Raw genomic sequence first — 42,391 nt, forward strand, 5'->3', positions numbered from 1 at the left:
AAGGTTACCGACTAGGTTGTTTGCGTTGCCGCTTGCCCTGTCGATGGAGGCGCATTATAGGGAACAGATTCTTTCTGGCAACCCCTTATCTGCAATAAAATTGCAAAAAAACGCACTTTTTTAGTTATTCATATCTAGGCACAGCTTTTATACAAGCTTATCCACAGAAACCGGTTCGAGATTGCTAGAATGGCCGAAAACAAGGAGGCCAAGATGGACTTGCGACTGAGACCCTACAAGGGAAAACGCCCGCAACTGGGCAAAGGAGTATATGTAGATCCCTGCGCGACACTGGTGGGCGATATCGAGCTGGCCGACGACGCCAGCATTTGGCCCATGGTGGCGGCACGGGGGGATGTGAACCATATCCGCATCGGCGCCCGCAGCAACATTCAGGATGGCACCGTATTGCACCTGACTCGCAAGAGCGCCAGCAACCCAACCGGCTATCCGCTGCTGATCGGTGAAGATGTCACGGTGGGTCACAAGGCGATGCTTCACGGCTGCACCATCGGCAACCGGGTGCTGGTCGGCATGGGTGCCATTCTGCTTGATGGCGTCGTGGTTGAAGATGATGTGATGATCGGCGCAGGTTCACTCGTGCCACCGGGCAAGCGACTCGAGTCGGGCTTTCTATATATAGGGAATCCCGTTAAACAGGCTCGCCCGCTCAAACCGGCCGAGCTCGCCTTCCTCAAAACCTCGGCGGACAACTATGTCCTGCTCAAGGATGAGTATCTGCAAGAGACGTTATAGGAACGGCAGAGATGAAGAAGCCCGGCATGATGCCGGGCTTCGCTTCTTATATAGCTATATAACCGTGCAAAACGGCTGACCGGAGATCAGTGGGCCTGATCCCAGTTGTCACCGGTGCCCGCTTCAACCAGCAGCGGCACATGCAGTTCGGCAGCAGCCGACATCTTCTCCTTGATGATGGCGGTGTACTCCTCCAGCTTCTCTTCGCGGATCTCGAACACCAGTTCATCGTGTACCTGCATCAGCATGCGGATCGACTCATCCTCGATACCGCGGATCCAGCTGTCCACGTTGATCATGGCGCGTTTGATGATATCGGCGGCCGTGCCCTGCATCGGGGCGTTGATGGCGGCCCGTTCGGCCGCCTTGCGCAGACCGGCGTTGCGGGACTTGATATCCGGCAAATAGAGGCGACGACCAAACAGGGTCTCGACATACCCCTGGGCTTCCGCCTGCTGACGGGTGCGCTCCATATACTCCAGCACGCCCGGGTAGCGCTCGAAGTAGAGATCCATGTACTTCTGCGCTTCGGCACGACCGATCCCCAGCTGCTTGGCCAGACCGAAGGCACTCATGCCGTAGATAAGGCCGAAGTTGATCGCCTTGGCGCTGCGGCGCATGTCGGTGGTGACCGCATCGAGCGCCACGCCGAACACCTCGGCGGCAGTCGCCTTGTGGATGTCCTTGCCCTCGGCAAAGGCGGTCAGCAGCCCCTTGTCACCGGAGAGGTGCGCCATGATACGCAGCTCGATCTGGGAGTAGTCCGCCGCTACCAGCTTGTAACCGGCGCTCGGAATAAAGGCCTGACGGATCCGGCGCCCCTGCTCGTTGCGCACCGGGATGTTCTGCAGATTGGGATCAGATGATGACAAACGGCCCGTAGCCGCTACCGCCTGATGATAGGAGGTGTGTACCCGCCCGGTCTGCGGCTTGATCATCAGCGGCAACTTGTCGGTGTAGGTGGACTTGAGCTTGGCCAGACCGCGGTGCTCCATCAAGAGACGCGGTAGCTCGTAGGTCTCCGCCAGCTCGGCCAGCACCTCTTCTGCGGTGGACGGTGCCCCCTTCGGAGTCTTTTTGATGATCGGCAGGCCCAGCTTGGTGAAGAGGATCTCCCCCAGCTGCTTGGGCGAGGAGAGGTTGAACTCCTGTCCGGCCCGCTCGTGAGCCTGCTTCTCCAGCTCCGCCAACCGCAGCTCGATCTCCTGGCTCTGCTGGTGCAGCAGCTTGGGATCGATGGTGGTGCCGAGCAACTCCATCCGCGCCAGTACCGGCAGCAGGGGCAGTTCGATCTCGCTGAATACCTTGGCAAGGCCCGGCACGGCCTCCAGCTGACCCCACAGGATCTGGTGCAAGCGCAAAGTGATATCAGCATCTTCCGCCGCATAGGGAGCGGCCTGCTCCAGCTCGATCTGGTTGAAGGTGAGCTGTTTCACCCCTTTGCCCGCGATATCTTCAAAGGAGGTGGTCTCGACCCCGAGGTAACGCTTGGCCAACGAATCCATATCGTGGCGGCTGGCGGTGGAGTTGAGCACGTAGGACTCGAGCATGGTGTCGTAGGCGATACCTTGCAGGTCGATGTCATGGTTGAGCAGCACGTTGCGGTCGTACTTGAGGTTCTGCCCCACCTTAAGACGGGTCGGATCTTCCAACAGCGGCTTGAGCTTGCCCAACACCACGGCCTCGCTCAGCTGTACCGGTGCCCCCAGATAGTCGTGGCCAAACGGCACATAAGCAGCCTTGCCCGGCTCAACCGCGAAGGAGACGCCGACGATCCGCGCTTCCATATAGTCGAGACTGGTGGTTTCGGTATCGAAGGCAAACAGCGGTGCCGCTTTCAGCTGTTCCAGCCAGCCGTCAAACTCGGCTTCGTCCAGAATGCAGCGGTAGTCGGTTTCGATGGCGGCAACCGGAGCGGCGCTCTCATCGCCAGCTTCGTCCTGTCCGGCGCTCTCGCTCCCCTCTTCACCACCGGATTCCAGCTCCTTGATCAGGTTGCGCAGCTCGTATTCGCGATAGACCGCCAGCAAGGACTCCTTGTCGACCGGCTTGAGCAACAGCTCTTCCAGGCTCTGTTCCAGTTCGACGTCGGTCTTGATGGTCGCCAGTCGATAGGAGAGACGAACCTGCTCCTCCTGCTCGCGGAACTTGTCGGCGAACGCCTTGGAGCCACGGAAGCCGAGGGCAGCTACCTTGTCGAGGTTGGCGGCAATCTCATCGATGCTGCCAATCCCCTGCAGCAGAGCCAGTGCGGTCTTCTCGCCGACACCGGTCATACCGGGAATGTTGTCGACCTTGTCACCCATCAGGGCCAGATAGTCGATGATGAGCTCGGGCGGTACGCCAAACTTCTCGATCACCCCTTCCCGATCGGTCTTCACATCTTTCATGGTGTCGATCAGGGTGACATGGTCGGAGACCAGCTGCGCCATATCCTTGTCACCGGTGCTGATCAGCACCGGCAGCTGCTTCTCGGTCGCCTGGCGGGCCAGGGTGCCGATCACGTCGTCGGCTTCAACCCCTTCCACCATCAGGAAGGGGAAACCCATCGCCTTGATCATCTGGTGGATCGGGGCAACCTGGCTACGCAGATCGTCCGGCATGCTGGCACGGGTCGCCTTGTACTCGGGATAGATGTCATCGCGGAAGGTCTTGCCCTTGGCATCAAACACCACGGCCACATGACAGTCAGGATATTGCTTGCGCAGGCTGCGCATCATGTTGGCCATGACACGGACGGCGCCGCTCGGCAAACCGGTCGATGTGCGCAGATCAGCCTGCTGGGAGGCGAAGAAGGCGCGGTAAAGATAAGAGGAGCCGTCGACCAGAATAAGGGGGTTGCTAGGGGCCATGAAATCGTCCTGCCAGAGATAAACAGCCGCTAGGATGCCACAGGGCCCCCCTCACACCAAGGGGCGCAGCAACAGCACACAGCGCCTGATAAAGGGACTCAGCCTGTGGATAACTCTGTGTTCAAAAATGGGGCGCATCAGAGTGCACAGTGATAAAACTGTGCATAAGAATATAAAAAGCCATTAAAAACAATTGATTGATATCGTAAAAACCGATCGCAAGACAGTTAGAATGATCTCGATCAATGTGGAAAAAGATTTAAGGGAGTAGGTACGGCAGGATCCAAAACGAAACAATCCTAGCACAGCAAGATGACTTGACCAGCGGAGGGCGAGCGATAACCATACAAAAGTACAACAATCCATCCTGGCTCACATTTTCAACAACGAGGAGTTTGCCATGAAAAAAGTGGCCGTGATTTTGAGTGGCTGCGGTGTCTTTGACGGGGCCGAAATCCACGAGGCCGTCATCAGCCTGCTGGCGTTGGCCCGTCAGGGAGCCGCCGTCCAGTGCTTCGCCCCGAACGTGGCGCAGCTCCATGTCATCAACCACCTGACCGGTGAAGTGAGCGAGGGAGAGAGCCGCAATGTGCTGGTCGAAGCGGCCCGCATCTGTCGTGGCCAGATAAAGGATGTGGCCGAGCTGGATGCGGCCGATTACGACGCGCTGCTGGTGCCCGGCGGCTTTGGCGCGGCCAAAAACCTGTGCGACTTCGCTATCAAAGGAGCCGAGTGCCAGATCCAGCCCGATGTGCTGAAAGCGTGCCAGAGCTTTGCCAAAGCCAACAAACCGGCCGCCTATATCTGCATCGCGCCCGCCATGATCCCGCTGATCTACGGTACCGGGACGCTGGCGACCATCGGCCATGACGAAGGCACCGCCAACGCCATCGAGGCGATGGGTGGCAGCCATCTCAACTGCCCGGTCAACGAGTTCGTAGTGGATCAGGAGCGCAAGGTGATCTCCACCCCCGCCTACATGCTGGCCAGCAACATAGTCGAAGCGGCAGACGGCATCGAGAAGACAGTCAAGCAACTGCTGGAGCTGTAATCCCCGCCCTGCCAAAAACAGACGGGCCGCTCATGGAGCGGCCCGTTTTCAATTCTGCCTGAAGGCGATGAATTAGATGGTTTCGCCCATCTGATCCATCTTGCCCAGCAGGGCACGCAGACGCTCCTGCCATGCAGTGTGCTCGTTGCGCAGCTGATGGTTCTCGTCTTGCAGCTTGCTGTTCTGCTCTTTCAGCTCGTCCAGCTCCATCTTCAGCAGGGAGATGTTGTCGACGGCGGATTGTACTTTGGATTCGAGTTGCTCAAGGACTTCTAGTGACATATGCATACCTGTTTGTTCAATTGCGATGCCCCACAGAGGGCGATTCAAGCGCGTGAAGCCAGCATACCCCGAGCGCATCGGCACAAACAAGCCAGTGCGCTGTAAAATGCGCCTTCCATAGATGTATTGTCTAAATATGCGTCTATTTTTCTCGCATCCTGCGCCCGAGCCGCGACAACACACTGAACCGTGCGTAAAAGGCCTCGCCACCCGCGCATCATTTGCTCCCTCCTGACGGCGCCGCCGTTATCCATGCAAGGCGATATAAGCCCCCAGCAACAGACAGGCGACCACATACATCAGCAGGCCGTAGAGCAGGTTCCAGCGCAGAATCAGCCCGGCACTGAGGTTGTAGCGGGAGGCCAGCGCAAGATTGGATCCGGAGAGCGGACTGGTGCCGGTGGCAAGCCCCCACCCCAGCAGGAAACACATACCGAGCAGGCTGGGATCCGGAGCCAGCGGCCAGAGCAGTGGCGCCAGCCCGGAGATACTGATGAGCGGATGTACCCCGACGATGGCCACCAGCAGGATCAGCAGCAGAGTGAGGGATGCTTCGAGCCAGCCAAAGTGATTGAACAGCGGCAGGCCGTGACCGGAGCCGAAATCGATAACCGACAGTGCACTGTTGATGCCTGCCGCCAGCAAACCGGCCCCCAGAAACAGCACCAGCTGACCGCCGATGGCGGGGAAGCGCTCCACTACCTGCCGCTTGAGGGCCGCCTTGCGCCCGACCCTCGGCATAAAGAGCAGCGCCAGCAGCGGGGCCACCAGCGCGATCACCGCCAGAATGCCGAGCTGGGGCCAGATCTGCTTGATAAGCAGCACCAGCAGCGCCAGCGTGACTGGCAACCCCAGGGTCTGCAGCCGCAGCGGATAACCGGCAAAGTCGGCCACCCCGATCCGCTCAACCTGCCAGGCGGTCAGCCCCATCGCCAGCAAGGCGGCGAGGATCCCGAACGGCAGAATATGGGAGAGTTGCAAGCCCGGCGCATAGGTAAGCGCCACCGCCATGGCGACAAAGAAGGGCGACCAGAAGGCGGCGGCACAGAAGATCCGGCTCAGCACCATCACCTGACGCCGCTCCAGGGTGCCATTGCGCTCCAGCCGATCGCCGATGATGAACAACACCGAGAGGTTGATGACCGCCCCCAGCAGATTGAGGCTGGCCATGGTGCTCCACAGACCTTTACGCCCGGTCCAGGAGGTGGTGCCGGTCAAGAGACCTGAGGTGGCGAGGTTGAGGGTGCTCACCGCGGCAAACATGGTGAGCATATTGATGTTGGGCAGCAGCCAGTCACCGGCGGTAAGGGGCGCGCCCTGCCACCAGGAGAAGATGAGCAGCAGCAGGGCGGCGCCATACAGGGCCAGCGCCTGCCGCTTGGCGGCTCCCACCAGCCAGGGCCAGGTGAGCAGTGACGCCCCCCAGGCCGCAATGGCAGCAGGCCAGGGGGAGAGCCCCAGATAGAGATGCAGCAGGTTGAGCAGCCACATCCCAAGGATCAGATAACCCGACCAGCGCTTGGCCATCGACTACTCCGGCCGGGAGATCAGAGACACTGATCCATATCCAGTGAAGGCTTGTCGCACTCCGGACGGCCGACGATCTTGGCAGGTACGCCAGCGACCGTGGTATGAGGCGGCACAGGGTTGATCACCACGCTGCCCGCGCCAATTTTGGCGCCCACGCCCACTTCGATATTGCCGAGCACCTTGGCGCCCGCCCCTATCATCACCCCTTCGCGGATCTTGGGATGGCGATCGCCACTCTCCTTGCCGGTACCGCCGAGGGTCACGCTCTGCAGGATGGAGACATCATCCTCAATCACCGCCGTCTCGCCCACCACTATGCCGGTGGCGTGGTCGAACATGATCCCCTTGCCGATGCGGGCGGCCGGGTGCACATCCACCCCGAACACCACCGAGATCTGGTTTTGCAGATAAAGGGCCAGCGAGCGGCGCCCCTGACGCCACAGCCAGTTGGCGACCCGATAACCCTGCAGGGCATGGAACCCCTTGAGATAAAGCAGCGGGGTGGAGAAGAGATCGACCGCAGGATCCCGCTCCTGCACGGCGCAGATGTCGGCCGCCACTACCGTCAGCAGCTCGGGCTCGCTGCGCAGGGCCAGCTCGATCACCTCGCGCAGAGCGATGGCGGGCATGGTGGCGCTGTCGAGTTTGTTGGCCAGCTGGAAGCTGAGGGCCGAACGCAGATTCTTGTGATTGAGAATGGTGGAGTGGAAGAAGCTGGCCAGCATCGGCTCCTGGGCCGCCATGCACTCCGCTTCTTGCTGAATTTTGTGCCAGGTTTTGGCAACCAGTTCATCCATGTTGCAGCCTACTGTTGTTCTGGGTGAGGGCTCTGTTGTTCTTTTGTCAGCACCGAGATGGGGTCCATGTGGATGATGACATCCATCCGCTCGAATGCCTGGCGTACCGCCAGTTCGGCTTCATCGGCGATCTGATGGGCCTTGACCAGGGGGATCTGATCATCCAGTTCCAGATGCAACTGTACGAATCGGGTCGGCCCGGATTGACGGGTGCGCAGGTCATGTACGCCGTGTACACCTTCTACGGCACAGCAGAGCGCCATTATTCTCGCTTGTTCTTCCGCTGGCAACTGACGATCGAGCAGGGCCTGCACCGACTCGTAGCCGATGTGTCCCGCCCCCCACAACAGGAATAGCCCGATCAGGATGGCAAACAGGCCATCGGCCCAATACCACCCCTGCCCCGCCAGCACCAGCGCCAGCAAGACACCGGCATTGAGCAGCAGATCGGAACGGTAGTGCAGCATGTCCGCCTTGATGGCCACGCTGTTGGTCTTGCGAATGACAAAGCTCTGGAAGCTGACCAGCAGCAGGGTTAGCACGATGGAGCCACCGCTGACCCAGAGACCCGCTTCCAGCCGCAGGATAGGCGCCTGATTGAGCAGGGAGGAGATGCCGTGCATCACCAGCAGCAGGGCGGAGCCGGAGATAAAGGCCGACTGGATGAGGCCCGCCAGCGACTCCGCCTTGCCGTGGCCGAAACGGTGCTCGTCATCGGCGGGGGCAAGCGCATAGCGAATGGCCAGCAGGTTGATGATGGAGGCACTCACATCCATGAAGGAGTCGGTGAGCGACGCCAGCAGGGTCGACGAGTCGGTCATCAGCCAGGCGATCAGTTTGCCGATGATCAGCAAGGTAGCGGTGGTGACCGCCGCTATGCTGGCAAAGGTCACCCAACGGGAATATTGTTGATGGCTCAAAACCGGCTTTCCTCTGGCGATGAAAAACTTATTATACCCTGACCCCGGCGTCAGTTTGGCGCGAAAATCTGCGGAATAACACCAGATGAACAGAATACTCCTGGTCGACGACGATCTTGAATTGACCCAACTGCTCACCGAAATTCTGACCCTGGAGGGATTTCAGGTCACGGTCGCCGAGGATGGTGAAGAGGGGCTGCAACGGCTGGCGGAGCAGAGCTTCGATCTGGTGCTGCTGGACGTAATGATGCCCAAGCTCAACGGCTTTGCCATGCTGACCAAGCTGCGCAAGACCCACGACACCCCGGTGCTGATGCTGACCGCCCGCGGTGACAGCCAGGATCGGGTCAACGGTCTGGAAGCGGGTGCCGACGACTATCTGGCCAAGCCATTCGATGACAGGGAGCTGCTGGCCCGGGTACGCGCCATCCTGCGCCGTACCCAGAGCGCCCCGCCCCAGCGCGGCAACTCCTCCGACGAAGTGCACTTCATGGATATCGTGCTGCAACCTGGCCTGCAGCAGGCCCGCTGCGGCGAACAGCTGCTGGAGCTGACCGCCACCGAATTCGGGCTGCTGGAGTGCCTGCTGCGCAATCCCGGCCAGATCGTCAGCAAGAGCCACCTCTCCGAGCAGGTGCTGGGCAAGAAGCTGGAACCCTTCGATCGGGCCATCGACATGCATCTGAGCAACCTGCGCAAGAAGCTGCCGGACCGCACCGATGGCCAGCCCCGCTTCAAAACCGTACGGGGGCGCGGGTACCTGTGGCTAGAGCAAGAATAGAGCGCATCAACTCCCTCAACGGGATCTCGACCCACATCTTCCTCTGGTTCTGGTTCATGCTGCTGGTGATGCTGGCCGCCGTGATCAGCCTGCCGACCCTGGATCCCCGCAACCAGATCCCGCTGCCGACCCACGAAGTGGCGCGGATGCAGAACAACGTGCAGGCTCTGCTCAACGCCGCCGAGCCGGAGCAGGATTTCGATCTGGCCAAGGCGATGGACAAGATCGCCATGCTGCCGGTGGACAACGTCTACCTGCGCGACGAGAAGGGGCAGATACAGTCCACCACCCATCCGCGCAAGTTCGTGGTGCGCTTTATGGTGGATGCTGACGACCCGGCCAATCCCATGCTGGGCAACGAGGATCGCAAGGCGATCGCCGGCCCCTTCCTGATGGAGCACCACGGTCATCGCTATCACGTCTATTTCGGCCTCAATGCCGAGAACCCCTATCTGTTCCTGTTTATTCAGGTGCTGGATCACCCGATCCGCATTCTGGGCATCTCGATGTTGGTCAGCACCCCGCTCTGCCTGCTGCTCGCCTGGCGGCTGACCCGCCCCATCCTGCAGTTGCAGAAGTCGGTCTCCCAACTGGCGGCGGGCAATCTGGAGGTACAGATCCCCAACCTGGGACGGGGCGACGAGATCGGCCAGCTGGCGGACAACGTCAGCCGCATGGTGGAGACGCTCAAGAGCATGATCCAGAAGCAGAAACAGCTGCTTTCCGATATCTCCCACGAACTGCGCAGCCCCCTCACCCGGATGCAACTGGCGCAGGCGCTGATCCGCCGCAAACAGGGTGACAGCGCCGAGCTGGCGCGGATCGAATCGGAGATCGGGCGGCTGGACAAGCTGATCGGCGATCTGCTGGATCTGTCGCGAGTGCAGCAGCATGTTGAGGCCCCCATCGTGCAGCCGCTGGCCGACCTGCTGGAGCCTATCCTCGAAGATGCCATGTTCGAAGCGAATCAGAGCGGCAAGCAGCTCAGACTGCCGCCGCTGCCCGCAGAGTCGATCCAGATGTGGCCCGAGCTGCTGGCCCGGGCGGTGGAGAACCCCCTGCGCAACGCCCTCAAATATGCCCGCGAGTTCATCAAGGTGGACTGGTATCGGGAGGGGCTGGAGTGGGTGATGACCATTCGGGATGACGGCCCCGGGGTGCCTGACGAGCAGCAGGCGCTGCTGTTCCAGCCCTTCTTCCGGGTCGATGATGCCCGCAACGCCAAGACTGGCGGCACCGGGCTGGGGCTGGCCATCGCCTCGGAGGCGATCCAGCGCCACGGCGGCACCATTGCGGCCAGCAACAATCATCCCACCGGGCTGACCATCACCATCCGCTTGCCCATCGCCTGATCCTTTTCATCCGGACGGGCGCTGGGTATGCTGGCGCCCCTTCTTGGCTTTACATCTCTTTGCAGGAGCTCGTCATGCTCGATATCGTCCTCTACCAGCCGGAAATTCCGCCCAACACCGGCAATATCATCCGGCTCTGCGCCAATACCGGTTACCGGCTCCATCTGATCGAGCCGCTGGGATTTGAGTGGGATGACAAGCGGGTAAAGCGGGCGGGACTCGACTATCACGAATTTGCCGAGGTGAAGCGCTGGCCGAACTATGAGGCTTTTCTGGCCGCCGTGGCGCCCAAACGGGTGTTTGCCTGCACCACCAAGGGGCGCACCGCGCACTCGGCAGCACAATATGCCCTTGGCGACGCCCTGCTGTTTGGCCCGGAGAGTCGCGGCCTGCCCATCGAGATCATCGAGAGTCTGCCATTCGAGCAGCGGCTGCGCATCCCTATGGTGCCCCAGAGCCGCAGCATGAACCTCTCCAACGCGGTGTCTGTATTTGTCTACGAGAGCTGGCGCCAGCTCGGCTACGACGGTGCCATGTAAGCGCCACCGATGATCAGTGGCGGGCGTCGAGCAGATGCCCGCTGCGCTCCAGCCGCCAGCAAGTGACCCCCAGCGACAGACCGCGCCCCACCATCAGCGCCGCCATCGCCGCCCATAGCGCGGCCACGCCCCACGACTGACAGAGCCACCAGATCGGGAAGAAGCCGCCAAACGCGGCCAGCAACATGCTGTTGCGCATCTCCCGCGCCCGGGTCGCCCCGATGAATACGCCATCCAGCAGGAAGCACCAGACCGCCAGCAAGGGCATGGCGATCAGCCAGGGAAGCTGACGATTTGCCTCCGCCACCACGGCCGGAATGTCGGTGATATAGCCGATAAGGTGGGCACCGAAGAGGGCAAACACCAGGGTAAAACCACTGGCAATGAGGGCGGCCCAGCCCAGATTGAGCACAATGGCCTCCCGCAGTTTCTGCCGATCCCGCTGACCGATGGCTCGTCCTACCATGGCCTCCACCGCATAGGCAAAACCATCGAGTCCGTAGGAGATGAGCATCAGAAAGTTGAGCAGCACCGCATTGGCGGCCACCGCCACATCCCCCAGCCGCGCCCCTTGCAGAGTCATAAAGGCAAAACAGAGCTGTAAGCACAGGGAGCGCAGGAAGATATCGCGGTTGAGGCCGAGCAGCCGCACCATGGGCGCAAGCTGCCGCCAGCGCTGCCAGCCATCCTGCCACACCGTCGGCGCCAGTTGCCCCAGCTGACGGCGTACCAGCCAGATACCGACTGCCAGTGCGCAGTAGTCCGCCATGACCGAGGCCGCCGCCACACCCCGCACCTGCCAGCCGAGCCCCAGCACAAACAGGGCATCGAGCGCCATATTGACCAGATTGGTGAGGATCAACATCACCATGGGACTGCGGGCATCCTGCATCCCCAGCAGCCAGCCCATGATCACCAGATTGCAGAGCGCCGCCGGGGCACTCCAGATCCGTACCGCCACATATTGGCCCGCATAAAGCTGCACCTCGGGCGAGCCGCCACTCAGGGCGATCAGTCGTGGCAACAGGGGGAAGAGCAACAACAGCAGCGCCAGACCGAGAGCAATGGCCAGCCCCAGCGCCCGCAGCAGGGTATCAAGCTGGGCACGACCGTCGGCGGCGCCGTGCGCCTGCGCCGTCAGCCCGGTGGTCGACATCCGCAAAAAACCGAGCAACCAGAAGATGAGGTTGATCAGGGTCGCTCCGACCGAAACGCCCCCCAGAAACCAGGCCTGACCGAGATGACCGATCACCCAGGTGTCCACCAGCCCCAGCAAGGGGGTGGTGATATTGGAGAAAACCATGGGCAGGGCGAGCGCAAAGACGGCGCGGTGGCGAGAGGGATCTCGCCACCAGGGGGCAACAGATGAGGTCACGCTCAGTGGCCGGCCAGCTTCAGAATGCGGGCGAAGTCAGAGAGCATGGTGGCCATCTGCACCCTGGGCACCTGACCCGGCGCCACCTGCGGGCGGAACACCGCCTGCAGCTTGCCCTTGGGATTGATGAGCACGATGGAAGCGGAGTGATCGATCAGATAATCCTTCTCCCCCTGATTGGCGATGGAGTAGATCAGCCCCAGATTGCGCACGAACGGGAACAGCTTGTCGTGGGGGGCAGTGGCCGCCTTGAACTCGGGATTGAAGAAGGCGGTATAGGTCTTGAGGCGTGGAATATCGTCACGCTGGGGATCCGCCGAGATAAACACTACCTGACTGTCGGGCGCCATCTTCTTCAGCTGGTCATAGACGGAGCGCATATCTGCCAGGGTGGTGGGGCAGATATCGGGGCAGAAGGTGTAGCCGACGAACAGGAAGGTCCAGTGCCCCTTCAGGTTGGCAGGGGTGAACGGCTGGTTGTCCGCATCGGTAAAGGCGAAATCATTGATGTCCCGCCCCGCCGGATAGTAGTCGGCCTGTTCCGGCTGCTCTGGCTGCGTGGCGTAGAACACCAGGATCAGGCAGGCTGTCAGCAGCAGAAAGAGCAGGGGATAGCGGAGCTTCATCATAACAAGAGACCCTTTCAGTTCGAGGCAGATGGCCAGCAGTGACCGGACAAGAGGGGGGCATTGTACCCCAGCGAGCCGCCAAGGTGGTTCAACCTTGTGCAACGCCCTGTCAGGAGTCGACCATTTGGCATAATTAATCGCCAGTTGCGGCCATAAAAAAACCGGCCCCCTTGGGTGCCGGTTATGGATGGATTTGTTTGTCTCTTCTGCTCAGGGGCGAGCGTTACGCCCCTGCTGCAACATCTTGCCGATGGCCCGCACGCCGATGGGAATCACGGGGGCCAGCCAGCCCTCTTCCCCCCGGCGATCGCCATGACCACGTTTGAACAGCAGCACCAGACGCACCACCTTCTCTTTCGGACATCCCAGCCAGAGCGTCCAGTGCGAACCACGATGGTGCAGCCAGAGACCGTAAAACCAGGTCATCCGGCTACCTTTGACAAAACGGGTGATTGACGATTCCGCTGGCGCAGCCCCAGCCTCTGAATCCCATGGCGATCTTGATGCCATACCAGTCCTCCTTGACCGACAGGTCATGTTGCTTCGTCGGCCTGAACTGGGAACAGGCCTGTCACGACTATCTGCAACCATTACGAGTGGTCCCCTTTGCCTGACAAGGTTCGGGATCTCCCCACTCCCCCTTCATATCCCGTGAAGGTGTACTGCCCTATTCTCGTTGTTACCGGCCCTTCCGTACCGACGCATTGTGATGGTCAGAGGGAGGCGCCAAGCCCTGTCTCGGCGACAGGGCATTGATCTGAGCATATATCTGAAATGGATGATTGGTAGCCGGTCGCGCAGGACAAAAATGCCGCCGCCGATGATCTGTTTGATATGACAGGGAAAGTGCGCCAGAAACAGCACGGCCTCCCGAAGGAGGCCGTGTGGCAAACGCAGTTGGCGGGAATGATTACATCCAGTCGGCGTTGCGGATTACCCCGACAGCAAGCCCCTCGATGGTGAGCTGCTGGCAGGAGAGATCCACCTCGATGGGGGAGAGCTCTTCATTCTCCGGCAGCAGCCATACCTGACTGCCCTTGCGCTGGAAGCGCTTGACGGTGACATCCTCATCGAGACGGGCGACCACCACCTGACCGTTGCGCACCTCCTGGGTCTTGTGCACCGCCAGCAGATCGCCATCCAGAATGCCGATGTTCTTCATGCTCATCCCCTGCACCCGCAGCAGAAAATCTGCCCGCGGGTGGAACAGGGCGGGATCCACCTGATAGTGGCTCTCGATATGCTCCTGAGCCAGGATGGGTTCACCGGCAGCCACCTTGCCGATGAGCGGCAGACCGCTCTCTTCCAGCACCTCTTCCTCTTCGAGCAACAGGCGAATGCCGCGGGACGTGCCCGGCATGATCTCGATGACCCCTTTTTTGGCCAGGGCCTTCAGATGTTCTTCGGCCGCATTGGCCGACTTGAAACCAAGCTTCTGGGCAATCTCGGCACGAGTCGGCGGCATACCGGTCTCGCTCATGTTCACCTTGATCAGCTCCAGCACTTCGGCCTGGCGGGGGGTAAGGGGTTTCATAGAATTGGCACCTGTCTTTTTATACAGCACACTGGCAGTATATACAGTGCAGTGGCCAAGGCAAGGCGCAGCTGACATTTGTCGCGACCAACCCCTCATTTACTGCTGTTTTGATCCTGCGCAGCCGACTCATCGTACCTCTCGGCGACAAGGGGCTGTCGATTTGCTATGCTCACGCCGCATTTTTTTGGAGAGCAGACGCACATGTCCCTAGGACAGAAGATTTCCAGAGCCATCTTGCAATGGCCGGTCAGCGGCTTGGTCAATCACAAGAGCCTGCCGGAAAATCCCATCACAGAACTCAACCTGGATCCGGCCAGACCCATCGTCTATGCCCTGAAAACCAGTTCGATCACCGACCTGATGACCCTGCAGCAGTGCTGCGAGGATCTCGGTCTGCCCGGTCCCTTCACGCCGCTGGAACTGAATGGCCAGCTGCTGCCGCGCTATGTCTGTCTGGATCGTCCGCCTCCCCTGTTTGGCAAACGCAGCAAACCGCTCCCCTTCCTGCAGGAGTTCCACCAGCTGCTGGATCTGCACAAGCAGGATCCCGAGCTGGATATCCAGGTGGTGCCCGTCACCCTGTTCTGGGGCCGCGCTCCGGGTCGGGAAGGGGAAGAAGCCTCCGGCCTCAACATCATCAGCAGCCTGGCGCCGAACCGGCTGAAGAAGGCGCTCATCGTGATCCTCAAGGGTCGCGAGAATCTGGTGCGCTTCTCGCCGCCGCTCTCCCTGCGCTACATGGCCGACAAGCACGGCACCGACGAGGCCATCGCCCACAAGCTGGCACGAGTGGCCCGTACCCACTTCAGCCGCCAGCAGCTGGCCGCCACCGGCCCGAAACTGCCGAACCGCAACCTGCTGTTCAAGCAGTTGCTCGACTCCGCGGTGATCCAGCAGGCGATTGAAGAGGAAGCCCAGCGCGAAGGGATCAGCCTCGAGAAGGCGCAAAAGCGTGCCCATGGCTACATGGACGAGATCGCCTCCAACTTCTCCTACCGGCTGATCCGCCTGGGCGAGAGCTTCCTCGGCTGGCTGTGGAACAAGCTCTACCGCGGTTTGTCGGTCAATGGCGCCGAGAAGGTACGCCAGCTGGCGCAGGAAGGGCACGAGATCGTCTACGTTCCCTGCCACCGCAGCCACATGGACTACCTGCTGCTCTCCTACGTCATCTACCACCAGGGGATGGTGCCGCCCCATATCGCGGCAGGCATCAACCTCAACTTCTGGCCGGCGGGCCCGATTTTCCGCCACGGCGGCGCCTTCTTCATTCGCCGCACCTTCAAGGGCAACCCGCTCTACAGCACGGTATTCCGGGAATACCTCAACCTGCTGTTTGCCAAGGGTTACTCGGTGGAGTTCTTCACCGAAGGCGGTCGCTCCCGTACCGGCCGTCTGCTACCGCCCAAGACCGGCATGCTGGCGATGACCCTGCAGGCAATGATGCGCGGGCTGGACAGGCCGGTCACTCTGGTGCCGGTCTATCTGGGCTACGAGCACGTGATGGAGGTGAACACCTACCACAACGAGCTCAAGGGGAGTCGCAAGGAGAAAGAGAGCTTCCTGCAGGTGCTCGGCATCCTGCGCAAGCTGCGCAACTACGGCCGTGGCTTCGTCAACTTCGGCGAACCGCTGACCCTCAACAGCTACCTGAGCGAACATATCCCCGACTGGAAAAAGCACATCGGGGAAGAGGAGCGTCCGGAGTGGATGGCGGGCACCGTCAACAATCTGGCCGAACTGCTGATGACCCGCATCAACGGCGCTGCCGCGGTCAACGGCCTGACCCTGAGTGCGCTGGCGCTGCTGGCCGCCGAGCGCCACGCCCTGACCCGCGACGAATTGCAGGCCCAGCTCAACACCTATCTGGATCTGCTCAAAGCGGTGCCTTACAGCCCGCAGAGCACCATTCCGGATGAGGATGCCAAGACCCTGCTGGATCAGGCGATGGAGCTCAACAAGTTCGAGGTGAGCGAGGACAAGCTGGGTCAGATCATCAGTCTCGACCGCTATCAGGCGATCCTGCTGACCTACTACCGCAACAACATCCTCCACCTGTTTGCCATGCCTTCTCTGGTGGCGGCACTAATCGAACGCTGCGAGGGGATCTCCCGCAGCGAGATCATGGCTCGTTGCATCGACATCTATCCGCTGCTCAAGACCGAGCTGTTCCTGCGTTATGAAGAGGAGGAGCTACCGGCGCTGGTTGACAGCCTGCTCGACGCGCTGCAGACCCAGCAACTGATCGAGACCCGCGATGACGGCTACTGGGTCAATCCGGCCAACCAGATGCGCCTGCTGCTGCTGGCGGAGAGTATTCAGGAGACCCTGCAACGCTACGCCATCGTGCTGACCCGGGTGCTGGCCCAGCCTCATATCGAGGCGGAGCAGCTGGAGGCGGACGGCCTGATGATGGCAGAGCGCCTCGGCACCCTGCACGGCATCAACGCCCCCGAGTTCTTCGACCAGAAGCTGTTCAGCACCCTGATCCACACCTTGCGCAAAGAGGGTTACCTCTCCCCAGAGTGCAAGCCGGACCTCGGCCGCTTCCAGGCGCTGGCCGACAATATAGTGCCGCTGCTGAGCAACAAGATCCGCCGCACCATTCAGGCAGGCAATCAGCTCTGATCTGCAACGCAAACAAAGAAGGCCGCATGATGCGGCCTTCTTTTTTATCGGAGTCTGCGCGGGAACATGTCACGCCAGCAGGTAGTCGAGCACCAGACCGGCAAACACCAGCGCCCCCACATAGTTGTTGTTGAGAAACGCCTGGAAGCAGGCTTCCCGCTGCCGCTCGCGAATAAGCCGCTGCTGATAGACAAACAGCACCGCCGCCCCCAGCAATCCCCAGTAATACCAACCCCCCAGCGTCATCAGTTGCCCGACCGCCAGCAACAGCAGCAGCGTCGAGAGTTGCAGTGCGCCGATGATACGCTTGTCGTAACGACCAAACAGGATGGCGCTGGATTTGAGGCCGATCTTGAGGTCGTCATCCCTATCCACCATGGCGTACTGGGTGTCGTAAGCCACCGTCCAGAGCAGATTGGCGAAGAAGAGCAACCAGGCCACCAGCGGCAGGGCATCCGCCTGCGCCGCATAGGCCATCGGGATCGACCAGGAGAAGGCCATCCCGAGCACCAGCTGGGGGTTCGAGATAAAGCGCTTCATGAAGGGGTAACTCACCGCCAGCAGCAGGGCGACAAACGACAGGCCGATGGTGAGCGGATTCATGGTCAGCACCAGACCAAACGAGATAAGTGCCAGCACGAAGAAGAGCGCCAGCACCTCCCACGGCTTGACTCTACCCGTGGGCAAGGGGCGACCAGCGGTGCGTTTGACATGGCCGTCGAAGTTGCGATCCGCATAGTCGTTGATCACGCACCCTGCCGAGCGCATCAGAAAGACCCCGACCACAAACACGGTCAGCACCCAGAGATTGGGCAGGCCACCAGCGGCCAGCCAGAGCGCCCACAGGGTTGGCCACAGCAGCAGCAGAGTGCCTATGGGTTTGTCGACGCGGGCCAACTGCATGTAGGCAAGTCCCCGCTCCTTGGTTAACAGATTCACTCCAGCTCCTTGTCACAGACGAGAGAGGGCAGAAACAGCTCGTGCACCAGCAGTGGCCACTGCCCCAGAAACAGACGGGAACGACGCCCCCAGACAGTGGCGGCCGGGCAACGGGGATTGGCGGCAATATCGAAACGGGCCAGCTGCAGATGATCGCGGCGGGCTGGCTCATGGCCAAATACCCGCTCACCCAGCGGCTGATCGCCAAGCTCGGCAATGCCGCTCCCTTGCAGTGCGTCATCGGCAAACAGGGTCCAGCCCAGCACGGCGGGTCCACGATCCCCGTGCAGGATCACCTCACGGCAGGTACCGGCCGGCGAGGCCGAATCCACCAGCCACTGCTCATCGGCAGTAAGGGCGACCGGATGATTGCCCAGCCACTCCACCGAAAAGTGGCGATTGTGCTGACGCAGCCGCCGGGTCATGGAGCCGGGCTCCAGCAGCCAGGGGCGCAAGCTGGCGGGCAATTCGCAACATTCGGGGGCCAGCCACCCGCTTAACGGCGTGAGGGGAACAGTCAACTCGGACTTCACAGCTTCACCATCCAGAGATTTCCGTGTTCAGGTTAAAATCCGGTTTATTATCCGTAAATCAATAGCGAAATGTAAGAACATCCGTGCTTGACGGCCCCGATAGCAACATCAAAAATGGGTTATCTCTTGCTGATGAGCCATCTATATGAAGATCTTCAAAATTCTGCTGGTGTTGTTACTGAGCTGTGGCGCCCTGCAGCAGCAAGCTCTGGCTGAAGATGAGCCGCCCGCCGAGGGCGCAGAGGGGGCTGCCAAGCCTGGTTTCTCCTACCACGCGCTCGATCCCGACATCATCACCAACTACCTGAGTGATAGCAAAACCCTCGGTTATATCCGGGTCACGGTAGAGCTGATGGCGGAAAACGAGGCAGATCTCAAGCTGCTGGAGCAGCATGACCCGCTGATCCGCGATGCCATCATCCGTCTGATTGGCAGCAAAAATGCCGATCAAGTGAAGTCCCTGACCAACCGAGAAGAGCTACGCAAGGAGTGCGAGACAACCGTCAACGAACTGCTGGTGAAAGAGACCGGCAAGAAAGCGGTGCGCGAGCTTATCTTCACCAAGTTCCTCTACCAGTAATCTCTCCCGAAACAATCGCTTATTGACATATCGGCCAATAAGCGAGCTTTGTCGGTTTATTCGAAATGAAAATCGATTACAATACGGCCGTCAAGTCGTAGAGGTAGTCGTTATGGGCAGCAAAACCCTGTGTGAATGGCGCCGTCACGAGATCCCCACCGATCTCAAGGCGTTGCGCAAGATAGTCCGCAAACCCAAGTTTGTCTGCAGCAAGTGTGCCCGCAGTGCCAATGACAAGGGTTACCTCTGCCAACCGCTGCGTTTGAAAGAGGAGTAACGCCCCTCCCTGTCAGGGTGTTATTGATCGATCCACCCCTGACGCCCCTGTTCGAACAGTCTGCGCGCCTGGGTATCATTCGGGCAAACGCCGCGATACTCCTCGCCTGAGCGGCCAGCCAGATAGAGGTGCTCGGGGCGGCAATACCATGCCAATCCCTTCTGATGTCCCTGCTTCCACAGTTCGGCATCTACCTTCTTGCCACACTGACCCTGATGGAACTCGACCCGCTCGGTGGTGAAGCCCAGCTTGCCATCCGCCTCCCCCACCTCACTCCACACCTTCTCGCAGGGATCATCGTTGGAAACACAGCCACCCAGCAGAGCAGCCAACAATATGATGGTGAGTCGCATAGTCATCCTTGAGCGTCATTTTGGCAGTTCATTCTACCCAGCGGCCTGCCCCTGACCAAGGACGAACGCTCAGCCATGTGAGCGCGGCAAAAAAATCAGGCGGGCCCAAAGCCCGCCTGTTCGTTCAATGCCGTGGTTCACTGGTCATCGAAAGTGTCATCATCCTGCCAGCTTTCATCTTCCCACTGATCCAGCTCTTCTTCCCAGGAATCCGGCTCCCAATCATCATCAGAGGAGTCGTAATCCGGCTTGTGTCCACCCATCTTCACTCTCCTTGGATAGTTCACCCGCACTCCAATTTTATCCGGAATTGTCGGGCTCGCCAGTCAGAGAGAGTTCAAAGTTTGACCAGAGTGCGACCTGCGATCTGGCCTTGCGTGATGGCCTCGGCGGCCTCCACTACCTGCTCCAGCCCAATCTCGGTAACCGCCTGCTCAAAGAAGCTGGCAGGAAGGTCCCGTGCCAGTCGCTGCCACGCCAGTTGACGACGTTCAAACGGGCACATCACCGAATCGACTCCCTGCAACCGCACATTACGCAGGATGAAGGGCATCACACTGGTCGGCAGATCGAAACCGCCCGCCAGCCCGCAGGCCGCCACGGCGCCGCCATAGTTGATCTGGGCCAGCAACTTGGCCAGCACCTGACTGCCGACGGTATCGATGGCAGCGGCCCACAGCTGCTTCTCCAGCGGTTTGGCTGGCACCAGCAGCTCGCTGCGCGGCACGATGCGGCTGGCACCCAACGCAGTGAGCATGGCGCCCTGCTCTTCCGGACGACCGGTCAGCGCAGCCACCTGATAGCCAAGGGCTGCCAGCAGGGCAACTGAGGTGGAGCCCACACCGCCTGCCGCACCGGTGACCAGCACCTCGCCGCTATCTGGTGTAATGCCCGCCTCTTCCAGCGCCAGCACGCAGAGCATGGCGGTGAGACCAGCGGTACCGATGCACATGGCCTGCCGTTCATCCAGCCCGGCGGGCAACGGCACCAGCCAGTCCCCCTTGACCCGCGCCTGTTCGGCCATGCCGCCCCAGTGCCCTTCGCCCACGCCCCAACCGGTCAGCACCACCTTGTCGCCGGGCTGATAGCGGCTGTCGGCAGATTCGAGCACGGTACCGGCGAAGTCGATGCCGGGCACCAGCGGCCACTGACGCACTATCTTGCCCTTGCCGGTGATGGCCAGCCCGTCCTTGTAGTTGATGGAGCTGTAAGCGACCGCTACCCGCACTTCACCTTCCGGCAACTGGCTCTCGGCCAGCCGGGTCAGAGTCGGAACAGTCTTGCCGTCTTGGTTTTCCAGTAACAGAGCCTTGAACATGGTTGCCTCTTTGATGACGTGTGAAACGGGGATCAGCTGCTTTGACGCTTTTGCAGTTGAAAATCGAGAGCCAGAGCAGTGCTCATCATGGGTTCAGTCGTTCTCCAGCGCAGTGAGGCAGTGCGAGAGAGTACGCGCCAGCGCTCCCTGATTGCGCAGCACCACGGCGCGGGCCTGCTCGCCCATCTCGCGGCGGGTGCTCTCGTCGGCAAACAGCTGGCTCACCTGCTCGCCCAGCTCGGCGGCATCGGCCACGATGGCGGCGCCCCCCTGAGCCACCAGCTGGCGGGTAATGTCGCTGAAGTTGAAGTAGGCGGGGCCGGTCAGGCAGGGCTTGCCGAGGGCTGCCGGCTCCAGCAGGTTGTGACCGCCGATCTTCACCAGACTGCCGCCGACGAAGGCCACATCGGCCGCCGCCAGCATCAGCGGCAGCTCGCCCATGGTATCGCCGAGATAGACCTTATCCTCCGCACGCACCGCGGCACCATCAGTGCGCCGCACGCAGCCATAAGGGGCACACAGCTCGGCTACCCGATCAAACCGCTCAGGGTGACGCGGCACCAGAATGAGCAGCGCGTCGGGATGGCGTTTGAGCAGCAGATCGAAGGCGGTCAGCACCTGCTCGTCCTCACCCTGATGGGTGCTGGCGGCGATCCAGACCGGCCGATCCGCCCCCAGTTGCTGGCGCAGGGCGCGCCCTTTTGCCTGCACCTCGTCACCAAACTGGATATCGAACTTGATGGAGCCGGTCACCGCCAGCCGCGAACGCTCGATACCGAGGCGGGCGAAGCGGTCGGCGTCATCCTGATGCTGGCAGAGCAGATGGGTCAGCGGCCGGCTCAGGGCATCGAAGGCGCCGTGGAAGCGGGCATAACGCTGGCAGGAACGCTCGGAAAGACGGGCGTTGATGATGGTCACCGGCAGGTGGCGCGCCTCACAGGCGGCCAGCCAATTCGGCCACAGCTCGGTCTCCATCACCCAGAGCGCGCGCGGCTTGAAGGTGTCGAGAAAGGCGGCAATGGCCCAGGGGTAGTCGAGCGGCGCGTAGCGATGGATCACCAGATCCCCCAGCCTGGCAGCCTGATCGGCACCGGTGCGGGTGGTAGTGGTGAGCAGGATCGGCAGATCGGGCCGCTCCGCCTTGAGGGCACGAATGAGCGGCGTAATGGCCAGCGTCTCCCCCACGCTCACTGCATGGATCCAGAGCGGCGCCTCCTGCCCGGTGGCAGGCAACCGCCCGAGATGCTCGGCCCAGCGCTTGCCAAAGCCGGGCTTGCCTTTCTTCGGCTTGTAGAGGGCCAGCAGCGCCAGCGGCAATCCCAGATGGATCAGCAGGTTGTAGAGCAGACGGTAGGGCATCTTACTGACTCTGCTCCAGCTTCTTGCAGGCATCGACCACCTGCTCCGGCGCCAGGTCGATCAAACACTTGAGATGGCCGAACTTGCAGGTGCGCTTGAAGCAGGGGCGACACTCGATGTCGGTGTGAACGATCTCGACCCGATCCGCCAGCGGCGGGGTGTAGAGCGGCGAAGTGGAGCCATAGACACCCACCAGCGGCCGGTTGAGGGCGGCGGCGATGTGCATCAGGCCGGAGTCGTTGGAGATGACCCGGCTGGCCAGCGCCATCAGATCGATCGCCTCGTGCAGGCTGGTCTTGCCCGCCAGCACGTGGCAGTTGGGGCGAGTCAGCAGGTTGACCCGATCCCGGATGGTATTGGCGACCGGCACATCCTTGTTGGAGCCGAAGATCCACACCTGCCACCCCTCGTCCAGATGCTGCTGGGCCACCACGGCGTAGTGCCCTTCAGGCCAGCGCTTGGCCGGGCCGAACTCGGCGCCGGGACAGAGCACCAGCACCGGGCGGGCGCGATCAAGCCCCAGCCGCTCCAGCGCCTTGCTCTGGTTGATCAGATCGACGTGGAGCGCCGGATGCGGAATGGTCGGAATATCGGCCCGGCTCTTCATCTGCGCCTTGGGATAGGCGAGCGCCAGATAGCCCTCCACCATCAGCGGGAAGGCAGACTTGTTGCTGCGCAGGTCGTTAAGCAGACCGTAGCGGCTCTCCCCCTTCCAGCCGGTACGGACCGGAATGCGGGCAAACCAGGGGATCAGCGCCGATTTCATGGAGTTGGGCTGGACGATGGCCTGATCGTACTTCTCGGCCGCCAGCTGCTTGCCGAGGCGACGGCGCGCCACCAGCTTGAAGTCACCGTGGCCAAGGGGCATTGTGATCGCCTTGTCCACCTCCGGCATCCGCTCCAGCAGGGCGCAGCACCAGGCGGGGGCCATCACGTGCAGTTCGCACTCCGGATGATTGGCCTTGATCGCCTTGTAGAGGCTCTGGGACATCACCATATCGCCGACCCAGGAGGGGCCGATCACCAATATTTTCATCACGCGTCTTCTCTCGGGTCTGGCCCGGCGGTTAATCATCACTGGGCGAGATTATGCCCCAAGAATGGCTGGATAAATAACAGAAGATCCTTGGCAAACGCTGCCGTCACCCCATTTTTCCAGCAGTGCCCCGCTTCCAACCGGACGAGACGAGACAGGCAAACAGCTGATAGAAACGGGCAATGGCGGCTCTCTCTTTGACCCGTTTTTCCGTTAGAATGGCCCATCAATACGCATTCGACCCGCCAGCCGGGCAATAACCGTGAGCCCACATTCGTGAAAAAACCGACTCTGGCTGCCGTTCTGATCGTCAAGAATGAAGCCGACAACCTGCGCAAGTGCCTCGCCTCCCTCGACGGACTGGTGGACGAGATCGTCATTCTGGACTCCGGCAGTCAGGACGAGACCCCGGCCATCGCCGCCGAATTTGGGGCCCGTTTCTTCGTCAACGCCAAGTGGCCCGGCTTTGGCAAACAGCGCCGGCTGGCCCAGTCTCATGTACAGTCCGACTGGGTGTTGTGGCTGGATGCCGACGAGCGGCTCACCCCCGAGCTGAAAACCGCCATCGCCAACGTGATGGCCAATCCGGCCAGCGACACCATCTACTCGCTGCCGCGCCTCTCCTGGGTCTTTGGCCGCTTTATCCGCCACAGCGGCTGGTATCCGGATCGGGTGCTGCGCCTCTATCCCAAGGCACTCACCAGCTACAACGAGGCGCTGGTGCACGAAAAGGTAGAAGTGCGGGCCAACATGAAGATCGTCAATATTCATGGTGACCTGCTCCACTTCACCTATCGGGATCTGGAGCACTATCTGGTTAAATCTGCCGGTTATGCCCGCGCCTGGGCCGATCAGCGCACCGCTCGCGGCAAGAAGGGCTCTCTCAGTCAGGGGCTGATCCATGCTGTTGGCTGCTTCCTCAAGATGTACCTGCTCAAAGCGGGTTTCCTCGATGGCAAGCAGGGGCTGCTGCTGGCGATCCTCTCCGCCCACTCCACCTTCGTCAAATACGCCGACCTCTGGGTGCGCCAGCAGCCGCAGCAGCCGGAATAACCGTCATACGAAACAGGGCCTCACGGGGCCCTGTTTGCATTGCTGCATACGTTATTTGCGCCAGAAAGGCGCCGCCCAGCGGGCCATCACCGGCACCATGGTCTTGGGATCGAGCTGGCTCATATCCTCAGGATGGTCGCTATCCTCCGGCGGGCTGAAGGCGAGGTGACGCCCTTCGCTGTTGAGGGGCTTCCAGCGCAGCGGAGTAGCGGAGCGGCGCATCGGGAAGAAGCCAATGGTCGGCACATCGAGCGCACCGGCGATATGGAGCGGGCCGGTACTGCCAGCGATAAACAGGGCGGCGTTGGCCAGCACCTGACAGAACATCGGCAGACCATCGCTGGAGCGGTAGATCCAGCCGTTGCCACCGTGGGCCAGCAACTCGGCCGCCAGCTGTTCGGCCATCTTCTCCTCGCCCGGGCCGGCGGTCAGCACACACTGCAGTTCGGGGCAGGCTTGGTTTAGCTTGATAATGATGCGGGCATACTGCTCGATGGAGAGGTTGTTGGCAGACCCACCGCTACCGGCATGTACCATCAGCCAGGGGCGGCTGGTATCGAGCTTGAGCTTGAGCGCCAGCTGCTCGCGCACCTGTAGCAGAGTCTCCTCATCGAACCGCAGGAAGGGAGTTTTGGGCTCCACCACGGCCACCTGCTGATCGGCCAGAAAGCGGCGGATCAGCTCCAGGTTGTACTCGGACTCCGGCTTTTGGGAGCGGGAGCGGCGCTGTACCAGTCGCTGGTTGTAGAGCACCTGCGCCAGCTTGGTCGCCGGGGCCAGCCGGTAAGGGATGTGTGCCTTCCACACCAGCATGGCGTTGCGGGAGTTGGAGAAGAGGCATATGGACGCGTCGAACGCCGCCGCCTTGATCCGCGCCAGCAGCGCTCGCTGTTGCTCCTTGTCGGCACGCACGCCCGGATCGATGATCACCTCGTCAATCCAGGGGCAGAGCCGGGCCAGCGGCGCCGTGTAGGCCGGAACCAGGGCAGTCACATGACACTCCATGGAGCCTTTGAGCATGGCGAAGCTCGGCCACGCCAGCATGAAGTCACCAATCTTGTCATTGCGAACGACCAGAATACGTTTCATAAAAAATCCCTTTGCTCCCTGTCACCAATGCAAGGAGGCTTGATGCGCGATGGCGTATTCTTGCCTGATGCACTGCTATTCTCAAGCGACGACCTTATAATGCGACCAAATTTCCAGGTTGCAGGACCGCAAAGATGACTACCAGGGTAATTTATCCCGGGACTTTTGATCCCGTTACCAATGGCCACGCCGATCTGATCGGCCGCGCCGCCAAGCTGTTTGACGAGGTGCTGGTCGGGGTCGCCAACAGCCCGAGCAAGCGCCCGCTGTTCGATCTGGCAGAACGTGTCCAGCTTGTCCAGCAAGTGACCAGCACGCTTCCCAACGTCAAGGTGGTGGGCTTCTCCGGCCTGCTGGTCGATTTCGCCAAAGAGCATCAGGCCAACGTGCTTATCCGCGGCCTGCGCGCCGTCTCCGACTTCGAGTACGAGTTCCAGCTGGCCAACATGAACCGCCGCCTGATGCCTGAGCTGGAAAGCGTCTTCCTCACCCCGGCGGAGGAGAACTCCTTTATCTCCTCCACTCTGGTGAAAGAGGTGGCGCTGCACGGTGGCGACATTCGTCAGTTTGTCGATCCCGTGGTGGCCCAGGCCATCGCAGCCAAACAGAAAGGGTGATCCCCTTCCATACTCGCCATTCCCAACGGCAACTACGAACAAGGGCTACCTACGGGTAGCCCTTGTTGTATCTGTCTCGTTATAGAGAGGTCAGCCTGCTTGCCGGTTACTGACGGGCAAACCGCTCATTCATCTCCTGCACCAGCAGATCGAGCCACTCGTAGCGGCGCCGATACATGGCCCGCTTCTTGGAGGCGATCTCCTCCAGCGGCTTGCGCGGCTGGGCTTGCAGAGCGACGAAGTTGGCATCCACATCCCGGGCGTCGAACTCCTGCCACAGCTCGTCATAATCGGCCTGCAAATTGGCTTTCTGCTTGCTGCTGTAGCGCTTGGCCTGAAACACGTGGGCCCGCTTGCGCACCGCCAGCACCTCTGCCGCCCCCATGGCCTGCGCCAGTTGCAACACCAGCTGCACCAGCAGGGATTTGGGCCGCAGGCCGTGCCCCTCTTTGGTCAGCTCGCGCACCCGATCCTGGGCATTGTCGACCGCAGGCTCCGGCCCCTGCATGGAGCCGATCATCAGAATCAAACGATCCACGCTACCCGCCAGCGAAAAGGCGCAGCTGTAGAGGCGCTGCCCCTCGCCGTTGACGATGGAGAGCGCCAGCTCGGCCTCGCGGCGGAAGGTGCCATCGTGGCGCATCAGAATGCGGCAGCCGCTCTGGGGATAGTGCCCAAGTTCGAGCCCCTCGCCCAGATAGAGGGGGTCGATCAGCTGCGGGTAGCACTCCAGCAGCAAACGGTAGTGATTTTCCAGCATCTCGGCCCGCTCACGGGCGCTGGCACAGGCGAAGCGATAGGGGCGCATCGGCTTGTCGAGCAGCTCGGGATAGACCGCTGGCAGCGCCTTGAGCGAGTCGCACTGAAACAGGCTGAAGACCCGGCTCAGCGACTTGCGATAGAGCAGGCTGCGCAGCACGAACTTGCCGCGATTGAAGGTTTTCCGGTCACATCCCTCGGGGTAGAGGAAGCGGGCCATGGATTTTGCGCAATAGCGCTCCTGCCGGGATAAATATTCCCAGTCTATTGATTTAACTGTCATTTTTATATTCTCAAACCGCCTGAACGGTCGGGATACTAGTGACAGCTGTGCAAATCTTCAACAGAGTGGAAATACGCTGTTACAACTTCCCCCGGATCGGGGCAAAAAGTGCGCTCAGCGCTGGCAATGACTGCAAAAAACCGTGGTGCGCTGGCCCATTCTTGTCTCGGTCAGCAGGGTGTGACAGTGGAAACAGGGCTGACCGCCACGGCCATAAACCTGCAACTGCTGCACGAAATAGCCCGGCTTGCCATCGGCACTGGTGAAATCCTTCAGAGTAGTGCCGCCCTGGCGAATTGCCTCGGCCAACACCCGCTTGATCTCGGCCACCAGGGTTCCCAGCCGCTCGGCGCTGATATTGCCCACCGCCCGTTTGGGGTGAATGCCGGCGGCATAGAGCGCCTCGTTTGCGTAGATGTTGCCCACCCCGACCACCACCTGATTGTCCATCAGGAACTGTTTGATGGCGGTGCTGCGTCCCTTGGCGCGCTCACGCAGGTAATCAGCACTGAAGGCATCGGTGAGCGGCTCGGGCCCCAGCTTGGCGAGCAGCGCATGGGCTTCGGCCGGTTCCCGGGTCCAAAGCAGGGCGCCAAAGCGGCGCGGATCGTTGAGCCGCAGCAGCTTGCCATTCTCCAGCTCGATATCCACGTGGTCGTGCTTCTCGGCTGGCGTGCCGATATCCAGCACCCGCAGGCTGCCGGACATCCCCAGATGAAGGATGGCGGTGCCGAAATCGGTCTCCAGCAGCAGGTATTTGGCACGGCGATGCACCCGATGGATGGTGAGGTCCTCCAGCTCCTGAATCTCACCGGGGATCGGCCAGCGCAGGCGGCCATCCCGCACCACCACGCGTGTCACCTTGATACCGGTGAGCCAGGGGGAGATCCCCTGACGACTGACTTCAACTTCTGGCAATTCGGGCATGGGCACCTCGCAAGGAAAAGAAACTCAGGGAGCAGGACGCAGCAGATCGCGATACTGCTCGGCAGTGAGGGCGAGCCAGAGACCGGAGGGCAGCTGAGCGCCATATTGGCCGCTGTTCTGATAGAGGCCGATCTCGATCGGATCGTTCTGGCCGGCAATCCACACCTTGATGGTCACCGGGGTACCGCGCACCACCTCGCCGGAGGGCAGCAACCAGCCTTGCCAGCGTGCCAGACGGGCATCCAGCTGAGCCGTGTCGAGCCCCAGATCCGGCACGCTGCGCCAGCCCTGACCAATCCGCTCAATCTGCCAGCTCGGCCCCTGCCAGGTGAGCACCACGGCCGCATCCGGCAGCAAGGGGCGAGCGCGCTTGGCGCTGTTCTCCTGCTGGGCAGTCTCCATACGATGCAACAGGGTGATCACGATCAGCACCACCACAATGATCACGTTATTCCAGCCTTTGCGGCTCAATTTGAACATGGCAAGCCTCCCTTTGAACCGGCAGTGTACTGAATTCGGCGCATAAAAAAACCCGGCACGAAGCCGGGTTTTTGGGAATGCAGCATCAAGTAATTACTTGATTTTGCCTTCCTTGTAGATCACATGCTGACGAACAACGGGATCAAACTTTTTGATCTCCATTTTTTCGGGCATGGTGCGCTTGTTTTTGGTAGTGGTATAGAAGTGACCAGTACCGGCGCTGGAGTTCAGGCGAATTTTCTCGCGAATACCTTTAGCCATGATCTAATTCCTTATACCTTAACACCGCTGGCGCGCAGTTCAGCCAGAACCACTTCAACGCCACGCTTGTCGATGATACGCATGCCTTTTGCGGATACGCGCAGGCTTACGAAGCGTTTTTCACTCTCAACCCAGAAACGGTGAGTGTGCAGGTTCGGCAGGAAACGACGCTTGGTGGCGTTGTTAGCGTGCGAACGGTTGTTACCAACTGCCGGGCGCTTGCCGGTTACTTGGCATACTCTAGACATGTCAGTCTCTCCAAATCTTACTTCATTGCTCGAGCAAATATCTGCCCCGCTGGCCTTCGATTGCGGGGCAAACAGAAGGCGGCATTTTATACAGCATCCGTGATCAAAGATCAACTAATACGGTGCCAGAGCACAGTTATAGCCAACCGCGCTCGGCAAAAGAAACCGTGATGCCATCACCGATCACCAAGTGATCCAGCACTCTGATATCGATCAGGGCCAAAGCGGCCGTGATCCGATCCGTGATCTGGCGGTCGGCCCTACTGGGCTCGGCGACGCCGGACGGGTGATTATGCGCCAGAATCACCGCGGCTGCATTATGTTTGAGCGCGATCTGCACGATTTCTCTTGGCCAGACGCTCGCCGAGTCGATGGTGCCGAAAAAAAGCTCAACAAATTGAATGACTCTGTGCTGATTGTCGAGCAACAGCAGGGCAAACACCTCACGCGGCCGATCCCGCAGCTGGGCCTGCAGATAGTCGCGGGTCAGCTGGGGCGAGGTGAGGGCATCACCCCGTTGCAGCTGCTCGGCCAGATGGCGTCTGGCCATCTCCAGCACCGCCTGCAACTGGGCATATTTGGCCGGACCAAGGCCGTGCGCCTCGCAGAATGCCCGTTGATCCGCCCCCAGCAAGCTGCGCAAAGAGCCGAATTGATTCAACAGGTTGCGTGAAAGATCCACTGCACTCAGGCCATTGACGCCAGTGCGCAGAAAGATGGCGAGCAGCTCGGCATCGGAGAGCGCCGCAGGCCCCTGACGCAGCAACTTCTCTCTGGGGCGTTCATCTTCCGGCCACTCTTTGATGCTCATTTGTCTCTCCCTCATCCCTGTTGAGAAAAAACATAGCAAAAAATTGCGCGCGCCCGACCACACCCCTTGATGCCAACCCCTGTCGTCATCCATTGCCTGTGGTATCTTAGCCGACCAGTCAGAATGAGCCGGATAGAGAAACAGCAGATGAGATTGGCCAATAAACGCATCCTGTTGGGTGTCAGTGGCGGGATCGCCGCCTACAAGAGTGCCGAGCTGGTACGCCGCCTGAAAGATCAGGGCGCCGAAGTGCGGGTGGTTATGACCCGCTCCGCCAAGGAGTTCATCACCCCGCTGACCCTGCAGGCGGTCTCCGGTCATCCGGTGGCCTACAGCCTGCTGGACCCCTCTGCCGAAGCGGGCATGGGCCATATCGAGCTGGCCAAGTGGGCCGATCTGGTACTGATCGCCCCCGCCAGCGCCAACCTGATGGCGCGGATGGCTGCAGGCATGGCCGACGAACTGCTGACCACCCTCTGTCTGGCCACGCCGGCGCCCATCGCGCTGGCGCCCGCCATGAACCAGCAGATGTATCTCAACGCCGCGACCCAGGCCAACCTCAAGACCCTGGCCAGCCGCGGTATTCTGCTGTGGGGGCCGGATGCCGGCAGCCAGGCCTGTGGCGATGTGGGCCCGGGGCGGATGCTGGACCCCCTCGAACTGGTGGATCGCTGCTGTCAGCAACTGGCCGCCGAGCCCTTGCTGGCAGGCGTCAAACTGCTGCTGACCGCAGGGCCAACCCGCGAGGCGCTGGATCCGGTGCGCTACATCAGCAACCACAGCTCCGGCAAGATGGGCTACGCCATCGCTCGCGCCGCCCGTGAAGCAGGCGCCGAGGTGACGCTGGTGAGCGGCCCGGTGACGCTGGCTACGCCAGCAGGTGTTACCCGCGTCGATGTCGAGAGCGCCGAGCAGATGCATCAGGCGGTGATGAGCCGGGTCGGCGAGTGCGACCTCTTCATCGGCTGCGCGGCGGTAGCCGACTATCGTCCTGAGCAGGTGGCCAGCCAGAAGATCAAGAAGACCGGCGACAACAACCAGATGGTGGTGAAGCTGGTGAAAAATCCCGACATCATCGCGGCCGTCGGTGCCCTTTCAGACAAACCCTTCACCGTCGGATTTGCCGCCGAAACCGTGGATGTGGAACAATACGCCCTCGACAAGTTGCAGCGTAAGCGGCTGGACATGATCGCCGCCAACGATGTGTCCCGCGAGGGGCAAGGCTTCAACGCCGATGACAACGCCCTGACCGTGTTCTGGCAAGGGGGCCAGGCCCCGCTGCCGCTGGCCGACAAGCTGACGCTGGCCCGTCACCTGATCGCCCTGATTGCGCGCCACTACCGGCACTGAGCGTCCCGAAAGAACAAGACTCACGGCGCCCCGCCTTGCCAAGAGGGGCGCCAATACAAGATCCAACTGAAAAAGCGATTCATGACTACACAAATTGAACTGAAGATTCTGGATGCCCGTATCGGTACCGAGTACCCGCTGCCCGCCTACGCCACACCGGGCTCTGCCGGCATGGATCTGCGCGCACTGCTGGATGCGCCGCTGACTCTGGCTCCGGGTGATACCACCCTGGTGCCGACCGGTCTGGCCATTCACATCCAGGATCCGGGTCTGTGTGCCACCATCCTGCCCCGCTCCGGCCTCGGCCATAAGCACGGCATCGTGCTGGGCAACCTGGTCGGTCTCATCGATTCCGATTATCAGGGTCAGCTGATGGTTTCGGTCTGGAACCGCGGCAAGGATGAGTTCACCATGCAACCCGGCGAGCGCATCGCCCAGCTGGTGATCATGCCGGTAGTTCAGGCCAGCTTCCAACTGGTCGATGAGTTCAATCAGAGCGAACGGGGTGAAGGCGGTTTTGGTTCTTCTGGTCGCCAATAACAGACCACACCAGCCCGATGGGCGGTGCTTAATAATAGAATCAAGCCATTGTTTTTTTTAGGGGAATCCATGGCAAGCAGTAATCAGAAACAGAGTCGGCGCGATCAGATCCTGCAGGCGCTCGCCCATATGCTGGAAACCAGTCCGGGTCAGCGCATCACCACGGCCCGTCTGGCGGCCGAGGTCGGCGTCTCTGAAGCAGCCCTCTATCGACATTTTCCCAGCAAGGCGCGGATGTTCGAGGGGCTGATCGACTTTATCGAGGATTCCCTGCTGTCACGGGTCAATCTGATCATGGCGGAAGAGAAGGACACCATGGCGCGCTGCCACCACATCCTGCAGCTGCTGCTGGTGTTCGCCGAGCGCAATCCCGGCATCACCCGCATCCTCAATGGCGACGCCCTGCTGGGTGAGCACGATCGGCTGCGGGATCGCATCAGCATCCTGTTCGACAAGCTGGAGACCCAGATCAAACAGGTGCTGCGCGAGAAGCGGCTGCGCGAGGGGCAAGGCTTCCAGCTCGACGAGACCATGCTGGCCAATCTGCTGCTGGCCTACACCGAAGGCCGTATCAGCCAGTTCGTGCGCTCCGAGTTCAAGCTCAAGCCGACCGCCGGTTTTGAAGATCAGTGGCAATTTATCCGCAGCCAACTGCTGCAGAGCTGATGGTTTTTTCGCATCATTCAGCAAAAAGAAGGGAGGCTTTAGCCTCCCTTCTTTTTTGTGTCAGGTTTTTATGGCAGAAAAGAAGTACCAGATGCGACCCGTACTGTCGCGCTGCGGTGTTAGATTTATCCACCATAAACCTTTTAGAACCTGACAGGACATCCTATGGAACCCGAAATCATTACCGAAGCGCAGACCTGGCTGGTCAATAATCAGGGACTGCTGATCGAATACGGCGTCAATATCGCCGCCGCCCTGCTGACCCTGCTGGTCGGCTATATCGCCGCCAACCTCATCAGCGGTGGCGTGGTCAAGGTGATGCAGGCCCGCAAGCTGGACACCACAGTCACCCACTTCGTCGGCAGCATCCTCAAATACGCCATTCTGGTGTTCGTGGTGATCGCCGCGCTGGGCCGTGTCGGCGTGCAGACCGCCTCCTTCGTCGCCATTATCGGTGCCGCCGGTCTGGCCATCGGTCTGGCGCTGCAAGGCTCGCTCTCCAACTTCGCTGCCGGCTTCCTGCTGATCATCTTCCGTCCCATCAAGGCGGGCGAGTTTATCGAAGTGGCGGGCACCGCGGGTGTCGTGCAGTCCGTTCAGCTCTTTACCACTACCCTCACCTCAGGTGACAACAAGATGGTGGTAGTCCCGAACTCCGCCATCCTCAACGGCACCATCGTCAACTACTCGCGCATGGATACCCGCCGCGTCGATATGACCTTTGGCATCGGCTACGGCTCTGACCTGCGCAAGGCCAAACAGATCCTCGAGCGTCTGGTAAGCGAAGAGCCGCGCATCCTGAAAGATCCGGCCGCTACCATCGCCGTTGCCGCGCTGGCCGACTCCTCGGTCAATATCGTGGTGCGCCCCTGGGTGAAAACCGCTGACTACTGGGGTGTCTGGTTCGACTTCCACGAGAAGGTGAAACTGACCTTTGATGCCGAAGGCATCGAAATTCCCTTCCCGCAGATGGTGATGCACATGCAAAAACCGCAGGCGTGATCGCGGTTCTGCTGCAACAGACAATGCCAGCCTTCGGGCTGGCATTGTCGTTTCTGGCCCCAGCCCATGGCCATGTCGGTGCATAACCACGCCAACCGGATGAAAACAATTTCAGGCTATCGGGGTGGCCCCAATCATGAGCAAGCGCAAGATCCGCCTTGCTTTCGTGACACATAATCCCAATGTTCTGGTTGTATGCTCCCGGCAGTGACCCATTGCAGTAAAAGACAATCGGTAAAAATCTGTTACACGGGCCGCCCGATCGGCTCGCTATAATGCTCGGATAATAAGATTTGGCGGGACCTTGCCTGCAAGGTTCAAACACAACTTGGCATTTCAGGAATCCTATGCAAAATATCAATCCAACCCAAACCCAGGCCTGGCAGGCACTGGAAGCCCACTTTGCAGCAAACAAAGAGACTCGACTCAAGGATCTGTTCGCGCAGGACCCGAAGCGCTTTGACAAGTTTTCCCTTACCTTCGGCGGCGACATCCTGGTTGATTACTCGAAGAACCTGATCACCGAAGAAACCCTCAAGTTGCTGGTTGATCTGGCCAAAGAGACCGATCTTCGCAGCGCGATCGATGCCATGTTCAATGGCGACAAGATCAACATGACCGAAGGCCGCTCCGTACTGCACGTGGCCCTGCGCAACCGCTCCGACCGCCCCATCGAGTGCGACGGCAAGGACGTGATGCCGGAAGTGAACGCCGTACTGGCCAAGATGAAAGGCTTCTGCGAGAAAATCATCTCCGGCGAGTGGAAAGGCTACACCGGTAAAGCGATCCAGCACGTGGTCAACATCGGTATCGGTGGCTCTGATCTGGGTCCGGTGATGATCACCGAGGCACTGCGCCCCTACAAAAACCATCTGCAGATGCACTTCGTCTCCAACGTCGATGGCACTCACATCGCCGAGACCCTGAAGAAGATCGATCCGGAAACCACCCTGTTCCTGGTGGCCTCCAAGACCTTCACTACCCAGGAGACCATGACCAACGCCCTGACCGCCCGCGACTGGTTCATCAACATCGCCGGTGACAAGGCCCACGTTACCAAGCACTTCGCCGCGCTCTCCACCAACGGCAAGGCCGTGGCTGAGTTCGGTATCGACACCAACAACATGTTCGAGTTCTGGGACTGGGTTGGCGGCCGCTACTCCTCCTGGTCAGCCATCGGCATGCCCATCGCCCTGTCCGTCGGTTTCGAGAACTTCGAAGCCCTGCTGCAAGGCGCCTTCGAGATGGACATGCACTTCGCCACTGCCTCCTATGAGCAGAACGTGCCGGTACTGCTGGCGCTGATCGGCCTGTGGTACAACAACTTCTACGGTGCCGAGTCCGAAGCCATTCTGCCGTACGACCAGTACATGCACCGCTTCCCTGCCTACTTCCAGCAAGGCAACATGGAATCCAACGGCAAGTACGTGGATCGCAACGGCAAGCCGGTTGACTACCAGACCGGCCCCATCATCTGGGGTGAGCCGGGCACCAACGGCCAGCACGCCTTCTACCAGCTGATCCATCAGGGCACCAAGCTGATCCCCTGTGACTTCCTGGCGCCAGCCATCAGCCACAACCCGATCGGTGACCACCATCCGAAACTGCTGGCCAACTTCTTCGCCCAGACCGAGGCGCTGGCCTTCGGCAAGAGCAAGGAAGAGGTTGAAGCCGAGTTCCTGGCGGCTGGCAAAACCCTGGAGCAGGTCAAGGATCTGGTGCCGTTCAAGGTGTTCGAAGGCAACCGCCCGACCAACTCCATCCTGTTCAAGAGCCTGACCCCGAAAACCCTGGGCGCCCTGATCGCCATGTACGAACACAAGATCTTCGTACAGGGCGCAATCTGGAACATCTTCTCCTTCGACCAGTGGGGCGTGGAGCTGGGCAAACAGCTGGCCAACAAGATCCTGCCGGAGCTGGGCAACAACGAGGCTGTCACCAGCCACGACTGCTCCACCAACGGCCTGATCAACACCTGGAAAGCGTGGAAAGCCTGATTTATCCGGCCTTTCTGAATGCAAAAGCCCCGCTCGATGAGCGGGGCTTTTTTATGACTGTCAGGCTGATTTTTCTGGCTGGCCGAGCGGGTGTCCAGTCCGACCGGCGACGGGGATCGTCATCCCCGCCCCTTCATCATCCAGCCCGATGCTGGCTTAACCGCCAACGGCGATGCGTTTCATGTCCTTCATGTAGCCACGCAGTACCTGGCCGATTTTTTCGATCGGGTGGTTGCGGGTCGCTTCGTTGGCCGCCAGCAGCGCCAGGTTGTCGACGCTCTGCTCATCCGCCTTGCTGGCACCCAGATCGCCCGCTTTCAGGGTCGGCATGAAGTGCTCGCGCAGCAACGGCACGGCAGCGTTGGCGAACAGGTAGTTGCCGTACTCGGCGGTATCGGAGATGACCACGTTCATCTCGTACAGGCGCTTGCGGGCAACGGTGTTGGCGATCAACGGCAACTCGTGCAGGGATTCGTAGTAGGCGGACTCCTCGTAGATACCGGAAGCCACCATGGTCTCGAACGCCAGCTCGACACCCGCCTTGACCATGGCCACCATCACCACGCCATTGTCGAAGTACTCCTGCTCGGCAATCTTGCCAGCGAACGCCGGGGCGTTTTCGAAGGCGGACTTGCCGGTCTCTTCACGCCAGGTGAACAGTTTGACGTCATCTTCGGCCCAGTCGGCCATCATGCCGCGGGAGAACTCACCGGCGATGATGTCGTCCATGTGCTTCTCGAACAGCGGGCGCATCAGGGTCTTGAGCTGCTCGGAGAGCTCGAAGGCGCGCAGCTTGGCCGGATTGGAGAGGCGGTCCATCATCAGGCTGATACCACCCTGTTTCAGGGCTTCGGTAATGGTCTCCCAGCCGAACTGGATCAGCTTGCCGGCGTAGGCCGGGTCTGTGCCTTCGGCAACCAGTTTGTCGTAGCAGAGCAGAGAACCGGCCTGCAGCATGCCGCAGAGGATGGTCTGCTCGCCCATCAGGTCGGATTTCACTTCCGCCACGAAGGAGGATTCCAGCACCCCGGCACGGTCGCCGCCAGTGGCAGAGGCCCACGCCTTGGCGATGGCCATGCCTTCGCCTTTCGGGTCATTTTCCGGGTGAACGGCGATCAGGGTCGGTACGCCGAAACCGCGCTTGTACTCTTCACGCACTTCGGTACCCGGGCACTTGGGCGCCACCATCACGACGGTGATGTCGGAGCGGATCTGCTGACCCTCTTCCACCACGTTGAAGCCGTGGGAGTAGCCCAGCGCGGCGCCCTGCTTCATCAGCGGCATCACGGTTTTCACCACGTCGGAGTGCTGTTTGTCCGGAGTCAGGTTCAGCACCAGATCGGCGGTCGGGATCAGCTCTTCATAGGTGCCGACCGCGAAGCCGTTGTCGGTGGCTTTCTGCCAAGAGGCGCGCTTCTCGGTGATGGCGGCCTTGCGCAGGGCGTAGGAGATATCCAGCCCGGAATCGCGCATGTTCAGACCCTGGTTCAGACCCTGGGCACCACAGCCCACAATCACCACCTTCTTGCCCTTCAGCACGTTGCAGCCGTCGGCGAATTCCGCCCGCTGCATGAAACGACACTTGCCCAGTTGGGCCAACTGCTGACGCAGGTTCAAGGTGTTGAAATAGTTAGCCATGGTGATTGCTCCGTTCGATTGATTCCATGCCGGGTAACGGCGTTGTCTGAACCACTATAGCGCGGGACACTTATTGCCTGAACTGATATATTCGAAACAGTACGTTGCAATAACTGAAACGCTAGCCCTTCATAATCGCCTGCTGAATGTACCGCGAGATGGCAGAAACAAGCCGCCAACCGCTGGATATCGGGCACACAAGCCGCGCCAGGAGCTGAAAGATGGATCTTCGCAATCTCGAGCTGTTTCTCCACCTCGCCGACTCCCTTCATTTCGGCAAGAGCGCCGATGCCATGGCGGTCAGCCCCTCCACCCTGAGCCGCGCCATCCAGCGGCTGGAGCAGGAGACAGGCTGCATCCTGTTCGAGCGGGACAACCGCTCGGTGCGGCTTACCCCCGCCGGCGAGAAACTGCGGGAGTTTGGTGGCGGCCTGTTGCAGGAGTGGCGTCAGCTCAAGCAGGAGCTCAAACGCAGCGATGAACCGCTGCAGGGGCGGCTGCGGGTCTTCTGTTCGGTCACTGCCAGCTACTTTCTGCTGCCCGAGGTACTGGAGCGCTTTCGCCGCCGCTACCCCCAGCTGGAGATCAAGCTGGAGACCGGCGACCCGGCGCTGGCGGTGGACAAGATCCTGGCCGATGAAGCCGATCTCGCCATCGCCGCCCGCCCCGATGCCCTGCCCGCCAAGTTGGAGTTCGCCAGCCTTCAGCTGGTGCCGCTGGTCTTTATCGCGCCGCGCAACGCCCCGCAACTGAACCAGTGGTTCCGTCAGGGAGAACCTGATTGGGAGCAGTTGCCAGTCATCCTCTCCGAGCAGGGGCTGGCCCGCAAACGCAGCGATCAGTGGTTTCGCAACAAGGGGATAGCGCCCAACATCTACGCCGAAGTGGCGGGTAACGAGGGAATCGTCGCCATGGTGGCGCTCGGCTGTGGCGTGGGGCTGGTGCCGGCGGCGGTGATCGACCACAGCCCGCTCGGCGACAAGGTGCGGATCATCGACCTCAAACCCGCCTTCAAACCATTTGATGTGGGGATCGGGGTACTCAAGAAGCGGCTGGAGGAACCGCTGATCCGCGCCTTCTGGGATACCGCGCAGAATCAGGGCTCACTGCGCTGACACCGGATTATAGATAAGGGCCGGATCGACCATCATCATACGGCTGGGCAGCGGCAAGTCGGGGTTGTGCAGCTCGAGGCGCACCCGCTCATCCAGTTTCAGCCGCCGAATGGTACTGCCGAATCCCTCTTCAAAGACCCGGTCAAAAGCACCAGACTGCCGCGCCCGCAGCAGGCCAAGCTCGATGCGCTGGGCCAGCTCCGGATATTTTGGTGAGACAAAGAAGAGCAGCGCCAACGGATAGCGAAACACCAGACGGGGCTCGATGGCGAGATCGGGATGCTGCCTGAGCTCATCCTCGACCTCGATGACCGAGCGCAGGAAGCAGTCAAAGCGCTTCTTGCGCAGCATGTTGAAGAGCGCCTCATAAAGATTGCCCACCGTCACCTTGAGGCCGTTAGCCCGCAGCAACTGGGTGTCTGGCCAGGATCTGTGCTGACCGATGGAGAGCCCGGCGCGATGCCAGTCTGCCAACGACCCGATCGCGGCAAAACGTCCCTCATCCCCCTGCCGAACCAGACACACCCGCCATCCCAGCAGCCCCTTGGCCAGCGGAATGTGGATTGCCAGCAACTCCCTCTCTCGCGCACCATCGGGGGCAAAGACACCGACCTGAACCAGCTCGCCGCTACGCAGCTCCTTCACCGCCCGCCCCTGCTCCATTTGCGGGCTGGAGACCAGCTGGTAGGGGCCATATTCGGGCACGGTGAGATCGAGGGAGAGACGCAACAACTGGACGACGGCGGGGTTGGGGTGATCCAGCAGCAGATTCCAGGCGCGGATAGGCTGCTCGGTTGCCGTTGCGCCAACCGTCCACAGTGCCATGCACCACCACCAGACTCTGATCATCCTGCGCACCATCCGTGCCTCGTGCTCCTCGCCATACTATAACTCCAGCCAGCGCCTCAACGGCGCCCTCTCTGAAAGATGTGTGAGCGCTCTCGTGCCAAATCTCATGTCAAAAGTGACAATAGGCAAACCCGGCAGGTCACCGCAGACTGGGCGTTCATCAACACACGCCAAGGCGCAGGGAGGAGAGCCATGAAACAGCATCTGGTAGAGATCAAGGGTTCAACCCTGTTTGACGAGTATCTGCAAAGCATGGGCGTGCCCAGCACGGCGCTCGATCGGGAGCAGGATATCTATCTGCAGGAACGCCATCTGGGTGCCATTCGCCGGGTGCAAGGCGAACTGCGCTTTTATCTGCGTGCCAATGCCCTGAACAAACGGTGATCAGGATCCGGTCACAGAACCCGCAGCAAAGGCGTATTAGACTGGTATCTTCCCCCTTTTGTCGGGAGTGCCCATGAAAGCAAGCGGTCTGGATCGGCTGTTCAAACCCCAATCAATCGCCGTGATCGGCGCCTCGACCGACCCTCTCAAGGCGGGTCACGTGATCGTGCGCCACCTGCTGGCGGGCCAGTTCAAAGGGCCCATCCTCCCCGTCACCCCGCGCAACAAGTCCATCGCCGGCGTGCTGGCCTATCCCGACATCGCCAGCCTGCCGCTGACCCCAGATCTCGCCATCATCTGCACCAAGCGGGAGCGGGTCTTGCCGTTGCTGGAAGCGCTCGGCCAGAAGGGTGCGGGGGCAGCCATCATACTGGCCGCCGACTTTTCCCCCGAGGAGCGGCTGGAGCTGAAACGGGTCTGCCAGCAATATGGCATTCGCCTGCTCGGCCCCAACAGCATGGGGATGCTGCTGCCCGGCCAGGGGATCAACGCCAGCTTTTCCCCCACTGCCGCCAAGCCGGGGCAGGTCGCCTTTCTGTCGCAATCCGCCGCCGTCAGCACCACCATTCTGGATTGGGCCAAGCAGCATGAACTGGGCTTTTCCGCCTTCATCTCCCTTGGCGATCACTGTGATATCGACTTCGGCCAGCTGCTGGATCAGCTCTCCCGCGACAGCGTCACCCGCGCCATCTTGATCTACATGGACAAGTTGCACGACGCCCGCCACTTTCTCTCGGCGGCGCGGGCAGCCTCACGCAACAAGCCGATCCTGGTGCTGAAAAGCGGGCGCCACGAACCGGCCCATGGTCTCGACAATGTCTACGATGCGGCCATCCGCCGTGCCGGCATGCTGCGGGTACGGGATACCCACGAACTGTTTGCCGCGGTGGAAACACTCAGCCACTCCATGACCCTCAAGGGGGAGCGGCTCGCCATCATCTCCAACGGCCGAGGGCTGGCTAATATGGCGGTGGATGTGCTGCTGGAGCGGGGCGGCAAGCTGGCTCGCCCGCCACTCGATATCGGTAGCGATGCCACCATCACCACCTATCAGGAGGCGCTGGACAGCGTGTTGCAGGAAGATGGCATCGACGCCATCCTGATCATCCACGCCCCCTCGCTCACGGCACCGAGCGCACCGCTGGCCAACCATCTTATCGCCCATCTGAAACAGCACCCCAGAGCGCGCCGTTTCAACATCCTCACCAACTGGGCGGGTGAATACTCGGCGCAGGAGGGGCGCAAACTCTTTACCGAGGCGGGCTTCCCGACCTACCGCACACCGGAAAGCGCCATGGCCGCCTTCATGCACATGGTGGAATACCGCCGCAACCAGAAGCAGTTGATGGAGACACCGGCGTCACTGCACGGCAACCAACTCAATGGCGAGCTCTGCCAGCAGTTGATCCGTCAGGCGCAGGAGCGCAAGCAACTGAGGCTGGATACCCATCTGGTACACCCGATTTTGCAAGCCGCCGGTCTCTCGACCCTGCCAACCTGGATCGTTACCGATGCCATTGAGGCGACCCTGACCGCAGAGCAGATCGGCTATCCGGTGGCGGTGAAGCTGCGCTCGCCCGACATCCTGCACAAGTCTGCCGTGCACGGCGTGGTGCTCAATCTGCGCACCTCGGCCGAAGTGGCGCAAGCTGCAGATGCCATTCTGGACAGGGTCAAACAACATGATCCGGGCGCCCGCATCGAAGGCTTGCTGGTGCAACGCATGGCTCGCCGCAGCGGTGGCCTGGAGCTGCGGGTGCGGATCCAGCAAGACGCCATCTTTGGCCCCGTCATTCTGCTGGGTGAGTCGGGTGCGGAACCGCAGGAGATGGTGGCTGCCTTGCCACCGCTCAATCAGGCACTGGCTCGTTACCAGATCATCGGAGCCCTCAAGAGCCGCAAGATCCGTGAACAGGCCACGCCGGAGCGACTGGATATTGATGCTCTCGGTCAGGTGCTCTGCCAACTCTCCGAGCTGCTGCTCGCCTTTCCGGAGATTCAGGAGCTGGATCTGCACCCGCTACAAGCGTGCGGTGCCGAGATGGTGGTACTGGATGCCAGCCTTACACTGGCTGACCCCGCCATCCCGACCAGCAACCGACTGGCGATCCGCCCCTATCCTACCGAGCTGGAAGAGGGTGCCTGGCTTAAAGATCAGCGCCATATCCTGCTGCGCCCGATCCGGCCGGAAGATGAACCGGCTCACAAGCAGTTCGTGCTGCAGGTCTCCGATGAAGACAGGTACAAACGCTTCTTCGCCGATGTGGGCGAGCTGGGTCATGAAGAGCTGGCTCGCATGACCCAGATCGATTACGACCGGGAGATGGCCTTTGTGGCGGTGGGGCAAGATGGCGAGCTGCAGGATCAGATCCTCGGCGTGGTACGCGCCATCTCGACGCCGGATCTCAGCGATGCCGAGTTTGCCATTCTGGTGCGATCGGACTTGAAAGGGGTGGGGCTCGGCAAATTGATGATGGAGAAAATCATCCGTTACGCCAAAGAGCAGGGAATTGGCCAGTTATCTGGCATGACCATGCCCAGCAATCGCGGCATGGTCAACCTCGCCAAACGGCTTGGCTTCAAGATCGATGTCCAGATGGAAGAGGGGGTAGTCAATATGGAACTTCCCTGCAACCAGCAGGCGGCAGAAGGCTGATTTAGCCGCCTGTAAACTCGCTCAAATGGCTGATAAGGCTCGGATATAGCCAGAAAATGGTGGAAATAACCGGCTATTTGGCACTCTCTTGACAGGTAAAAACCAAACGTTGACGGTTTAACATGCTAAAAACACCAAAGCCCTGTCGAGAGACTGGGCTTTGTGTTGGTTCCTGTGTGCAAATCTGGAGGTCACTGGGCAAAAACGCCCATAGCAAAAAGGCCTTCCCAATCGGGAAGGCCTTC

Annotated in this window: 43 protein-coding genes; 18 read left to right on the forward strand and 25 right to left on the reverse strand. The window is 60.6% G+C overall.

The genetic code is table 11. The features are described 5' to 3' along the window. Window positions 1–213 precede the first annotated feature (213 nt). Window positions 214–756, forward strand: coding sequence for a gamma carbonic anhydrase family protein (locus AACT07_RS19125; protein WP_069529588.1), 543 nt, complete (start codon window positions 214–216; stop codon window positions 754–756). 86 nt (window positions 757–842) lie between these two features. Here the strand turns inward: AACT07_RS19125 and polA are convergent, their stop codons facing one another. Then, entirely contained in the window at window positions 843–3,608 is a 2,766-nt protein-coding gene (gene polA, locus AACT07_RS19130) for a DNA polymerase I (RefSeq protein ID WP_069529557.1), read from the reverse strand. 400 nt (window positions 3,609–4,008) lie between these two features. Here polA and elbB point away from each other — a divergent pair, with 400 nt between their 5' ends. Continuing rightward, window positions 4,009–4,659, forward strand: coding sequence for an isoprenoid biosynthesis glyoxalase ElbB (gene elbB, locus AACT07_RS19135; protein WP_069529559.1), 651 nt, complete (start codon window positions 4,009–4,011; stop codon window positions 4,657–4,659). A 72-nt stretch (window positions 4,660–4,731) separates the two neighbouring features. Here the strand turns inward: elbB and AACT07_RS19140 are convergent, their stop codons facing one another. The 4 genes from AACT07_RS19140 to fieF all read right to left on the reverse strand — a co-directional run bounded on the left by AACT07_RS19140 (window position 4,732) and on the right by fieF (window position 8,188). Continuing rightward, a complete protein-coding gene (locus AACT07_RS19140) occupies window positions 4,732–4,941 on the reverse strand; it encodes a cell division protein ZapB (RefSeq protein WP_005339554.1) in 210 nt (69 codons plus the stop codon). 246 nt (window positions 4,942–5,187) lie between these two features. Next, the gene (locus tag AACT07_RS19145; protein WP_069529560.1) at window positions 5,188–6,468 is read right to left on the reverse strand and encodes a hypothetical protein; all 1,281 of its coding nucleotides are present in this window, start codon (window positions 6,466–6,468) and stop codon (window positions 5,188–5,190) included. A 20-nt stretch (window positions 6,469–6,488) separates the two neighbouring features. Next, window positions 6,489–7,268 (reverse strand): serine O-acetyltransferase, encoded by a 780-nt coding sequence (gene cysE, locus AACT07_RS19150; protein ID WP_005339552.1) that lies wholly within the window; start codon window positions 7,266–7,268, stop codon window positions 6,489–6,491. An 8-nt stretch (window positions 7,269–7,276) separates the two neighbouring features. After that, on the reverse strand, window positions 7,277–8,188 hold the full coding sequence (gene fieF, locus AACT07_RS19155) for a cation efflux pump FieF (protein WP_005339551.1): 912 nt from the start codon (window positions 8,186–8,188) through the stop codon (window positions 7,277–7,279). Between the two features lie 85 nt (window positions 8,189–8,273). On the opposite strand from fieF, the gene AACT07_RS19160 reads away from it, so the two are divergent. From AACT07_RS19160 to trmL, 3 genes are all read left to right on the forward strand, one after another. After that, complete coding sequence (locus AACT07_RS19160; protein ID WP_005339549.1) at window positions 8,274–8,969, forward strand: response regulator; 696 nt, start codon at window positions 8,274–8,276, stop codon at window positions 8,967–8,969. Beyond that, window positions 8,951–10,321, forward strand: coding sequence for an ATP-binding protein (locus tag AACT07_RS19165; protein ID WP_083250016.1), 1,371 nt, complete (start codon window positions 8,951–8,953; stop codon window positions 10,319–10,321). Before AACT07_RS19160 ends, AACT07_RS19165 begins: the two co-directional genes overlap by 19 nt. 74 nt (window positions 10,322–10,395) lie before the next feature. Further along, entirely contained in the window at window positions 10,396–10,860 is a 465-nt protein-coding gene (trmL, locus tag AACT07_RS19170; protein WP_064335101.1) for a tRNA (uridine(34)/cytosine(34)/5-carboxymethylaminomethyluridine(34)-2'-O)-methyltransferase TrmL, read from the forward strand. Between the two features lie 13 nt (window positions 10,861–10,873). Here trmL and dinF read toward each other — a convergent pair whose 3' ends face one another. The 4 genes from dinF to lexA form a co-directional block, all read right to left on the reverse strand. Next, the gene (dinF, locus tag AACT07_RS19175) at window positions 10,874–12,235 is read right to left on the reverse strand and encodes an MATE family efflux transporter DinF (protein WP_069529563.1); all 1,362 of its coding nucleotides are present in this window, start codon (window positions 12,233–12,235) and stop codon (window positions 10,874–10,876) included. Window positions 12,236–12,237: 2 nt separating this feature from the next. After that, window positions 12,238–12,864, reverse strand: a complete 627-nt coding sequence (locus AACT07_RS19180; RefSeq protein ID WP_005339543.1) for an SCO family protein — start codon at window positions 12,862–12,864, stop codon at window positions 12,238–12,240. 210 nt (window positions 12,865–13,074) lie between these two features. Beyond that, a complete protein-coding gene (locus AACT07_RS19185; protein WP_231560888.1) occupies window positions 13,075–13,290 on the reverse strand; it encodes a hypothetical protein in 216 nt (71 codons plus the stop codon). A 484-nt stretch (window positions 13,291–13,774) separates the two neighbouring features. Next, window positions 13,775–14,398, reverse strand: a complete 624-nt coding sequence (gene lexA / locus AACT07_RS19190) for a transcriptional repressor LexA (protein ID WP_005339540.1) — start codon at window positions 14,396–14,398, stop codon at window positions 13,775–13,777. 204 nt (window positions 14,399–14,602) lie between these two features. Between lexA and plsB the strand changes: the two genes are divergently transcribed. Next, complete coding sequence (plsB, locus tag AACT07_RS19195) at window positions 14,603–17,026, forward strand: glycerol-3-phosphate 1-O-acyltransferase PlsB (protein ID WP_019446525.1); 2,424 nt, start codon at window positions 14,603–14,605, stop codon at window positions 17,024–17,026. Between the two features lie 69 nt (window positions 17,027–17,095). Here the strand turns inward: plsB and ubiA are convergent, their stop codons facing one another. Beyond that, window positions 17,096–17,965 carry a 4-hydroxybenzoate octaprenyltransferase gene (gene ubiA / locus AACT07_RS19200; RefSeq protein WP_005339536.1) on the reverse strand — a complete coding sequence of 290 codons (870 nt, stop codon included), beginning with the start codon at window positions 17,963–17,965 and terminating at the stop codon, window positions 17,096–17,098. Further along, window positions 17,962–18,498, reverse strand: coding sequence for a chorismate--pyruvate lyase family protein (locus AACT07_RS19205; RefSeq protein WP_069529565.1), 537 nt, complete (start codon window positions 18,496–18,498; stop codon window positions 17,962–17,964). The genes ubiA and AACT07_RS19205 overlap by 4 nt, the downstream gene beginning before the upstream one ends. Window positions 18,499–18,643: 145 nt before the next feature. On the opposite strand from AACT07_RS19205, the gene AACT07_RS19210 reads away from it, so the two are divergent. Continuing rightward, window positions 18,644–19,078 (forward strand): flagellar basal body-associated protein FliL, encoded by a 435-nt coding sequence (locus AACT07_RS19210; protein ID WP_005339527.1) that lies wholly within the window; start codon window positions 18,644–18,646, stop codon window positions 19,076–19,078. Window positions 19,079–19,190: 112 nt separating this feature from the next. Beyond that, window positions 19,191–19,355, forward strand: coding sequence for a hypothetical protein (locus AACT07_RS19215; protein WP_005339525.1), 165 nt, complete (start codon window positions 19,191–19,193; stop codon window positions 19,353–19,355). A gap of 20 nt (window positions 19,356–19,375) precedes the next feature. Here the strand turns inward: AACT07_RS19215 and AACT07_RS19220 are convergent, their stop codons facing one another. From AACT07_RS19220 to waaF, 5 genes are all read right to left on the reverse strand, one after another. Next, window positions 19,376–19,708 (reverse strand): DUF2799 domain-containing protein, encoded by a 333-nt coding sequence (locus tag AACT07_RS19220; RefSeq protein WP_069529567.1) that lies wholly within the window; start codon window positions 19,706–19,708, stop codon window positions 19,376–19,378. Between the two features lie 137 nt (window positions 19,709–19,845). After that, the gene (locus AACT07_RS19225; protein ID WP_005339521.1) at window positions 19,846–19,971 is read right to left on the reverse strand and encodes a hypothetical protein; all 126 of its coding nucleotides are present in this window, start codon (window positions 19,969–19,971) and stop codon (window positions 19,846–19,848) included. A 74-nt stretch (window positions 19,972–20,045) separates the two neighbouring features. Next, on the reverse strand, window positions 20,046–21,026 hold the full coding sequence (acuI, locus tag AACT07_RS19230; RefSeq protein ID WP_069529568.1) for an acrylyl-CoA reductase (NADPH): 981 nt from the start codon (window positions 21,024–21,026) through the stop codon (window positions 20,046–20,048). 93 nt (window positions 21,027–21,119) lie between these two features. Then, window positions 21,120–22,385 carry a lipid IV(A) 3-deoxy-D-manno-octulosonic acid transferase gene (gene waaA / locus AACT07_RS19235; RefSeq protein ID WP_069529570.1) on the reverse strand — a complete coding sequence of 422 codons (1,266 nt, stop codon included), beginning with the start codon at window positions 22,383–22,385 and terminating at the stop codon, window positions 21,120–21,122. A 1-nt stretch (window position 22,386) separates the two neighbouring features. Continuing rightward, window positions 22,387–23,421 carry a lipopolysaccharide heptosyltransferase II gene (gene waaF / locus AACT07_RS19240; RefSeq protein WP_005339516.1) on the reverse strand — a complete coding sequence of 345 codons (1,035 nt, stop codon included), beginning with the start codon at window positions 23,419–23,421 and terminating at the stop codon, window positions 22,387–22,389. Between the two features lie 276 nt (window positions 23,422–23,697). Between waaF and AACT07_RS19245 the strand changes: the two genes are divergently transcribed. Then, entirely contained in the window at window positions 23,698–24,474 is a 777-nt protein-coding gene (locus AACT07_RS19245) for a glycosyltransferase family 2 protein (protein WP_033136376.1), read from the forward strand. A gap of 51 nt (window positions 24,475–24,525) precedes the next feature. On the opposite strand, the gene AACT07_RS19250 is transcribed toward AACT07_RS19245, so the two are convergent. Further along, the gene (locus AACT07_RS19250) at window positions 24,526–25,563 is read right to left on the reverse strand and encodes a glycosyltransferase family 9 protein (RefSeq protein ID WP_069529572.1); all 1,038 of its coding nucleotides are present in this window, start codon (window positions 25,561–25,563) and stop codon (window positions 24,526–24,528) included. Between the two features lie 134 nt (window positions 25,564–25,697). Between AACT07_RS19250 and coaD the strand changes: the two genes are divergently transcribed. Further along, window positions 25,698–26,180, forward strand: coding sequence for a pantetheine-phosphate adenylyltransferase (gene coaD, locus AACT07_RS19255; RefSeq protein ID WP_069529573.1), 483 nt, complete (start codon window positions 25,698–25,700; stop codon window positions 26,178–26,180). A 106-nt stretch (window positions 26,181–26,286) separates the two neighbouring features. On the opposite strand, the gene AACT07_RS19260 is transcribed toward coaD, so the two are convergent. The 6 genes from AACT07_RS19260 to radC form a co-directional block, all read right to left on the reverse strand. Then, entirely contained in the window at window positions 26,287–27,159 is an 873-nt protein-coding gene (locus tag AACT07_RS19260) for a VirK/YbjX family protein (protein WP_069529575.1), read from the reverse strand. Window positions 27,160–27,336: 177 nt separating this feature from the next. After that, on the reverse strand, window positions 27,337–28,149 hold the full coding sequence (gene mutM, locus AACT07_RS19265; protein ID WP_069529577.1) for a bifunctional DNA-formamidopyrimidine glycosylase/DNA-(apurinic or apyrimidinic site) lyase: 813 nt from the start codon (window positions 28,147–28,149) through the stop codon (window positions 27,337–27,339). A gap of 24 nt (window positions 28,150–28,173) precedes the next feature. After that, complete coding sequence (locus AACT07_RS19270) at window positions 28,174–28,629, reverse strand: hypothetical protein (protein WP_069529579.1); 456 nt, start codon at window positions 28,627–28,629, stop codon at window positions 28,174–28,176. A 93-nt stretch (window positions 28,630–28,722) separates the two neighbouring features. After that, entirely contained in the window at window positions 28,723–28,890 is a 168-nt protein-coding gene (rpmG, locus tag AACT07_RS19275; RefSeq protein ID WP_005307500.1) for a 50S ribosomal protein L33, read from the reverse strand. Between the two features lie 11 nt (window positions 28,891–28,901). Continuing rightward, complete coding sequence (rpmB, locus tag AACT07_RS19280; protein ID WP_005307492.1) at window positions 28,902–29,138, reverse strand: 50S ribosomal protein L28; 237 nt, start codon at window positions 29,136–29,138, stop codon at window positions 28,902–28,904. A 136-nt stretch (window positions 29,139–29,274) separates the two neighbouring features. Then, window positions 29,275–29,949: a RadC family protein gene (radC, locus tag AACT07_RS19285; RefSeq protein ID WP_005339502.1), complete on the reverse strand. Its 675-nt coding sequence runs from the start codon at window positions 29,947–29,949 to the stop codon at window positions 29,275–29,277. A 147-nt stretch (window positions 29,950–30,096) separates the two neighbouring features. On the opposite strand from radC, the gene coaBC reads away from it, so the two are divergent. From coaBC to pgi, 5 genes are all read left to right on the forward strand, one after another. Next, window positions 30,097–31,299 carry a bifunctional phosphopantothenoylcysteine decarboxylase/phosphopantothenate--cysteine ligase CoaBC gene (gene coaBC / locus AACT07_RS19290; RefSeq protein WP_069529580.1) on the forward strand — a complete coding sequence of 401 codons (1,203 nt, stop codon included), beginning with the start codon at window positions 30,097–30,099 and terminating at the stop codon, window positions 31,297–31,299. 81 nt (window positions 31,300–31,380) lie between these two features. Beyond that, window positions 31,381–31,839, forward strand: coding sequence for a dUTP diphosphatase (gene dut, locus AACT07_RS19295; protein WP_005339498.1), 459 nt, complete (start codon window positions 31,381–31,383; stop codon window positions 31,837–31,839). A gap of 69 nt (window positions 31,840–31,908) precedes the next feature. Beyond that, a complete protein-coding gene (gene slmA / locus AACT07_RS19300; RefSeq protein WP_005339495.1) occupies window positions 31,909–32,505 on the forward strand; it encodes a nucleoid occlusion factor SlmA in 597 nt (198 codons plus the stop codon). Window positions 32,506–32,670: 165 nt separating this feature from the next. Then, window positions 32,671–33,507: a mechanosensitive ion channel domain-containing protein gene (locus AACT07_RS19305; RefSeq protein WP_005339493.1), complete on the forward strand. Its 837-nt coding sequence runs from the start codon at window positions 32,671–32,673 to the stop codon at window positions 33,505–33,507. 347 nt (window positions 33,508–33,854) lie between these two features. After that, window positions 33,855–35,504: a glucose-6-phosphate isomerase gene (gene pgi, locus AACT07_RS19310; RefSeq protein ID WP_069529582.1), complete on the forward strand. Its 1,650-nt coding sequence runs from the start codon at window positions 33,855–33,857 to the stop codon at window positions 35,502–35,504. Between the two features lie 156 nt (window positions 35,505–35,660). Here pgi and ilvC read toward each other — a convergent pair whose 3' ends face one another. Next, on the reverse strand, window positions 35,661–37,142 hold the full coding sequence (ilvC, locus tag AACT07_RS19315) for a ketol-acid reductoisomerase (RefSeq protein WP_069529583.1): 1,482 nt from the start codon (window positions 37,140–37,142) through the stop codon (window positions 35,661–35,663). 221 nt (window positions 37,143–37,363) lie between these two features. On the opposite strand from ilvC, the gene ilvY reads away from it, so the two are divergent. Further along, window positions 37,364–38,257 carry an HTH-type transcriptional activator IlvY gene (gene ilvY, locus AACT07_RS19320; RefSeq protein WP_005342097.1) on the forward strand — a complete coding sequence of 298 codons (894 nt, stop codon included), beginning with the start codon at window positions 37,364–37,366 and terminating at the stop codon, window positions 38,255–38,257. Here ilvY and AACT07_RS19325 read toward each other — a convergent pair. After that, window positions 38,246–39,106 carry an ABC transporter substrate-binding protein gene (locus AACT07_RS19325; protein ID WP_069529585.1) on the reverse strand — a complete coding sequence of 287 codons (861 nt, stop codon included), beginning with the start codon at window positions 39,104–39,106 and terminating at the stop codon, window positions 38,246–38,248. The genes ilvY and AACT07_RS19325 overlap by 12 nt on opposite strands. Before the next feature lie 192 nt (window positions 39,107–39,298). Here AACT07_RS19325 and AACT07_RS19330 point away from each other — a divergent pair, with 192 nt between their 5' ends. Together AACT07_RS19330 and AACT07_RS19335 are read left to right on the forward strand one after the other, a co-directional pair. After that, window positions 39,299–39,490, forward strand: a complete 192-nt coding sequence (locus tag AACT07_RS19330; protein WP_005339486.1) for a hypothetical protein — start codon at window positions 39,299–39,301, stop codon at window positions 39,488–39,490. 73 nt (window positions 39,491–39,563) lie between these two features. Beyond that, entirely contained in the window at window positions 39,564–42,146 is a 2,583-nt protein-coding gene (locus AACT07_RS19335; protein ID WP_069529587.1) for a bifunctional acetate--CoA ligase family protein/GNAT family N-acetyltransferase, read from the forward strand. Window positions 42,147–42,391: the final 245 nt, after the last annotated feature.

Origin of the sequence: Aeromonas sp. ANP5, assembly GCF_963870295.1 — a bacterium.
Taxonomy (GTDB): Bacteria; Pseudomonadota; Gammaproteobacteria; order Enterobacterales; family Aeromonadaceae; genus Aeromonas; species Aeromonas veronii.

Excerpts from the sequence above, each read along its gene's own strand:
- AACT07_RS19125 (WP_069529588.1), top strand. The coding sequence starts at position 214 with ATGGACTTGCGACTGAGACCCTACAAGGGAAAACGCCCGCAACTGGGC.
- polA (WP_069529557.1), bottom strand. The coding sequence starts at position 3,608 with ATGGCCCCTAGCAACCCCCTTATTCTGGTCGACGGCTCCTCTTATCTT.
- elbB (WP_069529559.1), top strand. The coding sequence starts at position 4,009 with ATGAAAAAAGTGGCCGTGATTTTGAGTGGCTGCGGTGTCTTTGACGGG.
- AACT07_RS19140 (WP_005339554.1), bottom strand. The coding sequence starts at position 4,941 with ATGTCACTAGAAGTCCTTGAGCAACTCGAATCCAAAGTACAATCCGCC.
- AACT07_RS19145 (WP_069529560.1), bottom strand. The coding sequence starts at position 6,468 with ATGGCCAAGCGCTGGTCGGGTTATCTGATCCTTGGGATGTGGCTGCTC.
- cysE (WP_005339552.1), bottom strand. The coding sequence starts at position 7,268 with ATGGATGAACTGGTTGCCAAAACCTGGCACAAAATTCAGCAAGAAGCG.
- AACT07_RS19160 (WP_005339549.1), top strand. The coding sequence starts at position 8,274 with ATGAACAGAATACTCCTGGTCGACGACGATCTTGAATTGACCCAACTG.
- trmL (WP_064335101.1), top strand. The coding sequence starts at position 10,396 with ATGCTCGATATCGTCCTCTACCAGCCGGAAATTCCGCCCAACACCGGC.
- AACT07_RS19180 (WP_005339543.1), bottom strand. The coding sequence starts at position 12,864 with ATGATGAAGCTCCGCTATCCCCTGCTCTTTCTGCTGCTGACAGCCTGC.
- AACT07_RS19185 (WP_231560888.1), bottom strand. The coding sequence starts at position 13,290 with ATGACCTGGTTTTACGGTCTCTGGCTGCACCATCGTGGTTCGCACTGG.
- lexA (WP_005339540.1), bottom strand. The coding sequence starts at position 14,398 with ATGAAACCCCTTACCCCCCGCCAGGCCGAAGTGCTGGAGCTGATCAAG.
- plsB (WP_019446525.1), top strand. The coding sequence starts at position 14,603 with ATGTCCCTAGGACAGAAGATTTCCAGAGCCATCTTGCAATGGCCGGTC.
- AACT07_RS19210 (WP_005339527.1), top strand. The coding sequence starts at position 18,644 with ATGAAGATCTTCAAAATTCTGCTGGTGTTGTTACTGAGCTGTGGCGCC.
- AACT07_RS19215 (WP_005339525.1), top strand. The coding sequence starts at position 19,191 with ATGGGCAGCAAAACCCTGTGTGAATGGCGCCGTCACGAGATCCCCACC.
- AACT07_RS19220 (WP_069529567.1), bottom strand. The coding sequence starts at position 19,708 with ATGCGACTCACCATCATATTGTTGGCTGCTCTGCTGGGTGGCTGTGTT.
- AACT07_RS19225 (WP_005339521.1), bottom strand. The coding sequence starts at position 19,971 with ATGGGTGGACACAAGCCGGATTACGACTCCTCTGATGATGATTGGGAG.
- acuI (WP_069529568.1), bottom strand. The coding sequence starts at position 21,026 with ATGTTCAAGGCTCTGTTACTGGAAAACCAAGACGGCAAGACTGTTCCG.
- waaA (WP_069529570.1), bottom strand. The coding sequence starts at position 22,385 with ATGCCCTACCGTCTGCTCTACAACCTGCTGATCCATCTGGGATTGCCG.
- waaF (WP_005339516.1), bottom strand. The coding sequence starts at position 23,421 with ATGAAAATATTGGTGATCGGCCCCTCCTGGGTCGGCGATATGGTGATG.
- AACT07_RS19250 (WP_069529572.1), bottom strand. The coding sequence starts at position 25,563 with ATGAAACGTATTCTGGTCGTTCGCAATGACAAGATTGGTGACTTCATG.
- coaD (WP_069529573.1), top strand. The coding sequence starts at position 25,698 with ATGACTACCAGGGTAATTTATCCCGGGACTTTTGATCCCGTTACCAAT.
- AACT07_RS19260 (WP_069529575.1), bottom strand. The coding sequence starts at position 27,159 with ATGGCCCGCTTCCTCTACCCCGAGGGATGTGACCGGAAAACCTTCAAT.
- mutM (WP_069529577.1), bottom strand. The coding sequence starts at position 28,149 with ATGCCCGAATTGCCAGAAGTTGAAGTCAGTCGTCAGGGGATCTCCCCC.
- AACT07_RS19270 (WP_069529579.1), bottom strand. The coding sequence starts at position 28,629 with ATGTTCAAATTGAGCCGCAAAGGCTGGAATAACGTGATCATTGTGGTG.
- rpmG (WP_005307500.1), bottom strand. The coding sequence starts at position 28,890 with ATGGCTAAAGGTATTCGCGAGAAAATTCGCCTGAACTCCAGCGCCGGT.
- rpmB (WP_005307492.1), bottom strand. The coding sequence starts at position 29,138 with ATGTCTAGAGTATGCCAAGTAACCGGCAAGCGCCCGGCAGTTGGTAAC.
- radC (WP_005339502.1), bottom strand. The coding sequence starts at position 29,949 with ATGAGCATCAAAGAGTGGCCGGAAGATGAACGCCCCAGAGAGAAGTTG.
- coaBC (WP_069529580.1), top strand. The coding sequence starts at position 30,097 with ATGAGATTGGCCAATAAACGCATCCTGTTGGGTGTCAGTGGCGGGATC.
- dut (WP_005339498.1), top strand. The coding sequence starts at position 31,381 with ATGACTACACAAATTGAACTGAAGATTCTGGATGCCCGTATCGGTACC.
- slmA (WP_005339495.1), top strand. The coding sequence starts at position 31,909 with ATGGCAAGCAGTAATCAGAAACAGAGTCGGCGCGATCAGATCCTGCAG.
- AACT07_RS19305 (WP_005339493.1), top strand. The coding sequence starts at position 32,671 with ATGGAACCCGAAATCATTACCGAAGCGCAGACCTGGCTGGTCAATAAT.
- pgi (WP_069529582.1), top strand. The coding sequence starts at position 33,855 with ATGCAAAATATCAATCCAACCCAAACCCAGGCCTGGCAGGCACTGGAA.
- ilvC (WP_069529583.1), bottom strand. The coding sequence starts at position 37,142 with ATGGCTAACTATTTCAACACCTTGAACCTGCGTCAGCAGTTGGCCCAA.
- ilvY (WP_005342097.1), top strand. The coding sequence starts at position 37,364 with ATGGATCTTCGCAATCTCGAGCTGTTTCTCCACCTCGCCGACTCCCTT.
- AACT07_RS19325 (WP_069529585.1), bottom strand. The coding sequence starts at position 39,106 with ATGATCAGAGTCTGGTGGTGGTGCATGGCACTGTGGACGGTTGGCGCA.
- AACT07_RS19330 (WP_005339486.1), top strand. The coding sequence starts at position 39,299 with ATGAAACAGCATCTGGTAGAGATCAAGGGTTCAACCCTGTTTGACGAG.
- AACT07_RS19335 (WP_069529587.1), top strand. The coding sequence starts at position 39,564 with ATGAAAGCAAGCGGTCTGGATCGGCTGTTCAAACCCCAATCAATCGCC.